The sequence below is a fragment of the Paracoccus mangrovi genome, assembly GCF_042648425.1.
GTDB classification, from domain to species: domain Bacteria; phylum Pseudomonadota; class Alphaproteobacteria; order Rhodobacterales; family Rhodobacteraceae; genus Paracoccus; species Paracoccus mangrovi.
In genome coordinates this window covers 57005-112289 of record NZ_JBHRXJ010000001.1, presented here as the reverse complement: position 1 = coordinate 112289, position 55285 = coordinate 57005, and the positions used below count along the sequence as shown (strand labels likewise).

The following is a 55285-nucleotide window of genomic DNA, read 5'->3' as shown; positions in this document are numbered from 1 at the left end:
GCATCCGAGGTTCTGACCGGCGGCGCGGGGCGCGATTATCTTTCGGGGCTGGCGGGCAATGACACGCTTTACGGTCTGGACAGCCACGACACGCTGCTTGGCGGCGATGGCAATGACAAGCTGATCGGCGGCGGCGGCGCGGATGCGCTGTTCGGGGGCAATGGTCGCGACCATCTGCATGCCGGTCTGGGCGATGACAAGCTGGATGGCGGCGCGGGGGATGACACCATGTACGGCGCCAACGGTCATGACGATCTTGAGGGCGGTTCCGGCAAGGACATGCTTTGGGGCGGCAATGGCAATGACGAGATCGACGGCGATGCCGGCAACGATTTCCTCGCCGGTGAGGCGGGCAACGACACGCTGGACGGCGGTTCGGGCAATGACGTCCTTGCAGGTGGTGCCGGGGCGGATGTGTTCGAGTTCGAACGCGGCAATGGCAGCGATGCGGTCCGGGATTTCCAGAACGGCCTCGACCGGCTGGAATTCGACGATTTCAGCCGCGCGCAGGTGCAGCTGGTGATCCGCGCCGCCGCGCAGGTCGGCGACAATATCGTGATGGCGCTGGGATCGGACACCTATGTGACCATCAAGGACATGCAGCTTTCGCAGTTGGATATCAACGACTTCGTGTTCTGATCACCTGCGGGGCAGGGCGCACCTGCCCCGCATCGGCCTGGCCGGTTGCTTTGGCCGCCGCGCTGTTTCATCTTGTCGCAGGGGCGGGACGCAAGCTTGATCCGCCACCCGGCCGGGGGCTAGTCTCTGGCACCGGAACGACAAGGGGGCCCCGCATGTCTCTATGGCAATCTCTGATCCTGGCGTCGCTGGCGGCCTTTACGCTGCCGGGGCTGATGGGGTGGGTGCTGGCGCGGCGGCGCGGGCTACAGGTGTTCTGGGGCAGCCTGATCTTTGGCGCGCTGGTCATGCTTTACGGTTGGGTCACCGCCCGGCCCACGCTGACCCCCGAAGTGGCGGGCATGCATACGATCGTAATCTATTTCCTGTTGCTGCCGGCCTTCATGTCGCTTGTGCTGGGGGCAATTCTGGGCGCGTGGCAGCACCGTCAGGCGATGCCCTGAGCCGGGGCGATCCGATCCCCGGCGCCGGTTGATGCCGGCCGCCCCAATGGGCGTGCGCGGCGTGTTGACGGCCCGCGCAAGGCTGGCTACCACCGCGCCATGATGCAGCAGCAGCTTCCAACACCTCGCGGCGCGCTGACGCCGAACCGGCCGCTCGACGGCCTGACCTGGCTGCGCGTGGGCGGCCCGGCCGACTGGTTGTTCCAGCCCGCCGATCAGGACGATCTGGCGGCGTTTCTGCGCGCGCTGGACCCGGCCATGCCGGTTATTCCGATCGGCGTCGGTTCGAACCTGATCGTGCGCGATGGCGGTGTGCGCGGCGTCGTGATCCGTCTGGGACGCGGCTTTGCCGATATCGTGATCGATGGCCAGATGGTCACCGCGGGCGCGGCGGCGCTGGATGCGCATGTGGCGCGCAAGGCGGCGGCGGCCGGGCTGGACCTGACATTCCTGCGCACCATTCCGGGCAGTATCGGCGGCGCCGTGCGGATGAATGCGGGCTGTTATGGCGCCTATCTGGCCGATCATCTGGTTTCGGTCCGGACGGTGGCGCGCGACGGCACGGTCCATGATCTTGCGGCGGCCGATCTGCGCTTTGGCTATCGCCATTCCGACCTGCCCGAGGGGTGGGTCATCACCCATGCCGTACTGCGTGCCGATGCGGGCGATCCCGCCGAACTGGACGCCCGGATGGAGGATCAGCTCGCCCGCCGCGATGCCAGCCAGCCGACCCGCGAACGCAGCGCCGGCTCGACCTTTCGCAATCCGGCGGGCTTTTCCTCGACCGGACGGGCGGATGATACGCATGCATTGAAGGCATGGTCGCTGATCGATGCGGCGGGCCTGCGCGGGCACCGGCTGGGCGGCGCGCAAATGTCTGAAAAGCATCCGAACTTTCTGCTCAATACCGGCGGGGCGACCGCCGCCGAGCTTGAGGCGCTGGGGGAATTGGTGCGCGCGCGCGTGCGCGAAACCAGCGGCCATGACCTGCAATGGGAAGTGATCCGCCTGGGCGAGCCGTAATCCGCCCGATCCCACCGGATTCCATGAAAATATCGCCCGGAACGCGAAAAGGGACTTTTGCGATTCCGACCAAGCGGCTATCCTGTCCAAATAGAAACGCACCGGATCAACCGGGCGAATGAGGCGGAAATTGGTGGGCAGGTCGAGCAGGACAGCCCCGAAAGTCGTGGTCCTGATGGGCGGACCCTCGGCCGAACGCGAAGTGTCGCTGTCGTCCGGGCGGGAATGCGCGCAGGCGCTGCGGCAGGCGGGGTATGATGTTACCGAACTGGATGCGGGCAGGGATCTGCCGGCGCGTCTGGCCGAGATCGGGCCTGACGTGGTGTTCAACGCCCTGCATGGCCGCTGGGGCGAGGATGGCTGCGTTCAGGGCGTGCTGGAATGGCTGGGCCTGACCTATACGCATTCGGGCGTGCTGGCCTCGGCGCTGGCGATGGACAAGGCCCGCGCCAAGACCGCGTTCCGCGAGGCCGGCCTGCCGGTTCTGGAAAGCGTGATCGCCGATGCGGATGATGTGCGCGCGCGCCATGTCCTGCCGCCGCCCTATGTGGTCAAACCCAATAACGAAGGCTCGTCCGTCGGCGTCTATATCGTCCACGAACTGGCCAATTCGCCGCCGAATCTGTCGGATCAGATGCCGGCCCAGGTCATGGTCGAAACCTATGCCCCGGGGCGCGAGCTGACCGTGGCCGTGCTGGGCGACCGCGCGCTTGGCGTGACCGAGATCGTGACCACCGGCTGGTACGATTACGACGCGAAATACAAACCCGGCGGGTCGCGCCATGTGATCCCGGCCGAAATCCCCGAAGAGATCGCCGCCGCCTGCCGTGATTATGCGGTGCGCGCGCATCAGGTTCTGGGTTGCCGGGGCCTGTCGCGCAGCGATTTCCGCTGGGACGATACGCGCGGGCTGGACGGCCTGATCATTCTGGAAACCAATACCCAGCCCGGCATGACGCCGACCTCGCTTGCGCCCGAACAGGCCGCCCATGCCGGCATGGACTTTCCCGCCCTGTGCAGCTGGATCGTCGAGGAGGCGCGATGCAGGGACTGAACCCCTTTGCCCGTGGCCAGGGCGATCGCGGTCGTCCGGCGCCGGTGCGCCATGCCCCCTTGCGTCCCGAACCCACGCCGCAGCGCGCGGCGCGCCGCGATCCGGCGCCGTCGCGGCTGGCTTACCGGCTGAACCGGATGATGCTGCGCCCGATCATGCGCCGGCTGGTGCATATCGGCATTCCGGCCTTTCTGGCGGTGCTGGTCGCGGGGATCTGGCTGTCGGATGAAACCCGGCGCGCCAATCTGACCGGCGGCATCGACAGCATTGTCGACAAGGTTCAGCACCGCGAGGCGTTCATGGTCAAGATGATGACCATCGAGGGCGCTTCGCCGGTCGTGGACAAGGGGCTGCGCGCCATGCTGCCAGTGGCGCTTCCGGCATCGAGCTTTGACATCGACCTTGATAACCTGCGCGAACGGGTGCTCAAGCTGGATGCCGTCGAGGCGGTCGAACTGCGCATCAAGCCCGGCGGCATCCTGTCCGCCACGGTGACGGAACGCGTGCCGGTGGTGCTGTGGCGTCATGCGCGCGGGATCGAGCTGTTGGACAAGACCGGGCACCGCGTTGCCTCGGCCACCTCGCGCGAGGTGCGCAAGGATCTGCCGATCATCGCCGGCGAGGGCGCCGACCGCGCCACCCCCGAGGCGCTGGCGCTGATCGACGCGGCCGGCCCCGTGCTGCCGCGTCTGCGCGGGCTTGAACGCATGGGCGAACGGCGCTGGGATCTGGTTCTGGACCGGGGTCAGCGCATCAAGCTGCCCCCCGAGGGGGCGTTGCAGGCGCTGGAAAGCGTCATCGCGCAGGACCGCGCGCAGGCCATGCTGGACCGCGACATTTCGGTCGTCGATCTGCGCCAGAAGGCGCGCCCGGTGGTGCGTCTGGGGCTTGAAGCGCAAAACGCCATCCGCCGCGCCCGTGGACAGCCAGAGCTGGATGCCGAGGGCAATCCGATCGACAAGGCCGCCATCGCCAAAGCCAATAAAAATTCCAAGAAAATCTGATAATGAATTGAGAGGGCAGGGAAAATGAGGGATCTGTGTCAGGGCCAGCGGGCAATGCGGAACATGCGCCGACAGGCCATGCAGCGCGGCGTCATCGCGGTTCTGGACATCGGAACCTCGAAAATCGCCTGTCTCGTGCTGCAATTCGACGGTCCCAGCCAGTTTCGTGAAACCGACGGCGTCGGGCCGATGGCCGGGCAGTCGAATTTCCGCGTCATCGGCACCGCGCATACCCGTTCGCGCGGCCTGCGCTATGGCGAGATCCAGACCATGGCCGAGACCGAGCGCGCGATCCGCACCGTGATCCAGTCGGCGCAAAAGGTGGCCGGGGTGCGTGTCGATCACGTCATCGCCTGCATTTCCGGGGCGCGGCCGGCCTCATACGGGCTGGCGGGCGAAATCGTGCTGAGCGCGGGCAAGGTGACCGAACAGGACGTGGCGCGGGTGCTGGGCGCCTGCGACGTGCCCGAATTCGGCCGTGGCCGCGAGGTGCTGCACGCCCAGCCGGTGAATTTCGCCGTGGACGGGCGTTCGGGCCTGTCCGATCCGCGCGATCACTCCGGTGACCGGCTGGCCTGCGACATGCATGTGCTGACCATCGACGGGGATGCGGCGGGCAATCTGGTCCATTGCATCCGGCGCTGCGACATGGAGCTGGCGGGCGTGGCCTCGGCATCCTATGCGGCGGGGCTTGCGGCGCTGGTCGAGGATGAACAGGAGCTGGGCGCGGCCTGTATCGATCTGGGCGGCGGCGCCACGGGCGTTTCGGTTTTTATCAAGAAACACATGATCTTCGCCGACGCAGTTCGATTTGGTGGAGAGTTGATCACCCAGGATATCGCCAAGGGGCTGCGGGTCAGCCACAGCGTCGCCGAGCGGCTGAAAACCCTGCATGGCGGGCTGGAAGCCACCGGGCGCGACGACCGCGAGATGATCCAGCTGGGCGGCGAAACCGGCGATTGGGAAACCGACCGCCGCAGTGTCAGCCGCGCCGATCTGATCGGCATCATGCGCCCCCGCGTCGAGGAAATCCTTGAGAAAGTGGGTGAGATTCTGGACGCATCCGGCTTTGATTTCATGCCTTCCCGTCAGATCGTGCTGACCGGCGGCGGCAGTCAGATCCCGGGGCTGGATGTACTGGCGGCGCGCATGCTGGGCCAGAATGTGCGCATCGGCCGGCCCTTGCGTATCCAGGGCTTGCCCCATAACGCGACGGCGCCGGGATTTTCCTCGGCCATCGGTCTGGCGCTGCTTACGGCCCATCCCCAGGACGAATGGTGGGATTTCGACATGCCCGCCGAGGCCTATCCGGCGCGCAGCCTGCGCCGCGCCTATCGCTGGTTCCGAAACAACTGGTAGTTGAAGGGAACCCCAATCCGGTGGTGGTGGCGACAAGCCCCACCAGATGCTGGAGAATGGGCAAGATGCCGCCTATACCTGCCCGCCAGACCGCCATATTTTGTATTACAGCCGTGTTTTTCGGGTGACGCTGGACGCGAATCTGGCTAGGCTTGGACCAATTAAGGGATTCGACCGGGCGGGACGTCCGGCGCAAACATGACGAGGGCAGGCGAGACATGGAACGGCAGATCCATCTGATGCTGAACGATGACCAGGAGCTGAAGCCGCGCATCACCGTTTTCGGCGTGGGTGGGGCAGGCGGCAACGCGGTCAACAACATGATCGACAAGCAGCTTGAGGGTGTCGAGTTCGTGGTCGCGAACACCGACGCGCAGGCATTGCAGTCGTCCAAGGCCGAAAGCCGCATCCAGATCGGCCCGAAAGTGACCGAAGGCCTTGGCGCAGGCGCGAAACCCTCGATCGGCGCGAAAGCCGCCGAGGAAACCATCGAGGACATCGTCGACCATCTGATGGGCGCGCATATGTGCTTTATCACCGCCGGCATGGGCGGCGGCACCGGCACCGGCGCCGCCCCGATCATCGCGCAGGCCGCGCGTGAAATGGGCATCCTGACCGTCGGCGTGGTGACCAAGCCCTTCCAGTTCGAAGGCAGCAAGCGCATGCGTCAGGCCGAAGAGGGCGTCGAGGCTCTGCAAAAGGTCGTCGACACGCTGATCATCATTCCGAACCAGAACCTGTTCCGTCTGGCCAACGAAAAGACCACCTTCACCGAAGCCTTTGCCATGGCCGATGACGTGCTCTATCAGGGCGTCAAGGGCGTGACCGACCTGATGGTGCGTCCGGGCCTGATCAACCTCGACTTCGCGGACGTGCGCGCCGTGATGGACGAGATGGGCAAGGCGATGATGGGCACCGGCGAAGCCTCGGGCGAGAACCGCGCCGTGCAGGCCGCCGAAAAGGCCATCGCCAACCCGCTCTTGGACGAAATCAGCCTGAATGGCGCCAAGGGCGTGCTGATCAACATCACCGGCGGCTACGACCTGACCCTGTTCGAGATGGACGAGGCGGCCGAGAAGATCCGCGAAAAGGTCGATCCCGAGGCGAATATCATCGTCGGCTCGACGCTGGACCCGTCGCTGGACGGCGCCATCCGCGTGTCGGTCGTGGCGACCGGCATCGATGCCTCGGCCGCAGAGCTTCCCGCCCCGCGCCGTGGCATGAAAGAGCCGCTGACCCAGAACCCGGTCGTGGCCCAAAAGCCGGCCGAGGACGATCTGCCGGTGCCGCCGCGCCGTACCGCGCCCGTGGCCGAAATGGACGAGACGCCGGTCGCGCGCGCGCCCCAGCCCACCGCCCGCTATGAGGCGCCCGCGCCGCGCTATGACGAAGACGACATGCCGCGCCCGGCCTATCAGCCCGAAACCCGCCAGCCCGAGCCGCGTCCCGCGCCGGCCGCACAGGCGGATGCGCTGAACGGCGATGCCGGCGGCTTTGTCGCGCCGACCCGCCGCGCGCCGCAGCAACAGCCCGCCGGCACGCCTTCGGATGCGGTGATGCAGCGCCTTGCCGCCGCAGTCCAGCGCGCCCCCGAACGTCAGGCCGCCGCCCAACAGCGCAGCCAGGCCCAGCCCCCGCAACCGCAGCAGCCCGCCGCCGACACCACGCGCAATCCCAGCCGCATGGGTGGTCTGTCGCGCATGCTGGAACGCATCTCGGGTCATGGCGAACAGGCCGAAAAGCCCAGCCCGGCGACCATCGCCGAGCGCGTGAACGAACGCGTCGCCGCCCGCTCGCGCAGCGGTTTCGATGCCGGTTTCGACGATCTGGCCAGCCCCGACCGGGCCGATGACAATGTCGAAATTCCGGCTTTCCTGCGCCGTCAGGCCAACTGAACCGTTCACAAGTTTTTTGCAGATGCAACCAAAGGGGCCGATCCATCGGCCCCTTTTCCGTTGATATTCAGATCTTTGACCGGCATCGGCATGGCTCCGCCCGGCCTGGCGGGCGATTGTTACATGCCGTCACAATTCGTTAGTTGAGTGCCGGGGCACCTGTGCCTAACTGAACATGAGCCGGGGACATGGATTCCCGAGCATAACAGTGAATTCAGAAACGGCAGGCAGGCCATGCAGACGACAATTGCACAGAAAGCCCGGTTCCGCGGTGTGGGATTGCACTCAGGTGCGGCGGTGCGGCTGGCGATTCTGCCGGCGCCGGTCGATCATGGCATCGTCTTCGTGCGCACCGATCTGGGCGGCGTGCGGATTCCCGCCCGCTGGGACATGGTGTCGCCCTCGCAGCTTTGCACGCTTCTGGACAATGGCGAGGGGGTCACCGTCTCGACGGTCGAGCATGTGATGGCGGCGCTGGTCGGCACCGGCATCAACAATGCCGTGGTCGAGGTGAACGGCCCCGAGATCCCGATTCTGGACGGCTCGTCCGCACCCTTCGTGCAAGGCATCCTCGAGGCCGGCCTGCGCAAACAGATCGACGCACCGCTGCGTGCGATTCGCCTGTTGCGCCCGGTCGAGGTCCGCCATGGCGAGGGCTTTGCCCGGCTGTCGCCCGCCGATCACCTCGAGATCCATTTCGACATCGACTTTGCCGATGCTGCGATCGGTCATCAGGTAAAGCGGCTGGATATGGCCAATGGCACCTTTGTCCATGAGCTGATGGACAGCCGCACCTTCTGCCGTCAGGCGGATGTGGTGAAGATGCAGGAAAACGGTCTGGCGCTTGGCGGTACCTATCTGAACGCGGTTGTGATCGACGGCGATAAGGTGCTGTCGCCCGGCGGCCTGCGCCATCAGGACGAGGCCGTGCGCCACAAGATGCTGGACGCCGTGGGCGATCTGGGGCTGGCCGGGGCGCCGCTTCTGGCCCGCTATACCGGCCATCGTGCCGGCCACGCGATGACCAACAAGCTTTTGCGCGCCCTGTTCGCCCAGCCCGATGCCTGGGAATGGGTGGTTCTGACCCCGGCGATGGAAAGCCGGCTGCCGGGCGCGGGCGTGGTTGGCTCGGCCGCGCGGATGATGCCGCATATGCCGGAACTGGCCGTCGCCTAAGGGTGATGGCCGGACGGTGATTTTTCCGCTTTTGGCATTTTGCGCAGCCAGATTTTCTGTGCTAGGACGACCGGGCTGCGCAGGCTCATATCCCTGCGGGGTGGCATAGGATTCTGACGGGCAGGGTGGAATGACGGGTATCAGATCGGGTTACTTGGTCGCGGCTGTGCTGTCGGTCGGCCTTCTTGCTGGCTGTGGTGGTCGGGGCGGCGATGTGCCCGAATCGTTAGAGAATTTCACCGCCGAAGAAATCTACAAGCGCGGCGAATACGAGCTCGAGAATTCGAGCAAGCCCAAGGATGCGGTGAAATACTTCACCGAGGTCGAGCGGCTTTATCCCTATTCCGACTGGGCCAAGCGCGCGCTGATCATGCAGGCCTATTCCTATCACCGCGCCCGCGACTATGAAGAGGCGCGGGGCGCCGCCCAACGGTTCATCGACACCTATCCGGGCGATCAGGATGCGGCCTATGCGAAATACCTGCTGGCGCTATCCTATTACGATCAGATCGACGAGGTGGGCCGCGACCAGGGCCTGACCTTCCAGGCGCTGCAATCGCTGCGCGAGGTGATCGAGGAATATCCCAATACCGAATATGCGCGCTCGTCGATCCTGAAATTCGATCTGGCCTTCGACCATCTCGCGGCCAAGGAAATGGAGATCGGGCGCTATTATCTCAAGCGCGGGCATTACACCGCCGCCATCAACCGCTTCCGCGTCGTGGTCGAGGATTATCAGACCACGTCCCACACGCCCGAGGCGCTGATGCGGCTGGTCGAGGCTTATCTGGCGCTTGGTCTGAACGATCAGGCCCAGACGGCGGGTGCGATTCTGGGCCATAACTTCCGGTCCTCGCCCTTCTATCAGGATGCCTATGCGCAGCTGCGCGGCCATGGTCTGCAACCCGAGGCGCGCGGCAACAGCTGGCTGACCGGGGTTTACCGTCAGGTCGTTCAGGGCAAGTGGCTGTAAGGGGCGATGCTCCGGCATCTCGACATTCGTGACATGCTGTTGATCGACCGGCTGGAGCTTGCGTTCCAGCCGGGCCTGAACGTGCTGACCGGCGAAACCGGTGCCGGCAAGTCGATCCTGCTCGACTGCCTTGGCTTTGTGCTGGGCTGGCGCGGGCGGGCCGATCTGGTGCGCAGCGGCGCAAGCCAGGGCGAGGTGACCGCCGTTTTCGATCTGCCGCCCGGCCATCCCGCGCGCACGGTTCTGGACGAGGCGGGTTTTCCGGTCTCGGACGAGCTGATCATCCGCCGCGTCAATGGCGGGGACGGGCGCAAGACCGGCTGGATCAACGACCGCCGCGCCTCGGGCGAGGTGCTGCGCCTGTTGTCGGAAACGCTGGTCGAATTGCATGGCCAACATGATGATCGCGGACTTTTGAACCCGCGCGGGCATCGGCTTTTGCTGGATGCCTTTGCGGCGCTGGATCCGGGGCCGGCGCGGGCCGCATGGGCCGCACGGCGCGAGGCGCGCGCCGCGCTCGAGGCCGCCGAGGCGGTACTGGCGGCCGCCAAAAGCGAAGAGGAATTCCTGCGCCATGCCGTGGCCGAGCTGGACAAGCTTGACCCGCAACCCGGCGAAGAGGGTGAGTTGGACACCCGCCGCCGCGCCATGCAGGGGGCCGAACGCATCCGCGAGGATGTCGCCCGCGCCCTGCAAGCGCTTGGCGCCGAGGGGGCCGAGGGCGCGATGCTGGATGCGCTGCGCTGGCTCGACGGGGCGGCGGAACGCGCCGAGGGCCGGCTCGAGGCGCCGTCGACGGCGCTGCAACGGGCGCTGATCGAACTGGGCGAGGCGGTTTCGGGCGTTGAGGGCGCCTTGCAGGCGATGGATTTCGACCCCGGCGAGCTTGAAACCACCGAAGAGCGGTTGTTTGCCCTGCGGGCCCTAGCGCGCAAGCATGACGTTCTGGCCGACGAGCTGGCCGGTCTGGCCGATGAATTGCGCGCCCGGCTGGGCCGCATCGATGCCGGCGAGGGACAGCTGACGCGGCTTGCCGCCGAGGTGGCGGCGGCGGATGCGGACTATGACGCGGCGGCGGCGGCCCTGACCGCGCAGCGGGCAGCGGCGGCCAAACGGCTCGATGCCGCGATGGCGGCCGAACTCGCCCCCCTCAAGATGGAGCGCGCGGTCTTTGAGACCCGTCTCGCCGAGGCCGATCCCGGCCCCGAGGGGCGGGATGCCGTGGTCTTTACCGTGGCGACCAATCCGGGCGCGCCCGCCGGGCCGCTGGACCGCATCGCCTCGGGGGGCGAGCTGTCGCGTTTTCTGCTGGCGCTGAAGGTTTGTCTGGCGCGCGGGAATGACGCGCTGGTGCTGATTTTCGATGAAATCGACCGGGGTGTCGGCGGGGCCACCGCCGATGCGGTGGGGCGCCGGCTGGCGCAGCTGGCGGATGGGGCGCAGGTTCTGGTCGTCACCCACAGCCCGCAGGTCGCGGCCCTGGGGAACAATCATTTCCGGGTGGCGAAATCCGTGACTGCGGGCATGACCACCTCGCATGTGGCGGCGCTCGACAAGGCAGAGCGCACCGAGGAAATCGCCCGGATGCTGGCGGGCGAGGAAATCACCCCCGCCGCCAAGGCCGCCGCGCGCGCGCTTTTGGCCCCTCGGGGTTAGGTCGGTTCTGGTTCGGCCATTTCCGACGCGGCCATTCCCGACGCGGCCAGTCCAAATCGGGCAATTCCAAAATCCGTCCCGTTCAAATCCGTCCCGTCCCGGTCCGGCCATCCTAATCCAGAATGCGATCCACCTGCCGGATGATCGACAGCACGCGCCCGGTCGCGGGGTCAAAGCGGATCAGGCGGTCGTTGACGATGCCATAGGCGCTGCCTGCCGGTGCCTGGCTCATGCCGTAAAGCCCGGGGCGGGTGACGCGGTGCAGGGTGTCTGCCTTGACCGTATGGCCGACCTGCGGGATGGCGGCCTTGCCCTCTCCGCCGGTGCTGGCCATGGCCGCGCCAAGCGTCGGAGAGGGGCTTTCCTTGCCCGGTTGCTCGGCCAGCGCCACGGTCCCCAGGGCGATGACCGCCCAGAGGATCAGGATCAGATTGTGACACTTGCTCAGCATGGGTTCCGGCCCGGCATAGCTTGATTAATACAGGACAACGCCGCAAAAGGGAAAAGGCTCCCTCGGGATGTCAAGAAATCAGCTGTCGCGATGGCGTGCCGAAAACCTTGGCAGCATGGCCGAGAAATCGCGGCCCCGGCCATCCTCATCCTCGACGAAATGGCCGTAAAGCGCGGCGGCAAGCTGGCCCATCGGGGTGTCGGCATCGGCCGATTCCGCTGCCTGCTGGCTCAGCCGCAGATCCTTGAGCATCAGCTCGGCGGCGAAACCGGGCTTATAGCCGTTATCGGCCGGCGATTGCGGCCCCACGCCCGGCGCCGGGCAATAGGCGTTCATCGACCAGCTGTAGCCCGAGCTGGTCGAGACCACATCGAACATCTTTTGCCGGTCGAGCCCCAGCTTGTCGGCCAGCGCGAAGGCCTCGCAGGTGGCGATCATGGTGACGCCAAGGATCATGTTGTTGCAGATCTTGGCGGCCTGCCCGGCACCCGATGCGCCGCAATGGACGGCCTTCTGGCCCATGATCTCGAAAAGCGGCGCGACCTTGGCGAATGCCGCATCCGTGCCGCCGACCATAAAGGTCAGCGTCCCCGCCGCAGCCCCGCCGATCCCGCCCGAGACCGGCGCGTCCAACGCGCCCAGCCCTGCCGCGCCGGCCTGATCGGCCACGGCGCGGGCGCTGTCGACATCGACGGTCGAACAGTCGCAAAGCACCGCGCCCGGGGCCATGGCCGGGATCACCTCATCGGCGACGGCGCGCAGGATGGCGCCATTGGGCAGCATGGTGATGACCACATCGGCGCCGGTTGCGGCGGCATGGGCGCTGTCTGCGCGAGTGACGCCGTCGGGCATCGGCGCGCTCAGATCAAAGCCCGCGACCTCATGTCCGGCCCGCGCCAGATTGGCGGCCATCGGCCCGCCCATGTTTCCCAATCCGATGAAACCGATCCGCATCATGCATCCTCCCAGGTGATTTCATTCGGCCCCAGCGATGACAGCATATGCGCGACATGCGCGGGGCTTGCATCCGCGGCCCATTTCGGGCTGCGGTCCTTGTCGATGATCTGGGCGCGCACGCCCTCGAGAAAGTCGCCCTCGGCGGTGGTGCGGGCGGTAAAGCGCATCTCGCGGGCCAGACTTTGGCGAATGCTGCGATCGCCCCGCGCGGCCCTGACCAGTGCCAGCGTGGCCGCCATCGACAGGGGTGAGGCACGGCGCAGCGGCTTCAGCGTCTCGTCATCGCCCGCCGCCTCAAGCGCGGCGATGATGTCGGCCACGCTATCGCCGGCAAAGGCCGAAAGGTCGCGAGCCTCCAATGCGGATGGCGGGACGGGGTGATCCGTGATCACATCCGGGTCGCCGGTTTCGGCCAGCCGCTCGATCAGGGCCGGCCATTCCGGTTCCGGGACATAGCTGTCGGCAAAGCCCGCCCAGATCGCATCGCCCGGTCCCATGCGCGCGCCGGTCAGGCCCAGATATTCGCCCGCCTCGTCGGGGGCATGGGCGAGGATCCAGCTGCCGCCGACATCGGGAATCATGCCGATGCCGGTTTCGGGCATGGCCACCTGGGTGGTGTCGCCGACGATGCGATGGCTGGCATTGCCGCCGACGCCGACGCCGCCGCCCATGACAAAGCCCTGCATGAAGGCGACGATGGGTTTGGGATATTCGGCGATGCGGGCGTTCATGCGGTATTCGTCGCGAAAGAATGCGCGCCCGACCTCATGATCGCCCGCCCTTGCGGCGTGATAAAGCGCGGCAATGTCGCCGCCGGCGCAAAAGGCGCGATCCCCCTGGGCGTCGATGACGATCAGCGCCACCTCGGGATCGTCGCGCCAGGCGCGAAGGGCGGCGTCGATCTGCAAGGCCATCTCATGGCTCAGCGCATTCAGCGCCTGCGGGCGGGTAAAGGTGATGCGACCGGCGCGGCGGTCCTTGCGGGTTTCCAGATCGGCCATCAGTCACGCTCCGCCAGCAATGCGCGGCTGATGATCAGCCGCATGATTTCGTTGGTTCCTTCAAGGATCTGATGCACGCGCAGATCGCGCACGATCTTTTCGATCCCGTAATCGGCAAGATAGCCATAGCCGCCATGCAGTTGCAGGCATTGGTTTGCAACTTCAAAGGCGCGATCCGTCACATAAAGCTTGGCCATGGCGCAGAATTTGGCGGCGTCGCGGTCGCCCCGATCCAGCTTCCATGCCGCCTGACGCAGGAAGATGCGCGCCGATTGCAGCGCGGTTTCCGCCTCGGCCAGCCGGAATTGCAGCGCCTGAAACTGATCGAGCGTCTGACCGAAGGCGCGGCGTTCGCCCATATAGCGCAGGGTCGCGTCCAGCGCCGCCTGCGCGCCGCCAAGGGCGCCCGCGCTGATGTTCAGCCGCCCGCCGTCAAGGCCGGCCATGGCATAGGTAAAGCCGCGCCCTTCCTCGCCGATCAGGTTTTCGTCCGGGATCAGGCAATCGTCGAACTGGACCTGCGCGGTCGGCTGTGCCTTCCAGCCCATCTTGTGTTCCAGTGCGCCAAAGGACAGGCCGGGCGTGCCCGTCTCGACCACCACGGTCGAAATGCCGCGCGCACCGTCGCCCCCGGTCCGCACCATGACCAGATAGGCGTCCGAATAGCTGCCCCCCGAGATAAAGGCCTTGGTCCCGTTCAGCCGCCAGCCGCCATCGACGCGTTCGGCGCGGGTGCGCAGGGCGGCGGCGTCGGACCCCGATCCCGGCTCGGTCAGGCAATAGGAAAACACCTTATCCATGCGGCACAGCTCCGGCAACCAGCGCGCCCTGTTGGCGGGGGTGCCGAATTTGTCGATCATGCCGCCGCACATATTGTGGATCGACAGGAACGACCCGACCGAGGGACAGGCCATGGCCAGCGCCTCGAAGACCAGCGTGGCGTCCAGCCGCGAAAGCCCGGTGCCGCCGAAATCCTCGTCGACATAGACCCCGCCAAGGCCCAGCTCGGCGCAGCGGCGCCAAAGATCGCGCGGGATGGTGCCGGCCTCTTCCCAGGCGCGGGCATGGGGGGCGATATGTTCGGCGCCGAAATCGCGGGCCATGTCGAAAATGGCCAGCTGTTCCTCGTTCAGTGCGAAATCCATGATCTTCCCTTCATGTCTTTCGTGCAGCTTCTGACGCGGAAATGTTGCGTGAATTTTGCACGCGCCGATTGGAAACGGGCGAGGGCATGTTCCGCCCCCGCCCGCAACGATCAGTCCAGCGCCTTGAAGTTCAGCGCCGCGCCATCCTTGATCCCCGAGAACCAGCGCGAGGTGACGGTCTTGGTCTTGGTGTAAAAGCGGAAGGCGTCCGGGCCATATTGGTTCAGGTCGCCGAATGCCGACTTTTTCCAGCCGCCAAAGCTGTAATAGCTCAGCGGCACCGGGATCGGGAAGTTGATGCCGACCATGCCCACATTCACCCGGCTGGCGAAATCGCGCGCGGTGTCGCCATCGGCGGTAAAGATCGCGGTGCCGTTGCCATAGTCGTTGTCCATGACCAGCCCCAGCGCATCCTCATAGCTTTGGGCGCGCACGGTGGTCAGGACCGGGCCAAAGATCTCTTCCTTGTAGATGTCCATGTCGCGAGTGACGCGGTCAAACAGCGACGGGCCGCAGAAAAAGCCGTTCTCGTAGCCCTGAATTTTCAGCCCGCGGCCATCGACGACCAGCTCCGCGCCCTGATCCACGCCCGAGGCGATCAGCCGGTTGATGCGGTCCTGCGAGGCCTTGGTGATGACGGGGCCGAAATCCACGTCATTGCCGCCAGTATAGGGGCCGACCTTCAGCTTTTCGATGCGCGGCACAAGACGCTCGATCAGCGCGTCGGCGGTGGCTTCACCCACCGGAACCGCGACCGAAATCGCCATGCAGCGTTCGCCCGCCGCGCCGAAACCGGCCCCGATCAGCGCATCCGCCGCCTTGTCCATATCGGCGTCGGGCATGATCAGCATGTGGTTCTTGGCGCCGCCGAAGCACTGCGCGCGCTTGCCGTTATTGGCGGCGCGGCCATAGATATATTGCGCGATGGGGGTCGAGCCGACAAAGCCCACGGCCTGAACCGTCGGGTGATCCAGAATCGCGTCGACGATTTCCTTGTCGCCATTGACCACCTGCAACACGCCGTCGGGCAGGCCCGCCTCTTGCGCGAGCTTCGCCAGCGCGATCGAGGTCGAGGGCACGCGTTCCGAGGGTTTAAGGATCATGGCGTTGCCCGAGGCCAGCGCCGGGCCCATCTTCCACAGGGGGATCATCGCCGGGAAGTTGAAGGGGGTGATGCCCGCGACCACGCCAAGCGGTTGGCGCATGGCATAAAGGTCGATACCGGGGCCGGCATTGTCGGTATATTCGCCCTTGAGCATGGCGGGCGCGCCCATGCAGACCTCGATCACCTCAAGGCCGCGCTGCACATCGCCTTTCGCATCGGGCAGGGTCTTGCCATGCTCGCGCGAGACCAGTTCGGCCAGCATGTCCATGTTCTGGTTGATCAGGTCGCCGAATTTCATCATCACCCGCGCGCGGCGCTGGGGGTTGGTGGCGGCCCAGGCGATCTGGGCTTTCGCGGCGCTCTGGATGGCGGCGTCCAGCTCGGCCGGGGTGGCCAGCGGCACCCGCGCGATCACTTCGCCGGTGGCGGGGTTATAGACATCGCTGAAGCGGCCCGAAGTACCTTTGACTTCCTTGCCGTCGATCCAGTGGTTCAGTTCCTGCATCTCATCCTCCCATGGGTGGAAATTCATCTTGGGCGGAATGTACAGCTGCATCCTTGCCGGGCAAAGGGGAAGTCTGGCAAAAGGGTTTTGCGTTTTTGCAAAGCTCGGCGAAGGTTGCCGGCGACAGGACTGGCGACCGGATTGGCGATTGGGCCAAGGCCGGGGCCAGCGACAGCGGCGGGCACGAAAGGACAGCGGCGATGGATTGGGACGATATGCGCATCTTTCTTGCGGTGGCGCGCGCCGACAGCCTGTCGGGTGCGGGCCGGCGGCTGGGCATCGACGCCTCGACCGTGGGGCGGCGGGTGGCGCGGCTTGAGGCGGCGCTGGGGGCCAAGCTGTTTCTGAAAACCCCGCAGGGCTATGCCCTTGCCCCCGAGGGAGAGCGGCTCTTGCCCCATGCCGAGGCCGCCGAACAGGCGCTGTCGGGGGCCGAGGATGCGCTGTCCGGCCCCGGCGACCTGAGCGGGCAATGGCGGATCGGCGCGCCGGATGGCTGCGCGAACTATCTTTTGCCACAGGTCTGCGCGCGCATCTGCGAAAGCCATCCGGCGCTGGAAATCCAGATCGTGGCATTGCCCCGCGTCTTCAACCTGTCGCGGCGCGAGGCCGACATCGCCATCGCCGTCTCGCAACCCCAGGCCGGGCGGCAGGTGGTGCAGCGGCTGACCGATTACCGCCTGCATCTTGCCGCGCATGAGGATTACCTGCGCGCCCATCCCCCGATCCGCGATCTGGACGATCTGCGTGGGCATCGGCTGATCGGCTATATCGCCGACATGATCTTTGACCGCGAGCTGGATTATCTTGCGGAAACGGGCGCGGAATGGGCGCAGCTCACGTCGAATTCGGTCTCGGTCCAGATGCAGGCGATCCGGGCGGGGGCGGGGCTGGGGATCGTGCATGACTTCGCGATCCCCTTTTGTCCCGGGGTGCGGCGGGTGCTGACCGATCAGGTGTCGCTGACCCGCAGTTTCTGGTTGATCCGCCATGCCGATGACCGCCGGTCGCAGCGGATGAACCGGCTGAGCGATGCGTTGGCACAGGGGATCCGGGCCGAAGTTGCGCGCTTGCAGGCACGCGTCGCGCCCTGACCGCAGGTTGTGACAACAGGCCACTTGACGCAAGCGCGGGTTGAGGTGACGCTGACAGCCAGAGGCCGTTCCGCAATTCCGGACTGAGGAGGAATAACAATGCTCGTCAATCAGATACTCTCGATGAAGGCCAGCGGCGACATTATCACCATCAGGCCCGCCGCGACCGTGGCCGATGCCGCGCGGCTGCTTTCGGAAAAGCGGATCGGCGCGATCGTCGTGTCCGAGGATGGCAGGACGCCGCTGGGCATCCTGTCCGAACGCGACATCGTGCGTGAGCTCAGCAAAAGCGGGGCGGCGGTGCTGGACCGGCCGGTCAGCGACCTGATGACCCGAAAGCTGGTCACCTGCACCACCGGCGAGGATGCGCTGGCCATTCTTGAGCGCATGACCGAAGGCCGGTTCCGCCACCTGCCGGTCGTCGATGACGCGGGCGAGATGATCGGCCTGATCTCGATCGGGGATGCGGTTTCGGCGCGGCTCAAGGAATTGCATGCCGAAAAAGAGGCGCTGACCGGGATGATCATGGGCAATTAGGCCCGCATCGGCGCGGGCGCGTCGCTGTCGGCTCTTGCATTCCGGCGCGAAACATTATTCGTTTCCGTCCCGCGACCAAGGAGGATGCGCCATGCGGATCGGTCTATATCCCGGGACGTTCGACCCGATCACGCTGGGTCATGTCGACATCATCACCCGCGCGATGGCGTTGGTGGACCGGCTGGTGATCGGGGTTGCGATCAACCGCGACAAGGGACCGCTCTTTGATCTTGAAGAGCGCGTGGCCATGGTCCGCGAGGAATGCGATGCCATCGCCGCCCGGACCGGCGGTGAAATTCTGGTCCATCCTTTCGAGAATCTGCTGATCGACTGTGCCCGCGATGTCGGCGCCGGGGTGATCGTGCGCGGGCTGCGCGCGGTCGCGGATTTCGAATATGAATTCCAGATGGTGGGCATGAACCGGGCGCTGGATGCCAGCATCGAGACCGTGTTTCTGATGGCCGATGCCCGGCGACAGGCCATCGCGTCCAAGCTGGTCAAGGAAATCGCCCGGCTGGGGGGGGATGTGTCGAAATTCGTCACGCCCTCGGTGAACACGGCGCTCAAGGCCCGGTTCACGGCGTGAGGACAGGCGCGGCGGGATCGGTTTTCGGGCTGGTTCCGGGGCCGGTTTCCGCTTGGGTGTTTTGGCCCGGACTTGTCCGGGCGGTGGCATGATGCTGCCGGTCCTTTTCCTGATCCTTTATATGCTGCCGCTGCTTTTGACCGCGCTCTTGGCGGTCCTGCTTTACCGGCTGATCTTTCGCGGCCGGCGCTGGGGCATGGCGATTTCGGTGGCGCTGGCGCTGGCGGCGTCCTGTGTCCAGCCGGTGCTCGACCGCATCGCCTTGTGGCGCGATCTGGACCGCTATGCCGCCGATGAGATCCGTCCCGATCGCCTGATCCTGCCGCCCGGCCGGCTTTTGCATCTGCAAGAGGGGAACCATGCCGGGGTGACCTGTGATGCGGAATGCCCCTTTGACACGCTTTCCTTTGTCACCGGCAGCACCGAGCTTGAGCTGCGGGATGCCGTGGACTGGCCCCTGAACCTGTGGGATATGCTGCCCGAGGCGGATCCGGCAGAGCCTTTTCCCTATCGCTATGCCTTCGTCTCGGTTTCGACCACGAGCTATGCCGGAATGCTTGGGCTGACCGATCTTTACCGCAAACCCGACTGGCCCGATATCGGCGTCTCGAAAGGGGTGCATATGCTGGTCGAAATCCCGCAAGACGGGGTGCTGGATCTGACGCAGGCGCCGGTTCATTTCCGCCGCTTCAACCTTCAGGCGGATCTGGCCATGGCGCCGTTCTGGGGCATTGTGTCGTCTTCGACCATCTGGCCCGAGGTCGGGACGATCTTTGCCGATCTGGCGGCGGTGACGCGCCCGCAATAGCTCTTTTCCTTTTGGATGTGGCTGCTAACCTTGCGGCAACCAAGGGAGGAGCTGATGATCGCAGAAGAGACCGGCCCGAGGCCGATCCCGACCCCCATCCCGGACCCCGAGCGGCCGCCGATGCCCGATCCCGCGCCCGATCCCGGCCCGGACGAGATCCCGTTTCCCGCCGTCGTCGGGCTGGATGCGATCCCCGCCGCCCTGCGCGAGGGGTGGCGCGATTTTCGCCGGGCACCGGCCTTTGGATTGCTGTTTTCCGCCTTTTATGTGCTGGGCGGGCTGGTGCTTGCGGCGGTCGCCATGGCCTCGGGACAGGAATGGTGGCTGATGCCCTTTGTGGTCGGGTTCCCGCTGATCGCGCCCTTTGCCGCCGTCGGCCTTTACGAGGTCAGCCGCCGCATCGAGGCCGACCAGCCGCTGGTCTGGCGCGAGGTGCTGGCCGTGGTCATCGCCCAGAAGGACCGCCAGATCCCGTCTATGGCGATGGTGATCCTGTTGATGTTCATGTTCTGGGTCTTTGTCGCGCATACGACATTCGCGCTGTTCATGGGGGTGTCGTCGCTGACCAATATCAGCACCTCGCCCGAGATCCTGTTGCAGGGGCGCGGGCTGACCATGCTGGCCATCGGCACCGTCATTGGTGCGGGTTTCGCGGCGGTGCTGTTTTCGATCACCGTGGTCGGGTTGCCGCTGATCATGGATCGCGAGGTGGACCTGATTACGGCCAGCATCGCGAGCTTTCAGGCGGTGGCGGCCAATCCGCTGGTCATGGCGGTCTGGGCCGCGATCATCGCGGGGCTGTTGTTCATCGGCATCCTGCCGATGTTTCTGGGCCTGTTCATCACGCTCCCGGTGCTGGGCCATGCCAGCTGGCACATGTATCGCCGGCTGATGCCCGACCCGGATTAGGCGCGCGCGGCCATCACCGGCCTTTCGGCCGCATCGGCGGCCCCGGCCGGATCAGGTCATCGGCATCAGCCGGACAAAGGCGCGGATGGTGATGCCCGGCCCGCCGGCAAAGTCCTTCGGCTTTGGCATGCCGGGATCTGCTGCCGCAAATCTGAAACGGCCGCCATCGAGATGATAGATGGCGGGGATGATCCTGCCGGCGTCATCGCCGATGGCATCCACCCAGTCGATCCTTTTGGGGTCGCGGGATGCGTCGATTGCAAAGCTGCCTTGGACAAGCCTGTCCTGACCCGGGATTCCGACATGGAAACTGTGCCCCGACAGGGTCAACACGGCCATGGGCGCGCCATGACTGTCCGGCGCGTCCGTGATGCCGTTCTCCTCGAACGCCACCTGCGACCAACGCCCCTGAAGCCGGTCAATATCCGTTGTCACGATCTGCTTTCCCCATGATCCCGACGGGTCGGACTGCGCGGCTTGCGACCGCAATCCGTCGCGGGCAGCCATGCAAAAGGGCGGCCGATGGCCGCCCCGATGGTCGTTTTGCCTGTATGCGGAAAAACCGCGTTATTCGTTTTCGGCGTTCGCCTTGGCCGGACGCGCGGCCGGCGGGGCCAGCTTCGGCGTCACGCCATTGGCCAGCGGATCCTCCTGGCGCTGGACCGAGCCCTCGAAATGGGCGCCCGATTCGATGGCGATGGTCTTGTGGATGATGTCGCCTTCGACGCGGGCGGTGGCCGAAAGGCGCACTTTCAGGCCGCGCACGCGGCCGATCACGCGGCCGTTCACGACGATTTCCTCGGCCACGATCTCACCGCGGATGGTGGCGCTGTCGCCGACCGTCAGCTGATGGGCGCGGATGTCGCCTTCGACATTGCCTTCGATCTGGATATCGCCCTGGGTCTGGATATTGCCCTTGACCGTCAGGTCCGAGGACAGAACCGAAGGGGCAGTGCGCGGGCGCGGGGCGGCCGCGGGGGCCGATGCCGGAATGTCGTAATTCTGGTCAAGGCTGCGGGGCGGCTCGGTTTGCTCGGGCGCGGCTTGGGTACGGGGGCCAGGTTCGGTCACTCGGGTCTTAGAAAACATTTTGGGCTGCCTTGATGAAGCTCATGGGATCAACGGCACGACCGTTCACGCGTACTTCATAGTGAAGATGCGAGCCGGTCGACCTGCCGGTATTGCCCATATCACCGATACGGGCGCCACGCGATACCTTTTGGCCGACCTTCACGCGAATCTTAGACAAGTGACCAAAGCGGGTCTCGGTGCCAAGCTCGTGCTGGATCTTGATCAGGTTGCCATAGCCGCGCTGCCAGCCGGCAAAGATCACGACGCCGTCGCCGGTGGCGAAAATCGGGGTGCCGGTCGGGCCGGCCATGTCGATGCCCTCATGCGCGCGGCCCCAGCGGCGGCCATAGCCCGAGGTATAGCGAAAGGCCGATTTGACCGGCATGGCCAGGGGCATCTTTTCGACCGCGATGCGATAGCTGTTCATCTGGTCCAGCGTGATCAGGATCTCGTTCGCCTTGGCCTCGCGCTGGCTGATCTCGGCATTGCCGCTTGAGGAATAGCCGATCGGATTCAGCGGGCCGCCCGCGCCGGAATAGCCGCGGCGCACGGTGCGCAGGATGTCGTCGGGGTTCATGCCGACGCTGCGGAACATGTCGTCCAGCGGCTTGATCGAGACGGTCACCGCGTCTTCGAGCTGGGACAGGATCTCGTCATTGCGGGCAACGATCTGGTCGCGCTCAAGGGTGACGGCCTCGGCCACGCGGCGGGCATCCTCGGCATCCTGCACGGCGCGGCCGCGTTCGTCGGATGCCGATTTCAGCTCGCGCGACAGGATGTCGAGCGCGGCCTGCAATTCGGCGGTGCGCGCGGCCGAGCCGGCGGCATCTTCGGCCGTCATGGACGCGCCTTCGGCGGCATGATGGCTGCTGACGGCCTCTTGCAGGCTGGTCTGAACGGCGCCGATGCTGGTTTCCAGCTCGCGCCGCCGGGCTTCGGATTCCAGAAGCTGCGACTGCATGCGCGACACCTGATCCAGCGCCACCGAGAAGCGGTTCTGCGCCGCCACGGCTTCGGCCGCGCGGCTGTCGCGTTCGACGGAAAGATCGCTCAGCCGGGCCTCGAGCGTGGCCTGCGGGCCGCGCGCACCGTCACGCGATGCATTGGCGCCGAAGCTGTCGATCACCAGGATCGAGCTGGCCACGATGGACCAGCCAAAGACCGTTGCCACCCCGCCCAAGGCCAAAAGCTGCGTCGCCGGACGCAGTCGCAGAAAGCGGGTGGACCGATCCGATTTCAGGAAGAGGCGCTGTTCTGGCAGCCAGCGCTCAAGCACCGAATTCAGGCTCTGGGTAATGCGCAATGTCCCGGGTTCCATTTTTGTTGGGCCGGACCTGTCGCACGCCGTGCCGGGTCCTTTGGCTGGTCACGGATAAATCCGACCTGTGCCCAAAGCGCAACAAATCCGGCAGGGGGGTGGGATATATGCGCGGATTAACGCCGATATCGGGGCGGCGGGCGGGTGGATTATTGCCGGTCATCCGGGCCCGCCGCGTGCGCATGACAGCCAGAGCTCTCGGGGATTCCGGCGTAAGAAATTGATAGTCAGGTATTCTTTGTGCAAAGCTCCGCTTGCTCTCGCGTGCTTTTTTAAAAGGCCGGCAGCTTGCGGTTGTGCGTCATTTCCGCGCGGCAGAGCTGCGGGGAATCGCCCTCCACAGCCCGTGCTGCCGCGTCGCAGAATCGCCTGGGCCGAAAATAATGACTGCCGCCGGGAACTCTGGGCCGCTTTGCGTATCAGGCTATTTCATAGGGCAGGGGGCCGGACCGGTCCTGCGGAATGCGGATATGGCGATCCATCGGCGGAACCGAGCGCTGATGGCAATTCGCCCGCGGACATATCCGGCACGAGACGCCGATCGGCTCGAAAAGCTGTGGGGTGCCGATATCCAGCCCGTCGGCATAGATCATTTCGCGCGCATGGCTGATCTCGCAGCCAAGGCCGATGGCAAAGCGGCGCACCGGCGCGCCGAAGGCACCGCCGGGTTTCGACACGTCGCGCGCCAGCAGCAGATAGCGCTTGCCGTCCGGGGTCTCGGCCAGCTGGCGCAGGAAACGGCCCGGCGTTTCAAAGGCCTGATGCACGTTCCACAGCGGGCAGGCGCCGCCAAAGCGGGCGAATTGCATCCGCGTTGCCGAATGGCGCTTGGTGATGGTGCCGGCCTGATCGACGCGGACGAAAAAGAACGGCACACCCCGATTGCCGCCGCGCTGCATGGTCGACAGCCGGTGCGCCACCTGTTCCAGCGAGGCGTGGAACAGATGCGCCAGCCGTTCCAGATCGTGACGCTCGGCCCGGGCACTGTCCAGGAACGGGCCATAGGGCATCATCGCGGCGCCGGCAAAGTAATTGGCCAGCCCCAGCCGGGCGATATTGCGGGCCGTCGGGCTGCGGAAACGCGCCAGTTCCAGCGTCGCGTCCAGCAGATCGCCCTGGGTTTCCAGCGCCAGAAGATGCAGCAGCTGAAAGGCCTGGGTGGCGTGGGGCGCGGCCGCGTTCAGGGTGATCCGCGCACCCTCGCGCAGAAACACCGGGCCGCTGCCCAGCTCGCTGCGGGTGACGGTGACGCCGCGCCCGGACAGGGCGGCGATGGCGCGTTCCAGCGGTGGCATGTCGGGGCGGCGGCGGCTGAACTGTTCGGCGGCGCGGTCCACGGCGTCGATATAGTTGTCGCAGTAATGAAAGAAGTCGCGCACCTCTTCCCAGGGCGAGGTGGTGGCGTTCTGGGCACCGGCCCCCAGCGCCTCGTCCAGCGCGGCAAGCCGTTCCTGCCCCTCGCGATGGGCGCGGTAAAGGTCAAGGAAGGCGCGCGCCAGCGCCGGGGCATTGGTCGCGGCCAGCCGCAGATCGGCGCGGGGCGGGGCCGCGTCAAAGAGCGGATCGGCCAGCGCCTCTGACATGTCCATGACCATGCGTTCGGCATCGCCCACCGCCATCGCGCCCAGATCGACCGAAAATTCGGATGCCAGCCGCAACAGCACGCCCGCCGAAACCGGGCGGTGGTTGTTTTCCATCTGCGACAGATATGGCAGCGAGACCCCCAGCCGGTCGGCAAAGGCCCGCTGGGTCAGCCCGGCGCGCGACCGGGTTTCGCGCAGCGAGACACCGGCATAGATTTTCTGGGTGGGCATGCTGTCTCCTGCCTTTGCAAAGTCCGGGATACGCTTTGCAAAGGGGTCGGCGCAAGGGGGATCAGCCGCCGCGCATGATCTGGCGTTCGCGCGCGATGACCCAAAGGATCGCCAGCACCGATGCGCCCGCCGATGCCGCCATGATCACCAAAAGCGGCGCGGCGCCCGCGTCGTCATGCAGAAATGCGCCGGCCAGCGCCGCAAGCCCCGCGCCCCCCGCCACCGCCATGGCGCCCCCGAGCCCGCTGGCCGTGCCGGCCAGTTCGGGGCGCACGCTCATCATGCCGGCATTGGCATTCGGCAAGAGCATGCCATTGCCCAGACCCATGAACGCGACCGAGCCGAAAAACACCAGCGGCGCGTGATGCCCCATCAGATCCAGAAACAGCGCCCCCGACAGCGCAAGGGTACAGATCAGCGCCCCCGCCAGAACCATCCGGTTCATGCCGATCCGCACCGAACAGCGCGCCGACAGGAAATTCCCCAGCGCATAGCCCAGCGACGGCGCGGCGAACCAATAGCCGACCTCGGCCGGCGACAGGTGCAGCACGTTCTTGCCCACAAAGGGCGCGCCGCCCAGATAGGCATAGAACGACCCCGCGCTGAGCGTCGCGGCCAGCGCATAGCCCCAGAACCGCTGTGACCGCGCCAGCACCGGATAGGTGGCGATCTGTTGCCGCATGGGGATGCCGCCGCCGCGCGCCGTCTCGCCGAGATCGAACCAGCACAGCACCAGGACCACCAGTGCCAGAACCCCCATGGCGATAAAGCTGGCGCGCCAGCCGAAGGCCTCGTCCAGGGTGCCGCCCAGCACCGGGGCCACCATCGGCACCAGCGACATCGCCATGGTGACATAGCCGATCATGCTGGCCGCCTGTTCGGCCGGAACGATGTCGCGCACCACCGCGCGGCTGATGACAAAGCCGGTGGTGATCACCGCCTGCACCATACGAAAGAACAAGAACCACCCCGCCGAGGGCGCCATCAGCGTGCCCAGCGTCGCGACCAGAAAGATGGTCAGCGACCAAAGCACCACGGGCCGGCGCCCGAAACGGTCGCTGATCGGCCCGCAAAGCAGTTGCAGCACCGCGCTGACCCCCAGAAACGCCGAGACGGCCAGCTGCATCAGCGCGTAATCGACGCCGAAATCCTCGGCCATGCCCGGCAGGGATGGCAGGAAGATATTCATGCTGAAGGCGCCCGCCGCCGAAATCGCGACCAGCGTCAGCAGGCTGGGCCGGCGCGCCGCAGGCGTGCCTTGGGGGGAATTTTCGGGACTCATTCCCCTTGTTTCCCGCGTGCGGCGGAAAATGGCAACCGTCCCGATCCGCAATACTGTTTTGCGCTAATGCGAGGATCCGCCGAAATTGTAAAAGATCAGGAAGGCGCCAAAGCAGATGAAGCCAAAGCCAAGCGCCACGTTCCAGGTCAGCCGCTCGCCCAGCCAGACCCAAGAAAACAGCACGAAAACCGAAAGGCTGATGACCTCTTGGATGGTTTTCAGCTGGGCGGCGCTGAAATGGCCGTAACCGATGCGGTTCGCGGGCACCTGCAACACATATTCAAAGAAGGCGATGCCCCAGCTGATCAGGATGACCACGAAAAGGGGCGCCGCCTTGAATTTCAGATGCCCGTACCAGGCGACCGTCATGAACAGGTTCGACAGGATCAAAAGTCCGATCGTCACCGCCGGCACTGGCAGATTCATTCAGCGCGATCCCAGCTGCGGTGTTTTTCCAGATTGCCAAAGCGGGTAAAGCGGCCCTCGAAGGCCAGCTCGACGGTGCCGATGGGACCGTGGCGCTGTTTGCCGATGATGACCTCGGCCTTGCCGTGACAGGATTCCATGATCTGCTGCCATGCCGCCATCTTGTCCAGATCGTGGTCGGCGGGCTTTTCGCGTTCGCGGTAATATTCCTCGCGGAAGACGAACATGACGATATCGGCGTCCTGTTCGATCGAGCCGGATTCGCGCAGGTCCGAAAGCTGCGGGCGCTTGTCCTCGCGGCTCTCGACCTGACGCGAGAGCTGCGAAAGCGCGATCACCGGAATGTCCAGTTCCTTGGCCACGGCCTTGAGGCCCTGGGTGATCTCGCTGACCTCGTTCACGCGGCTGTCCTTGGCGGTGGCGGCGCGCAAGAGCTGAAGATAGTCGACGATCAGCAGGTCAAGGCCCATGGTGCGCTTGAGCTTGCGGGCACGGGCGGCCAGCTGGTTGATCGGCAAGGCGGGCGTGTCGTCGATGAAAAGCGGGCAGTTTTGCAGATCATGCGCGGCTTTGACGAAACGGCGGAATTCATCCTCGGTCATGTCGCCGCGGCGGATCGATTCGCTGGGGACCTCGGCCGCCTCGGAGAGGATCCGCGCCGCCAGCTGTTCGGCCGACATTTCCAGCGAAAAGAAGCCGACGACGCCACCCGCGACCGTGCCATGGCTGCCATCGGGCAATTCGCCCAGCTTGTGGGCCTTGGCGACGTTAAAGGCGATGTTGGTGGCCAGCGAGGTTTTCCCCATCGAGGGACGTCCGGCCAGAATGATCAGGTCCGAACGGTTCAGACCGCCCATCTTGCCGTCAAGATCGGTAAGGCCCGAGGACACGCCCGAAAGCCCGCCGCCCCGGCTGAAGGCCGCATTGGCTGCATTGAGCGCACCCGTGACAGCGGCCAGAAAGCTTTGAAAGCCGCGTTCGGCCACGCCCTGTTCGCCGAGCTTGTAGAGGACCTGTTCGGCCTCTTTGATCTGATCCTCGGCCGAATCGCTGACCGTGACCGTCGAGGCCCGCGACGAGATATCCTGACCCAGGCTGATCAATTCGCGGCGCAGCGCGAATTCGCGGATCATCTGGGCATAGTCGCGCGCGGCATGGGACGAAATCGCGGCCCCCGCCAGACGTGCCAGATAGGCCGGGCCGCCCAGTTCCTTGAGGCCCGCGTCATGTTCCATGAAGGCCTTGATGGTGACGGGGCTTGCCAGTGCGTTCTTGGCGATGCGCTCGGCGCTGATTTCATAGATGCGGCGATGGACCGGATCATAGAAATGCTGCGGACCGATGATCCGCGAAACGTGGTCATAAACCTCGTTATTGGTCAGAAGGGCGCCCAGAAGCTGTTGCTCGGCCTCGATCGAAAAGGGCACGGCCTGTTCGGCGGCGGCGCTGGCGATTTCGCTGGGCTTCCTGATTTCGACGGCGCGCAGTTCGCTCATCCGTGAGGCTCCGGCAATGTCCTGGACTGGTAGGCTGCTTATTTCACATCCGGGGGCACCGGGTCCATGGGCGAGAATGCCTAAGACCAAAAGTCGCACCAGCGGTGCCGCCGGATGGATATTTGAATGAAGAAGAAATCAAGGGTTGGCGGCCTGCCAGGCGCGGGGATCGGTCAGGAAGCTTTCGACTTCGGAGAGCGTGGCATCGTCGTAAAAGCCCTGGGCGCGGGCCTCGGCCAGAACGTCCCACCAGGTGCAGAGGTAATGCAGCGCCACGCCGTGATCGGCCAGACGCTGTGTGGTGTCAGCGAAGATGCCGTAATAAAAGATCACCGCCGTATGGGCGCAAGTCGCGCCGGTGTCGCGGATCGCGTCGACGAAGCTGAGCTTCGAGCCGCCATCGGTGGTCAGATCCTCGACCAGAAGGACGCGCTGTCCCTCGGTCATGGCGCCTTCGATGCGGGCGTTGCGGCCGTAACCCTTGGGCTTTTTGCGCACATAGGTCATGGGCAGTTCCAGCCGCTCCGCGACCAGCGCGGCAAAGGGGATGCCCGCCGTTTCGCCGCCGGCGATATTGTCGAAGGCGTCGAAGCCCACATCGCGCAGCACGGTCGCCGACAGGAAATCCATCAGCGTCGAGCGGATGCGTGGAAAGCTGATCAGTTTGCGGCAGTCGATATAGGTCGGCCCCTTGAGGCCCGAGGCATAGGTGAAGGGTTCGGCCGCGTTGAAATGCACGGCCTTGATTTCCAGAAGCATCCGGGCGGTCAGGCGGGCGATTTCCTCGCGCGGGGGGAAGGGCAGGGTCATGCGGGGTCCTCGACATGCCAGTAAAGCGGAAAGCCGGGATCGAAGACGGTCACGGTCTCGTCCCCGGCGGGGATATGGGTGGGGTATTCGGCCGGGACGTCGCGTTTGACAAGGCGGATCCGGTCCTCATTCGCGGGCAGGCCATAGAAGGCGGCGCCATTGAGCGAGGTGAAACCCTCGAGCCGGTCGAGCGCGCCGTCCTCTTCGAAGACATGGGCGAGGATCGACATGGTGTTCGGCGCGGTGAAGCAGCCGGCGCAGCCGCAGGCCGATTCCTTGGCGCGGTCGGGATGGGGTGCCGAGTCGGTGCCCAGGAAAAAGCGCGGATCCCCCGATGTCGCGGCGCGGCGCAGCGCGAGGCGGTGGGTTTCGCGTTTAGCCACCGGCAGACAGTAGTAATGCGGCCGGATGCCGCCCGCGAGAATGTGATTGCGGTTGATGACCAGGTGATGCGTGGTGATGGTCGCGCCGATATTGTCATTTGCGGCGACGTAATCGGCGCCGTCCGAGGTGGTGATATGTTCCATCACCACCTTAAGCCCCGGCGTGGCGCGACGGATCGGGTCCAGAACGCGGTCGATGAACACCGCCTCGCGGTCGAAGATGTCGATCGCGGGATCGGTCACTTCGCCATGAAAGCACATCGGAATTCCGGCCTCGGCCATCGCCTCGAGTGCCGGGCGCACCTTGTCGAAATCGCGCACCCCAGAGGCCGAGTTGGTCGTGGCGCCCGCCGGATAAAGTTTGACCGCCGAGATGATGCCGGCGGCATGCGAATCGACGATATCCGCCGGATCGGTGCTTTCGGTCAGATAGAGCGTCATCAGTGGACGTAACGTCACTTTGGCGTCCAGCGCGGCGGTGATCCGGTCGCGATAGGCCCGCGCCTGTGCCCCGGTGACGACCGGCGGCACCAGATTGGGCATGATGATGGCGCGGCCGAAATGGCTTGAATATGAAGCCACTGCCTGCAGCATGGCGCCGTCGCGCAGATGCAGATGCCAATCGTCGGGGCGTCGAAGCGTTAGGGTTCTGGTCATTTGTTTTCTCTATACTGGCCGATACCGCATGGCCATAGTCATGACCCCGTGCATGACACTACACAAAAGGATGACTTGGCATATGCGCGGAATTCGGTGCAGTTTTGTTTACCATCGCCGGTGTTAGAGGAAATTAGGTATGGGTTTGGCATGATGGATTTTTCGACATTTCGCGCCCCGATCCTGCTTTGGCAGCAGATGGCCCATATGGCTTTTGAGGCGCAGATGGTCATCGCTCTGCGAACGGCGGGGCTGATGGGGGTGCTGGATCAGGACGTCGCCGAGCCGCAGCGCATGGTCATGGAAAAGGCCGATGCCGCGACCGAGGCCCTGCATGCCGCATTGCGTGCCGCGGGGCGGGGCGAACGTGCCGATCGGGTGATGGCGGCGGCGCTGCGCCCCTATCGCCGGCGGACGCGGGCCAATATGCGGCGGCTTTCGCGCAAGACGTAACCGGCCAGGGGCGGCCGTCGGGCAGCTCTGGGGCTCAATGCAAAAGCGCGCCACCTTTGCAGGGGCGCGCTTGATTTCTTTGCAAGGCCTGACGCTTCAGGCCAGCCGATTCAGATCAGCTTGCCCATGGCGACCGCGGTGTCCGACATGCGGTTCGAGAAACCCCATTCGTTGTCATACCAGGTCAGGATGCGGCAGAGCTTGCCCTCCATCACCTTGGTCTGGTCCATGTGGAAGACCGAGCTGTGCGGATCGTGGTTGAAATCCGACGAGACCAGCGGCTCGTTGGTATAGCCAAGAACGCCTTTCAGCGGGCCATCGGCGGCGGCCTTGATGGCGGCGTTGATTTCTTCGACCGAGGTGTCGCGGGCGGCCTCGAACACCAGATCGACGACCGAGACATTCGGGGTCGGCACGCGGATGGCGACGCCGTCCAGCTTGCCCTTCAGTTCCGGCAGGACTAGACCCACGGCCTTGGCGGCACCGGTCGAGGTCGGGATCATCGACAGCGCCGCGGCGCGGGCGCGATAGAGATCCTTGTGCATGGTGTCCAGCGTCGGCTGGTCGCCGGTATAGCTGTGGATGGTGGTCATGAAGCCACGGGTGATGCCGATGGCGTCATTCAGAACCTTGGCCACGGGCGACAGGCAGTTGGTGGTGCAGCTGGCGTTCGAGACGACGATATCGTCCTTGGTCAGCGTCTTGTCGTTCACGCCAAAGACGATGGTCTTGTCGGCATCCTCGCCCGGGGCGGAAATCAGCACGCGCTTGGCGCCGGTCGACAGATGCGCCTTGACCTTTTCCTTGGAGGTGAAAAGGCCGGTGCATTCCAGAATGATATCGACATCACCCCAAGGCAGTTCCGCCGGGTTGCGGATCGCGGTGACCTTGATCGGGCCACGGCCCACATCGATGCTGTCGCCGTTCACGGTGACCGTGGCAGGGAACCGGCCGTGGACGGAATCGTAGCGCAGCAGATGCGCATTGGTTTCGACCGGACCCAGATCGTTGATCGCCACGACCTCGATATCCTTGCGTCCCGATTCGATGATTGCCCGCAATACATTTCGACCGATCCGGCCAAAGCCGTTAATCGCCACCTTGACAGCCATGGGGTTCCTCCGCCGCTGATGATGTTCGGCCTGCAAATAGCCCGCATTGACCGGGGATGCAAATGCCAGAAGCCGGAAATCGGGCGAAAAGCGGGCCGGATGCGGTCAAATCCGCGAGGGCAGAGGAGGCGGAGGGGGCGACGGGCCGTGTCGGTGGTGATGCGCGCATTTCGCGCGGCCGGTTCGGTTCGGGGTGGGGTCTGCACCGTCGGGAAGGCTCTGGCCCGGGTAACGGGATGCAGGCTGCCCTATGTCCGGCGGACCGCGCAGGTCGGATGCGGCGATCTTGGCCCGCGGCCCCCCGGTGCCGGGACCGGGGCGCGCGCGTTGCGCAAATCTCAGCGCCAGAAGCTGAGATATTCGATGATCCCGACCATCTGCCGGCCCAGGATGACCGGCAGCCCCCAATGAAACACCAATGCATCCGCCAGAAAGACCGCCAGAATCAGCAGAGCAATCGTTGCGGCGATCTGATTGGTCATGGCGAACCTTCCTGCATGCGGGCCGGCATGCCGCGCCGGCCCCGAAGCCTGGATCCCGGTATGCGGCACCTACCGGATGACCCGTTTGCTAGGCCAGCCTTTCCGCGCAGGCAAGGGCCGGATACCGCCCCCCTGAACCAGAACGTGGCGCGTGGCGATCATGGCATGCGATCAGGAGGCGGGTTCATCGGCGGCTGTGCCGGGATCGCCTTCTTCCGCGTCCTCGTCACCGGCTTCGCTTTCTTGCGCGATCAGGAACAGATCCCCGGCCGCCTCCATGCGGCGGATGGCGGCGACGACCTGATCCATGGCCTCTTCGGCATCGCGGGTCGAGACCTTGCCAAGCGCCCCCATTTCCTCGCGCATGGTTTCGGCCAGACGCGAGGAAATGCCGCCCAGAAGAAAGTCGACCGTCGGCACATCCTTGCCCTTGGCGCCGGCCAGAGCCTTGATCAGCACGGCATTGTCGACCTCGCGCGTGACGCGTGCAATGTCGCGCGGATCGACCCGCGTCGGGATATGCGCCCAGGTGAAGATGCTCTTGCGCACTTCGCCGGCGAAATCGGCATCCTCCTGATCCAGACCTTCGAGCACGCTGTCGCGCATCGACGAGGGCGAAGAGTTCAGGATCGCGCCGACCTTTTCGCCCGCCTTTCCGGCAAGCGGGGGCTGGGGCACGGCATCGGCGGCCTGAATCAGCGCGGTGCCGATGCGCTGCAACGCCTTGGTGGTGATGCCGCCGGTCAGGCTCATCGCATAGGCGATCTGGCGCGCAAGCTCGCTGTCGAGCTGGGCAAAGACCTCGGTGGCGCGGGGGACCGGCAGTTTCGAAAACATGACGGCGGCGATTTCGACGGCCTCGGTGCGGGCCAGCGCCGCCAGAAGCGGGGGCGACATGGTGGCGATGCGGTCCCAGGGATCCCCGGCGCCGTTCAGCGCCGCCATCCGCCGCAGCCGGTCGGTGGTGTCGGGCGACAGATGCCCATCGAGCAGGTCGAGCGTGCCGTCGATATCGCCCGGAAAGGACACGCCCACGGATTCCAGCATTTCGCAGAATTCGGCCACCACGGCATTGCGGGTCTTGCGATCGACAATGCCCATCAGCGCCATTTCCTGCGCCAGATCGGTCTGCAATTCGGGCGGCAACCGGGCAAGGTCGATATCCTCGCCCTCGGCCAGAACCAGCCGCACGATCACGGCCGCTTTCTGCCGGGCACTGAGCGCCGGCTGTCCGATGGCTGCGATGCCCATGAATTGCCCCCGTATCATTACGTTCAGAGGCAATCTGTCAGCAAATTGCGAAGGACGGGTTAATTTACCCGCCCTAACTTGTCGCGAATTTTATCCGAATACCCGCGCAAAGATCGTGTCGACATGTTTGGTATGATAGCCAAGGTCGAATTTTTCCTCGATCTCGGCGGGCGAAAGCGCCGCCGTGACCTCGGGATCGGCCAGAAGCTCGGTCTTGAAATCGGCGCCCTGTTCCCAGACCTTCATGGCGTTGCGCTGTACCAGCCGATAGGCATCCTCGCGCGAAACGCCGGCCTGCGTCAGCGCCAGAAGCACCCGCTGCGACATGACCAGACCCTTGAACTTGTTCATGTTGCGCAGCATGTTCTCGGGATAGACGACCAGCTTTTCGATGACACCGGCCAGCCGGTTCAGCGCGAAATCCAGCGTGATGGTCGTGTCGGGCGCGATACCGCGTTCGACCGAGCTGTGCGAAATGTCGCGTTCATGCCAAAGCGCCACGTTCTCCATCGCCGGGATCACCGCCATGCGCACCAGACGCGCCAGACCGGTCAGGTTTTCGGTCAGCACGGGGTTGCGCTTGTGCGGCATGGCCGAGGATCCCTTTTGGCCGGGGCTGAAATATTCCTCGGCCTCCAGCACCTCGGTGCGCTGCATGTGACGGATCTCGATGGCGATGTTCTCGATCGAGCTGGCGATGACGCCCAGCGTGGCAAAGAACATGGCGTGGCGGTCGCGGGGAATGACCTGGGTGCTGATCGGTTCCGGGCGCAGGCCCATCATCTTGCAGACATATTCCTCGACCCGGGGGTCGATATTGGCGAAGGTGCCGACCGCGCCGGAAATCGCGCCGGTCGCGACCTCGTCGCGGGCCGCGATCAGCCGGGCCTTGCCGCGCGCCATTTCGGCGTAAAAGCGCGCGAAGGTCAGGCCCATGGTCGTGGGTTCGGCATGGATGCCATGGCTGCGGCCGATGCGGACGGTATCCTTGTGCTCATAGGCGCGCGTCTTCAGCGCCGCCAGCACCCGGTCCATATCGGCCAGCAGGATGTCGGCGGCGCGCACCAGCTGGACGTTCAGCGTGGTGTCGAGCACGTCCGACGAGGTCATCCCCTGATGGACAAAGCGCGCCTGATCGGCGCCGATATGTTCGGCCAGATGGGTCAGGAAGGCGATGACGTCATGCTTGGTCACGGCCTCGATCTCGTCGATGCGGGCGGTATCGAATTCGACATCCTTGGCCTTCCATACGGCTTCGGCGTTCTCGCGCGGGATCACGCCCAGATCGGCCTGGGCGTCGCTGGCATGGGCTTCGATCTCGTACCAGATGCGGAACCTGGTCTCAGGCGACCAGATGGCGGTCATTTCGGGGCGGGAATAGCGCGGGATCATCGGTCTCTCCTGTCTTTGCGGGGGTTGTAGCGATGTGCCCCCTTGCCCGCAACCGCGCCGCGCGCAAGATGGCAGTATGAGTGATATCCTGCAAAAGCGGCTTGTCTTTGCGCCATGGGCCGATCCGCGCACGCGGCGGCTGCCGGGCACGATCCCGGTCGATGCCGCCGACTGGCTGTTGATCGACGATGCCTTTGGCGCGCAGATGGCGCTGCGCGACAGGCTTATCGGCGGGACGCCCGAGCGCGTTCACCGGCTGGCGCCCGAATGCGCCACTGCGGCGGGTGAACTTTATGCCTGGATCATCGGGCTTTTGCCCGGGCGCGGCTATGATTTCGGTACCGATGGGGCGATCCGGCGGCCCGACGGGGTGACGGTGCGGCCGGATCCGTCGCGGCCCTTGCTGACGCTGGGCCGGCTGGTGGCCGAGGATCTGTGTCTGATGATGCCGGGCGGCGAGGCTCGGGATGCGGGACATGACGCGGGGCATGACGGCGATCAGGACGGCGATCAGGACGAGCATGTTCTGGGCGGCGCCATCCTGTGCTTTCCCGCCGGCTGGACGCTGGAGCAGAAATTCATGCGGCCGATGATGCGCATCCACCGGCCGGTCGCGAAATATACTGAGGATATCGGCCGCCGTGTCCAGCGCCTGCTGGATGGAATCCGTCCGGGCATGGGCTTGCTGCGCGGCACCGCACATCATTCGAACGCCCCCCTGCACAACCCCCGAACCGAGGAACAGGGCCGCGCCCCCGAGGGCGATCTGCCCTTTATCCGGGTCGAGCGGCAATGCCTGTTCCGGTTGCCGGAAACCGGGGCGGTGGTGTTTTCGATCCATACCTCGGTGGTGCGGCCCGACGATCTTGACGATCACCAGCGCCAGACGCTTGCCGAATTTCCGATCCGGGAGGCCGCCTAGACCGCCGGGGACCCGCGCCCGGAACGCAAAAGCCAATATCTTCAAGGACATTCAACGCGCAGGAGGATCAGATGAACCAGATTGAACCCATCTATGGCACCGCAACATTGCTGAGTATCGCGGCGGGCGCGGTCGTGCTGTTGTTGATCCTGATCATGCATTTCAGGCTGCATGCCTTTGTCTCGCTGGTGCTGGTCAGCCTGTTGACGGCGCTGGCGGCGGGGATTCCCTTTGCCAAGGTCGTGCCGACGCTGCTTGAGGGGTTCGGGGGCACGCTGGCCTCGGTCGCGCTCTTGGTCGGTTTCGGGGCGATGATCGGGCGCATGCTCGAGGTGTCGGGCGGGGCGCAGGTGCTGGCCGACCGGCTGATCAACAAATTCGGTGAAAACCGGGCGCCATTCGCCTTGGGCGTGGCCTCGCTGTTGTTCGGGTTTCCGATCTTTTTCGATGCCGGGCTGGTGGTGATGCTGCCGATCATCTTCAGCGTGGCCTTGCGCTTTGGGGGATCGGTCCTGCTTTATGCGCTGCCATCGGCGGGGGCCTTTGCGGTCATGCATGCCTTTGTGCCGCCCCATCCCGGTCCGGTCGCGGCGGGCGATCTGTTGGGGGCCGATATCGGGCTTTTGCTGTTGATGGGGCTGATCGTGGCGCTGCCGACCTGGTATCTGGGCAGCTATCTGTTCGGGCTTTGGGCGGGCAAGCGGTTCAACCTGCCGGTGCCAGAGCTTCTGGGGGTCGATGCCGCCGACGCCGCGCGCGGCACCCCGCCCGCCTTTGGCCGGGTGATGACGGTGCTGATGCTGCCGCTGGTGCTGATCTTTCTGAACACCGGGCTGAACACGCTGGCCACGATGGGGGTGATCGATGGCGAGGCGGTCTGGGTCACCTTGCTGCGGCTGATCGGACAGACGCCGGTCGCGCTGTTGATCACGGTCATCGCCTCGATCCCGCTTTTGGGACAGGGGCGCAGCAATAGCGATATCGAGCGGATCATGGATCGCGCGCTGGGGCCGATCTGCGCCATTATTCTGGTGACCGGGGCCGGCGGCATGTTCGGGGGCGTTTTGCGCGCCAGCGGCATCGGTCAGGCGCTGGCCGGCAGTCTGGAAACGGTCGGGCTGCCGCTGATCGTGGCGGCATTCGTGATCTCGACCGCGCTCAGGGTGGCGCAGGGATCGGCGACCGTGGCGCTGACCACCACGGCCGGGCTGATCGCGCCGACCGTTGCCGCGACCACCGGGCTAAGCGAATTCGACCTGTGTTTTCTGGTCATCGCCATCGCCTGCGGGGCGACCGTGCTGAGCCATTTCAACGATTCCGGTTTCTGGCTGGTGGGTCGGTTCCTGAACATGGATGAAAAGACCACGCTCAGGACCTGGACGGTGATGGAGACGCTTTTGGGCAGCATCGGCTTTGGTTTCGCGCTGATCGGCTGGTGGCTGCTATGATCGGCGTGGTGCAGCATATCGTCGTGATGGGCGTTTCGGGGGCCGGCAAATCCACCACCGGCGAGGCCTTGGCCCGCAGGCTTGGCTGGCCCTATACCGAGGGGGACGCTTTTCACCCGCCCGCCAATGTCGAAAAGATGCATGCGGGCATCCCCCTGACCGATGCGGATCGCGCGCCATGGCTGCGCGCGCTGGCGGCCGAACTGGCGCGCCATCAGGCGCTGGGGCAAAGCTCGGTCCTGGGCTGTTCATCGCTCAAGCGCAGCTATCGCGACATCCTGCGCAGCGGCGCGCCGCATGTGTGGTTCCTGCATGTTCACGGCACGCGCGCGATCCTGGCCGACCGGCTCGGCCACCGCGAGGGGCATTTCTTCCCCGCCAAGCTTTTGGATTCGCAGCTGGCCACGCTTGAGATGCTGGCGCCGGATGAGGATGGCGTCGTCGTCGACATGGCGCTGTCGGTCGAGGATCAGGTGGATGCGGCGCTGCGCCTGCTGGGGCTTGTTCCAACGGGCGACGGCTAGGCCGGAACGCCCGCCGCCTGCCGGACGGTCTTGCCCGTTTCAGAATGTGAAAAGCCGCCCCGAGGGGCGGCTTTCCTTTCGTCGTGATCAGCCGCCGGATCAGCAGCTGTAATACATCGCGTATTCGACCGGATGGGGGGTGTGCTCATAGGCGTACACCTCTTCCCATTTCAGCTTGATATAGCTTTCCAGCTGGTCGCGGGTGAAGACGTCGCCTTGCAGCAGGAAGTCCATGTCCTTTTCCAGCTCTTCCAGCGCTTCGCGCAAGGAACCGCAGACGGTCGGGATCTCGGCCAGCTCTTCGGGCGGCAGATCGTAAAGATCCTTGTCCGAGGCCGGGCCCGGGTCGATCTTGTTCTTGATGCCGTCGATGCCGGCCATCAACAGGGCTGCGAAAGCCAGATAGGGGTTCGCGGCCGGATCGGGGAAACGGGCCTCGACGCGCTTGGCCTTGGGCGATTCCGTCCACGGAATACGCACGCAGCCCGAGCGGTTGCGGGCCGAATAGGCACGCAGAACCGGGGCCTCGAAGCCAGGGATCAGGCGCTTGTAGCTGTTCGTCGCCGGGTTGGTCAGCGCGTTCAGGGCTTTCGCGTGCTTCAGGATGCCGCCGATGAAATACAGCGCCTCTTGCGACAGGTCGGCATATTTGTCGCCCGCAAACAGCGGCTTGCCGTCTTTCCAGATCGACATGTTCACATGCATGCCCGAACCGTTGTCGCCCTTCATGGGCTTGGGCATGAAGGTCACCGTCTTGCCATAGGCGGCGGCGACGTTGTGGATGACGTATTTGTATTTCTGGATGTTGTCGGCCTGTTCGACCAGCCCGCCAAAGATCATGCCCAGCTCGTGCTGGCAGGTGGCGACCTCGTGGTGGTGCTTGTCGACCTTGATGCCCATGCGCTTCATCGTCGACAGCATCTCGCCGCGGATGTCCTGGGCGGTGTCGATCGGGTTCACCGGGAAATAGCCGCCCTTATGGGCCGCGCGATGGGCAAGGTTGCCGTCCTCATAGGGGGTGTCGGTGTTCCATGCGGCGTCCACGGCGTCGATCTCGAACGAGACCTTTTGCGGGGTGACCGAATAGCGCACGTCGTCGAACAGGAAGAACTCGGCCTCGGGGCCGAAATAGGCGGTGTCGCCGATTCCGCTGGATTTCAGATAGGCCTCGGCCTTGACGGCGGTGCCGCGCGGGTCGCGGGAATAGGCCTCGCCGGTGTCGGGCTCGGCCACGTTGCAATGCACGCAGAGCGTCTTTTCGGCATAGAACGGGTCGATATAGACCGAGGAGGGATCGGCGATCAGCTTCATGTCGGATTGGTCGATCGACTTCCAGCCGGCGATCGAGCTGCCGTCGAACATGAAGCCTTCTTCAAAGAAGTCCTCATCGACCAGATCGGCAACAAGGGTGACGTGCTGCAACTTGCCCTTGGGATCGGTGAAGCGGACGTCGACATATTCGACATCCTCGTCCTTCATCAGATCCAGTACGTCCTTGACTTTCATCGGGGTATTTCCTCCATCAGTCGGCCCGGCGCCGCTGCCGGGCATGAATCATCGTGAATAAAACGGTGGCGGGGATCAGACGGCGTCGTCGCCGGTCTCGCCGGTGCGGATGCGGATCGCCTGTTCGACGGGCAGGATAAAGATCTTGCCGTCGCCGATCTTTTCGGTGCGCGCGGCCGAGACGATGGCGTCGACGGCGGCCTCGACCAGATCGTCGGGCAGCACCATCTCGATTTTGACCTTGGGCAGGAAATCGACCACATATTCCGCGCCGCGATAGAGTTCGGTATGGCCTTTTTGACGGCCGAAGCCCTTGACCTCGGTCACCGAAAGGCCCTGGACGCCGACTTCCTGAAGAGCCTCTTTCACATCGTCCAGTTTGAACGGCTTGATGATGGCTTCGACTTTCTTCATCGCCTGATCCTTCTGTCGCGACTTGCCTGCGCCCTGATTGGCGGGTTTGATGGGACAGGTAAAGCAGGCTGGCGCGGATCAGAGCCGGGAAATGGCCCCTCTGGTGTTTTTGCCTGATATTTGCGCAAACTGCGTATAATTTGGGCAATTGAAATGCTATCCGGAACCGAAATCCTGACCACCGCCCAAATGCGCGCCATCGAATCCGCCGCGATGGCCAGCGGCAAGGTGACCGGGCTGAAGCTGATGAAACGCGCGGGCGCCGCCGTGGCCGGCCATATCCGACTGCGCTGGCCCCGGCCGGGGCGGGCGACGGTGCTCTGCGGGCCGGGCAATAATGGCGGTGACGGCTATGTCATTGCCCGCCACCTCGCCTGGGCCGGATGGCAGGTGCGGGTGTTGGGGATCGACAATACCCCCGGCCCGGACGCGGCCGAGATGCGGCGGCAATGGCTGGCGCTTGGTCCGATCCTGCCGCTGACCGATGCTGAATTGCGCTCGGGCCCGGACTGTGACGTCTATGTCGATGCGATTTTTGGCACCGGCCTGACCCGCCCGCCCGGGCGCGAGATCGCTGCGATCCTGTCCTGTCTTGACGGATATGGGGGCGACGCAGCCTTTTACCGCCCCCGGCTGGTCGCGGTGGATTGTCCCAGCGGCCTGTGTCTCGATAGCGGCGCCTTTCTGGGGCAGGCGCGCCAGCCGGTCTGGCATAACCTGCGCGCCGCGCTGACCGTCGCCTTTGACAGCCCCAAGCCAGGCCACCTGCTGGAACGCGGCCCGGAATGCTGTGGCGAACTGGTGATCGCCGATATCGGCCTGCGAGAATGGCGCGAGACAGAGGCCGGGCCGTCGCGAAACGGCGCCCCGTGGCGGACCCAACGAATGGCCAGCCTGAGCGCGATCTGGCCCGGGTTCGAGATCGCCGACAGACGGCGTTTCGCGGACGAAAAGCGCAAGCGCGCCGCATGGCTGACCAAACGCGAAGGGGATGCCCGCCACAAATTCGGCCATGGCCACGCACTGATCCTGGCCGGCGGCATGGGGCAGGGCGGTGCGGCGCGGCTCTCGGCGCGGGCGGCGTTGCGGGTTGGTGCCGGGCTGGTCACGATCTGTCCGCCGCAATCGGCGCTGATCGAGTATCTTGGCCCGCCCGACGCGCTCATGCGGCGCGGCGTGAATGATGGGGATGCCCTGATCGGGCTGCTGCGCGACGGGCGGATCACCGGTCTGTGCCTTGGCCCCGGCTGCGGGATCGACCGCGCGGCGGGGCTGTTGCCGGCGCTGCTGGGGTCGGGGCGGTCTTGCGTGCTTGACGCCGATGCGCTGACCGCGCTGGCGACGCAGGGTTTTGCGGGGCTGCATCGGAATTGCGTGCTGACCCCGCATGCGGGTGAATTCGCGCGTCTTTTCCCGGATCTGGCCGAACGGCTTGACGCGCGGCCGGACAAGGGGCCGGCCTATTCCCGGGTTGATGCCGTGCGCGATGCGGCGGCGCGATCCGGTGCGGTCGTCCTGTTGAAAGGGCCGGATACGGTGATCGCCGAGCCGCCGCCGCGCGCGCACCCGCATTTAACCGGCCGGGCGGTCATCCATTCCGCATCCGACGTTCCCTGGCTGGCGACGGCGGGTTCGGGCGATGTGCTGGCCGGGTTGATCGCCGGGCTTCTGGCGCGCGGTCTGCCGGCGCTGGATGCCGCAGCTATGGGGGCTTGGCTGCATGCCGCCGCCGCGCGCCGTTTCGGCCCCGGCCTGATCGCCGATGACCTGCCCGATCAGATCCCGGGCGTGTTTCGCGATCTTGGCGCATAGGATGTGCGGGGCGCGCAAAAATCCCCTCGCGCCCGCCCTTTCGCTTTGCTAGAAGCGCCCTCGTTGCGGGTGTGGCGAAATTGGCAGACGCACCAGATTTAGGTTCTGGCGCCGCAAGGCGTGGGGGTTCAAGTCCCTCCACCCGCACCAAGTTTTTGATAATCAAGACTAAAGCGTGTGACCGCGCGGTGGTTCAGCGGTTTTTTGCCGTTCCTCCATTTGGCCTGAATCCCGCATATTTTCAAAACCGATCAATATCTTGACTTGCGTTTGCGCATCGGCTGCCGGACCGGCGCATTTCACGAGATCGCGCGGCAAAGCAATGAGAATTTGTAGCGGTCGTTGCGATCCTGTAGCGTCGCAAAAACGTTACAAAACCCAATCGATGCCGGGGAGTCACGGCTTGCTACAGACGATTTCCAACGACAAGAACGAATACTGGAATCACTTCTATGCGTCGCGCGACGCATTGAAGCTTTCGGCGCCGTCGCAATTCGCGGCCTTTGCCGCCCAGGAAGCAGGCGACGCCCATCTGATCATCGAGGTCGGCTGTGGCACCGGGCGCGACAGTCTGTTCTTCGCGCGCCACGGCTTCGATGTCTTTGCCATCGACGGGTCCGAGGCGGCCATCGCGGGCTGTGAACAAAGCCGCGTCGCACAAGGGCTTGAACGGATCAGCTTTGCCTGCTGCGCGGTCGGGACCGATGCGTTCGGCCAGACGCTGATTGAGGCGCGTGGGCGCTCGGGCGGGCCGGCGCTGGCCTATGCCCGTTTCTTCCTGCACGCGATCAGCGATGAAGACGAGCTTTGCTTTTTTCGCGACATGGCGGCGGCCTTGCGTCCGGGCGACCGGCTGGCGGTCGAATATCGCACCATCCGAGACGCCAACGGCGCCAAGGTCACGCAGCCGCATTTCCGCCGCTTTGTCGAGCCGGCGCAGGTCGTGGCCAATGCCGTCCGTTCCGGCTTTGTCGAGGAATACGGCGTCGAGGGCTATGGCTATGCCAAATACCTGAATGACGACGCCTATGTCGCCCGCGCCGTGTTCCGGAAGACTGCCACCCCATGAGCCTTGTGCTGCGGGTTGCCGCGCTGTCCGAGGGTGAGGCCGTCGCGCCCGCCGCAAGCAAGGTCGAAAGCCGGCTGGACCATTACTGCCGGCTTGCGCTTGCGGGGGAATATAACGACGCCTATGCCCAGCTGCGCGCCGACGAGGCGCTGACGCCTGCGGAGCGAAAGCGCATCATCGGCGCCGTCAATGACGGCCTGTTGTTCGGCCGCCGGCTGGAATGGGGCAATCACGGCATCAAGCGGTCCTTTCGCTTCTGGTCCGAGGCGCAGAAAAAGAACTATGTCGGCCGCTCAATCGAACTGGTCGATCTGTTGCGCAACGAGCTTACGCCGCATGTCTGTTTCGGCTTTGGCTCTGTGCTGGGCATGATCCGCGACGGCGACATGATCGCGCATGACGATGATATGGATCTGATCGTCGCATTGCCCGCGCGCCGCAGGCTGACCTTTCGCAAGGTGCTGACGGAACTGCGGGCGCTCTTGCGGCGCCATGACTATGCGGCGGCGGAATCCGCCAATCTCAACCATGTCAGCACGGCCCGGAACCGACAGGCCGGCACCGATGTCTTTATCGGCTTTATCGATCCCGACCGGCGGGTGTCATGGTTTCCCAGCCGTCGCGGCAGTCTGAATTTCGGGGACGTGTTTCCGGTCGCCTCGATGCGGTTCTTTGACCATGACTGTCCGGTTCCGCGTGACCCGCTGAAATATCTCGAGGCGACCTATGGGCCGGATTGGCGCACGCCGATTCCGAGCTGGAATCACGCCTGGGACGCAAGTCAGTACCGCGATTTCATATGAGTTCCGGCGCCTGTGCCGCGCCGGTCCATGCGACCATCCGGCCGGGCCGGGTGGTGGGGCGCCGGCTGGTAATGTCATGATTTTCGGTCTGGGGACCCGGTGGTAGCGGAGGAGGGATTTGAACCCCCGACACAAGGATTATGATTCCTCTGCTCTAACCAGCTGAGCTACTCCGCCACGGGTTTGGGGGATTTACGGTGCCCGGCGCGGGGCGTCAAGGGGCCTTTGGCAACAAAATCATCCACGATCCTGAAATTTCCCCGCCCCGCCGCGACACGGCACGGGCTCTGTGCGGCGGGCACTCGTCCCGGGGATGAGTCGTGTCCCCGCTCTGCCGCCTCGACCGATAACCGGGCTGCCGACATATTACCTTGGGTTGAGATAAATTCTTAAGAATAATTGTTTTGAAACATGCTGTTGAATGGAATTTCATGCACTTGGCGACCTGTCCCAAAGGGTAACTGTTCAGAAACCCGTGAATGGTTTTTATTGGGGTCAGTTTCTTTGGATTGCATTGTTTGGTGGTGAGTTATGTTGGTTGAAACCGGGTCTTGGCGCGTGACCGAAATGCGCCCGCTGTCATCAAATCCCCCGATCGCGTCGCTGGCCGCGCTGCGCAACATGGACGCGATTTCGTCCGAGGCCCCGGCCGCCGATATCGCCTTTTCGGGATCCTATGCCGATTGGTGCGAAGAAGGCTTTTCGATCTGCGAAGGCTATCTGATCGAGGCGCAGAACCTCTATCTGCAAGGCGATCTGTCGGGGTTCCGGGCCATGGCCGAAGCCCAGTTCGATATCGAGCTTGAGGACGAGACGCTGGCCCATGCGAATGCGCTGTTGATCGGGGTGGTTCTTTGCCGCGACACCGGCGCGGTGCAGGTCATCGAAACCGGGCGCTGCCCGGTCGGGCTGAACCTGATCAATCTGGCCAATCTTTACCGCGCGATGGAAACGACCAAGGGCGACATGCGGATGCCGCGGCTTGCGCCGGATTTCGACAAGCTCATGCGCAAGGCCCTGGTCCTGTCATGAGTCTGGCCGATCATATCGGATTTTTCGCCCTGGGTGCGGCACGGACGCGCGCGCGCGGCGAACGCGGCGCGGCGGCGGGGTTCTGGCGTCAGACGCAGGGTCTGGGCGCGCGGGTGCTGAGCCCGGGGGAAACGCGGCGCGGTCAGTTTGCCGATCTGGGCTGGCATGCGGCGCATCAATCGCTTTGGGGCGATGATGCCGAGGCGGATGCCATGACGCCCGCCCCCGAGGTCGAGGCGGATCTTGCCGCCGGTGACGATCTGAAATTCCTCTGAGCTGGCGCCTGCTGGCGCCTGCGGGCGTGCGGGTGCTTGGCGACCCTTGCCGGTCGGGCTATGACGGTGGTCCGAAGTTTCAAAGGATCGTCCCGTGAGCGCAGCCGACCGCATCGCCCGTACCATCGCCGCCGAGATCGGCGCCGCCGCCACGCAGGTTGTGGCGGCGACCGAATTGCTGGACGGGGGGGCGACCGTGCCTTTCGTCGCCCGCTATCGCAAAGAGGTCACCGGCGGGCTGGACGACACGCAACTGCGCAATCTGGCCGAGCGTCTGTCCTATCTGCGTGAGCTGGAAGCGCGCCGCGCCGCGATCCTCGATTCGATCAAGGGTCAGGGCAAGCTGACCGAGGATCTGGCCCGCGCGATTGCCGGGGCGGAAACCAAGGCCACGCTTGAGGATATCTATCTGCCCTATAAGCCCAAGCGGCGCACCAAGGCGATGATCGCCCGCGAAAACGGGCTTGAGCCATTGCTTCGTGCCATCCAGGACGACCGCAATGCCCAGCCCGAAACGCTGGCCGAGGCCTATCTCTCTGATATGGTGGCGGATGTGAAAGCCGCGCTCGATGGCGCGCGCGACATTCTGGTCGAAGAGCTTTCCGAAAATGCCGCCCTGCTTGGCCGGTTGCGCGATTTCATGCAGGCCGAGGCGGTGATTTCGGCCCGCGTCGCCGAGGGCAAGGAACAGGCGGGCGCCAAGTTCAGCGACTATTTCGATCATGCCGAGAAATGGGCCACGATCCCGGGGCACCGGGCGCTGGCGATCCTGCGCGGGGCCAAGGAAGAGGTGCTGACCATCGGTATCGCGCCCGAACCCGAAACCGGCGCCGCCCGGGCCGAGGGGATCGTCGCGGCGGCTTTGGGGCGTCTGGGCGCGGGGCCGGGGGATGACTGGTTGCGCAAGGTCGCGGGCTGGTGCTGGCGGGTGCGCCTGTCGAATACGATGTATATCGACCTTTTGACCGAATTGCGCACCCGCGCCCATGCCGAGGCGATCCGGGTCTTCGCCCGCAATCTCAAGGATCTGTTGCTGGCCTCGCCGGCCGGGGCGCGGCCGACGCTGGGGCTGGATCCGGGGATCCGCACCGGGGTCAAGCTGGCGGCGGTCGACGCGACCGGCAAGGTGGTCGAGACCGCGACGCTTTACCCCTTCCCGCCGAAATCCGATCTGCGCGGGGCCGAGGCGGCCTTGGCCGCCGCCATCCTGCGCCACAAGATCGAGCTTATCGCCATCGGCAACGGCACCGCCAGCCGCGAGACCGAGCGTTTCGTGGCCGATGTGCTGAAACGTCTGCCTTCGGGCGTCAAGGCACCGGTCAAGGTCATCGTCAGCGAGGCCGGCGCCTCGGTCTATTCGGCATCCGAGCTGGCGGCGAAGGAATTTCCCGATCTGGACGTGTCGCTGCGCGGGGCGGTGTCCATTGCGCGCCGCTTGCAGGACCCCTTGGCCGAGCTGGTCAAGGTGCCGCCCGAGGCGATCGGCGTCGGCCAGTATCAGCATGACGTGGACCAGCGCCAATTGGCCCGTACGCTGGAAACCGTGGTCGAGGATGCGGTGAACGCGGTGGGGGTCGATCTGAACACCGCCTCGGCGCCGCTTTTGGCGCATGTCGCGGGGCTTGGCCCGGCGCTGGCACAGAATATTGTCGCCCATCGCGATGCTGAAGGGGCGTTTGCGTCCCGGGCGGCGCTGAAAAAGGTGGCGGGCCTTGGTCCCCGCGCATTCGAGCAATGCGCAGGTTTCTTGCGCATCCGCGACGGCAAGGAGCCGCTTGACGCCTCATCCGTCCACCCCGAGGCTTATGGTGTGGCGCGCAGGATCGTCGCTGCCTGCGGGCGCGATATCCGCCAGATCATGGGCGACGCCGCAGCACTTAAGGGCATTCGGGCCGAGCAGTTCGTCGATGAAAGCTTCGGCCTGCCGACCATCCGCGACATTCTGGCGGAACTGGAAAAGCCCGGGCGCGACCCGCGTCCGAGCTTTGTCACCGCAAGCTTTGCCGAAGGGGTCGAGGACATCAAGGACCTGCGCCCCGGTATGTCGCTTGAGGGTACGGTGACCAATGTCGCGGCCTTTGGCGCGTTCGTCGATATCGGGGTGCATCAGGACGGGCTGGTTCATATCAGCCAGCTGGCCGACCGTTTCGTCAAGGATCCGAACGAGGTGGTAAAGGTCGGCGATGTGGTCCGCGTCCGCGTGACCGAGGTGGACGCGGCCCGCAAGCGCATCGGTCTGACCATGCGCAAGGATGGCGGCGCCGCCGCGCGCGAGACGCAGAACGAACGCGGCCCCAAGGCGTCGCCGCCCGCGCGTGGCCCGAAAACCGCCAAACCGGCGGGGGCGGAGAGTCCCGGCGCGCTTGGCGCCGCGCTGCTGAACGCGCTGCGCAAGTCCTGAGGGGAAGGTGGGGGCGCTGCCCCCGCCGCGCCTGCGGCGCGACTCCCCCGGGATATTTGGGCATGAAAGATGGGGCGCCCTAAAGGCTGAGCAGGGCCGCGCGGAATTCGGGGTCGGAGAGCACCACCTCTTTCGCACCCAGCTCGGCGGCCCGCGCCAATGCGCGCGAGGTCTGTCCCTGGGCGAATATGACCGCATGCACCAGCCCGTGCCCGCGCGCCAGCCCCGCCAGCACCAGCGCCGCGAAGAGATCGCCCGTTCCCGCCAGCGCGACGGGCAGGCGCGGGGTCGGGTGGCGGCTGATGCCCTCTGGCCCAAGCACCACGCTTTCCAGCATTCCAGGCGCAGTGTCGCCCAACACGCAGCCGGTCGCGATCAGATGCGCAGCGGCCGCCATGCGCAACGCTTTTGCGGCCCGAGGCAGATCGGCCAGCTCGCGGATCGGCTGTCCGCTGAGCCAGCCGATCTCGAACGGGTTGGGCGAGGCGTAATCGGCCAGCGGCAGCAGCCCCTCTTTCAGCACTTCGGCAATCGCTTCGGGAACATAGAGGCCGGGCCCGTCATCCCCCATGACCGGATCGCAGAAATAGCGCAGGCGCGGATTGACGGCTTTGGCACGGGCCACGAAATCCGCGACCAGCCGCGCCACCTCGACCGAGCCGATATAGCCGGTCAGCAGGAAATCGGCGCGCTGCGGCAGCCCGCGATCCCATGCCCCTTCCAGCAATTCGGCAAAGAAATCGGCGGGAAGCGCGCGTCCCCGCAGCGTCGGATAATCGGGGGTATTCGAAAACACGACCGTGGGGATGGCCGCAACCTCGAGCCCCGCCGCCTGCATGGGAAACAGGGCGGCAGAATTGCCGACATGGCCCATCACCACCTGGCTCTGGATCGAGATGACAAAAGGCGGGGTCATGCGCTGCCCTCCAGCCGCTTGCTCCAATCCTCGACGCGGCCGCTTTCGAGGCGGCGAACGGCATAGCGCCGCCAACCTTCGGCCAGAACCTCCAGCGCGGCGATCCCCCGCAATTCCGCAAGGTTCAACCGGTCGACGTAAAGCGCATGCCAAAGCCGGTGCAGGCTCCAGTCCGGGGCCACGCGCTCGACCAGTTCCAGCGCATCCCCCGATGCAACCACCCCCGGTTCCAGCACGCGGTAATACCAGCCGGTACGGCCGCTTTCCTGTACTCTGCGGGCCATATCCGGAACACCAAAGCGGCGCGACAGCTTCCAGCAGGGCTGCCGCCCCTGACTGACCTGCACCAGCGCGCAGCCCAGGCGAAAGATATCGCCGACCGCCACGCCATGTTCGGTCATCCCGAGGGTCGAGATATTCTCGCCAAAACCGCCCGGAGCCAGACGTTCGCCTGCTTCTTTCATGTCCAAATATCCCACGGGGGTCCGGGGGTGTGAAACCCCCGGGGCAGGGCCGTCCAACCCGAACTCCGCCCGCCAGCTTGCGTAATGTTCACGCGGATAATGATGCACGGCCTTTTCCGGGCCGCCATGGACGCGGCGATCGGCTTGTTCATCGCCCTCAAAGCCCTCGGGACCGAGCATCCGCAGACCATCGACGGGATGCTTGTCGATGCCGCTCAGCTGGTCGCTGCCGGGCAGGGGGGCGGCCCGGCCCGTCAGCAGGATGATCCGCGTCATGCTGTCCTCGCGCCTGTCTTACCGGCGCCAAACTAGCGCAAGACCCGCCATAGGCAAGCCTCAGACGGCGATGGCGCGGCGCAGGGCCTCGTGGTCCAGATCGCCCGTCTCACCCTGCATGACGACCATGCCGCGATCAAGCACGGTGACGCGGTCGGCAAGCTCGAGCGCGAAATCGACATATTGTTCGACCAGCAGGATCGCCATGCGGTTCTGATCGCGCAAATAGCGGATGGCGCGGCCGATATCCTTGATGACCGAGGGCTGGATGCCCTCTGTCGGCTCGTCCAGTACCAGAAGGCGGGGCCGCGTCACCAGCGCCCGGCCTATGGCCAGTTGCTGCTGCTGGCCGCCCGACAGATCGCCGCCGCGCCGATGCGCCATCTCATGCAGGATGGGGAACAGATCATAGACTTCGTCCGGGACGGTGCGCGCGCCGCGCGGCAAGCCGGCAAAGCCGGTCTCGAGATTTTCGCGCACGCTCAAAAGCGGAAAGATCTCGCGCCCCTGCGGGCATGAGGCAACGCCCAGCCGCGCCCGTGCATGGGGTGGCTTTCCGGTCAGGTCGGTTCCATCAAGCAGGATGCGGCCACCGCTGATCCTTTCGCGGCCGGTGATCGCGCGCATCAGGCTGGTCTTGCCGACGCCGTTGCGGCCCATCACCGCCGTGACCTGTCCGATGGGGGCCTTTAACGAGACGCCCCGCAAGGCCTGCGCCGCACCGTAATGCAGGCTGATATTCTCGACGCTCAGGGCGTCGGCCCGCGTCCCGGATTCGACCGGGGATTCAACGGCCAAGATAGACATCTATCACCTCCGGGTTGGCGGAAACATGGTCGAGCGGTCCCTCGGCCAGAACATGGCCCTGATGCAGCACGGTGACGCGGCAGGCCAGCGCGCGGACGAAATCCATGTCATGTTCGACCACGACGATGGAATGATCGCCAGCAAGGTCGCGCAACAGCTCGGCGGTGCGCATGGTCTCGGCATCGGTCATGCCGGCGGCGGGTTCATCGACCAGCAAAAGCCGCGGTTTCTGCGCAAGCAACATCGCGATTTCCAGCCATTGCTTCTGGCCATGGCTCAGCGCGCCGGCCAACCGGTCGGGACCGGCCAGCCGCACCAGATCCAGAAGCCGGCGGCGTTCGCGGGCCGCCGTGGCGGGGTCGGGACCGCGCAGCGCCGACCAGACATCGCGCGGCCCGGCCAGCGCCAGATCGATATTCTCGCCCAGGCTCAGGCTTTCGATGACGGTGGGTTTCTGGAACTTGCGCCCGATGCCCAGCCGGGCGGTCCCGGCCTCGTCCAGCCGGGTCAGGTCATGGGTGGTGTCAAAAAAGAGCGTCCCCTGATCGGGGCGGATCTTGCCGGTGATCAGGTCCATCATCGTGGTCTTGCCGGCGCCATTGGGGCCGATGATGGCGCGCAGCTCGCCCTTGTCGATGGCAAGGTTCAGGTCGTTGATCGCCCGGAACCCGTCAAAGCTTTTCGACACCCCGTCGATATTGAGGATGGTCATATGGTGGCCTCCTGTGCCTTGCGGGCGGGTTTCAGCCCGTCCAGCGCGCCAAAAATGCCGCGCGGCAGATAGAGCGTGACAAGGATGAAGAGCGCCCCCAGCGCGTAAAGCCAGGCATCGGGCAGCCAGCCGGTCAGAAGCGTCTTCGAAAGCGCCACCACCATCGCGCCAAGGGCCGCCCCGACCAGCGTGCCGCGCCCGCCAAGGGCGACCCAGATGACGATTTCGATGCTGTTGGCGGGGGCGAATTCGCCGGGATTGACGATGCCGACCTGTGGAACGTAAAGCGCGCCCGCGACGCCCGCCATCATCGCGCTGAGGGTCCAGACGAAGAGCTTGTACTGTTCGACCCGGTAGCCCAGAAAACGGGTCCGGCTTTCGGCATCGCGCAGACCGACCAGCACCCGGCCCAGATGGCTTTGCGTGATCGCCCGCGCGATCACCAGCCCGCCCGCCAGCGCGGCGGCCGAGGCCAGAAACAGGCCCAGCCGCATCCCCGGCGCGGAAAGGGGCATCCCCAGCAGATCCTTGAAATCGGTCAGGCCGTTATTGCCGCCAAACCCCATTTCGTTGCGAAAGAACGCCAGCATCAGCGCATAGGTCATCGCCTGGGTGATGATCGAAAGATAGACCCCGTTCACCCGCGCCCGGAACGCGAACCAGCCAAAGACAAGCGCCAGAAACCCCGGCACCGCCAGAACCAAGACCAGCGTCGCCGCGAAACTGCCGGATGCGCCCCAATACCACGGCAGCTGATCCCAATTCAGGAACACCATGAAATCCGGCAGTTCGGGATTGGCATAGACGCCGCGCGCCCCGATCTCGCGCATCAGATGCATGCCCATGACATAGGCGCCCAATGCGAAAAAGGCGGCATGACCAAGCGACAGGATGCCGGCATAGCCCCAGACAAGGTCCAGCGACACCGCAAGCAGCGCATAGCACAGGTATTTCCCCGCAAGCTGCACGGCATAGTCGGGCAACAGGTTTCCCTGCATCAGCGGGACCCCCACGGTCAGGATGAAAAGCCCGCCCAGAAAGACGGTCATGTTGCGATCGGGCAATGGCATGTCAGCTCTCCACCGCGCGGCCACGGGTGGGGAACAATCCGCGCGGGCGTTTCTGAATGAACAGGATGATCAGGATAAGGATGATGACCTTGGCCAGCATCGCGCCGGCCAGGGGCTCGGCCAGCTTGTTGGCGATGCCAAGGCTGAAGGCGCCGGCCAGCGTGCCCCAAAGCGAACCGGCACCGCCAAAGACCACGACCATGAAGCTGTCGACGATATAGCCCTGTCCAAGGTTCGGGGACACGTTGTCGATCTGGCTCAGCGCGACACCGGCCAGCCCGGCGATGCCCGCCCCAAGGCCAAAGGTCAGCGCATCGACCCGGCCGGTGCGGATGCCCATCTCGGCGGCCATGGCGCGGTTCTGGGTCACCGCCCGCATCTGAAGCCCCAGCGCGGTGCGGCGCAGGATCAGCATCAGAAAGGCAAAAACCGCCAGCGAAAACAACAATATCCAGACGCGGTTCCAGGTCAGCACGATGCCCAGGATTTCGGTGCTGCCCGACATCCAGTCCGGGTTTCCGACCTGACGGTTGTTCGGCCCGAAGATCGAACGCACCGCCTGTTGCAGGATCAGGCTGACCCCCCAGGTCGCCAGAAGCGTCTCAAGCGGGCGGCCGTAAAGCCTGCGCACGATGCCGCGTTCGATCGCGATGCCGATGGCGCCGGTGACAAGAAAGGCCAGCGGCAGCGCGATCGCCAGCGACCAGTCGAAGAGGCCCGGCGCATGGGCGCGGATCAGGTCCTGCACCACAAAGGTCGTATAGGCGCCCAGCATCACCAGCTCGCCATGGGCCATATTGATGACGCCGCAGACGCCGAAGGTGATCGAAAGCCCGATGGCCGCCAAAAGCAGGACCGAACCCAGCGACATCCCCTGCCACAAGGTCAGGCCCCAGCCACGCAGCGTCTCGGCGCGCTCGATCCGGGTCAGGGCCGAGGCGGCGGCATCCTTCAGCGCCGGATCGTCAAGCTGGGCGCGGATCAGGGCCTGCGCGGATGCGCCACGCCGCTCGGCCAGCAGCGCCAGCGCATCGGCCCGGGCCTTGGTATCCGCCACGGTTTCGGCCCCCATTTCGGCCTTGGGCGAAGACAGCAGGACCGTCCCATGCGCCAGTTCCAGCGCCGATTTCGCGGTCGGATCGGTTTCGCGACGCAGCGCCTGTTCCAGTGCCGCCAGCTGTGCGAGATCGGGTGCGGCCTCAAGCTGGCTTGCGGCGCGGGCGCGTGTGGCGGGATCACCCGCCACAAGGCCAAGCGTGCCAAGCGCGGCGCGGATCTGGCCGCGCAGCTTGTTGTTGACGCGCACCCGCGTCACGTCGCGGCGGGTGACCGGACCCGCCTCGGCGCCGCTCAGCGCGTCGCGGGCGGCATCCCCGTGAATCACGACCAGCCGCCCGTCGGATTTCAGCACCGCAAGATCGCCCGCGGCCAGCGCCGAAAGCAGCGCCTCGGCGCGCGGATCGCCGCTTGCGGCCAGCGCGGTCACACGCTCGGCGCGTTCGCCATAGCCGCCCTCGGGCAATAGCTTTGCGATCTCGTCGAAGGATTGCGCCAGCGCCGCCGCAGGCAGCATCAGGCAGATCAGGACAAGCCGGATCAGTCGCATGGGAAAACCCCCTTTCGGCAAGGGATGGCGCGGCGCGCGGGCGCACACCGCGCAACGGTGTCAGTTGGTGACCGGGGCCGCGCCGCCGCAGGTGCTGGTCAAGGTGTTGAAATTCCCGCAATTGACCGGGGCCGTCCAATCGGCGATCAGCGGCGCGGATTCCGGCAGGTAATCGGACCAGGCGTCGCCGGCGATCTCGCCCTCGCTTTCCCAGACGATATCGAACTGGCCGTCCTCGTTGATCTCGCCGACCATCACCGGCTTGGTGATGTGGTGATCCTTGCCCATGATGGCGGTGCCGCCCGAAAGGTTCGGCACCTCGATCCCGACCATGGCGTCGATGACCTTGTCGGGATCGGTGCTGCCCGCCTTTTCGACCGCCTTCACCCACATGTTGAAGCCGATGTAATGGGCCTCCATCGGGTCGTTGGTGACGCGGTCCTTCTTGCCGGTATATGCGTGCCAGGCGTCGATAAAGTCGTAATTGGCCGGGGCGTCGACGCTTTGGAAATAGTTCCAGGCGGCCATGTGCCCGACCAGCGGCGCGGTGTCGATGCCGGCAAGTTCCTCTTCGCCCACCGAAAAGGCGACGACCGGAATGTCATCGGCGGTGATGCCCTGATTGGCCAGTTCCTTGTAAAAGGGCACATTCGCATCGCCGTTGATGGTCGAGACGACGGCGGTCTTTTTCCCGGCGCCCCCAAAGGCCTTAATGTCCGAGACGATCGTCTGCCAGTCGGATTGCCCAAAGGGGGTATAGTTGACCATGATATCCTCGGGCGCGACGCCCTTGTCCTTGAGGAACTGTTCAAGGATCTTGTTGGTCGTGCGCGGATAGACATAGTCGGTGCCGGCCAGCACCCAGCGTTCGACGCCCTGATCCATCAGATATTCGACGGCCGGGATCGCCTGCTGGTTCGGGGCGGCGCCGGTGTAAAAGACATTGCGCTCGGATTCCTCGCCCTCGTATTGCACGGGATAGAACAGGATGCTGTCGAGTTCGCGAAACACCGGCAGCACCGATTTGCGCGATACGCTGGTCCAGCAGCCAAAGACCGCCGCCACCTTGTCGCCCGCCACCAGCTCGCGCGCCTTTTCCGCGAAAAGCGGCCAGTCCGAGGCCGGGTCCACCACCACCGGCTCAAGCTTGCGGCCAAGAACGCCGCCCTTGGCGTTTTGCTGTTCGATCAGCATCAGCATGGCGTCTTTCAGCGTGGTTTCGGAAATGGCCATCGTGCCCGACAGCGAATGCAGGACACCGATCCTGATCGGCTCGGCGGTGTCGTTCTGGGCGAATGCGGTGCTGGTCCACAGCGTGGCAATGAGGGTGGCGGAAAGCAGGACGGGTTTCATGCGGGGTCTCCGGCTGGGGATATGACGCCAGCTAAGATCGGCACCGCCGCGCGGGACCAGTGCCGGGCGCGCTTCTGCGATCCGAAAACGCACGGCGCGGATTATCCGGGCAAAGCCTTGGGTTTTTGCCCATATGCTGGACAAAGCCGGGCCGATGCCCGCGCTGCCCGCGTAACGGGATGGTTGCCCAAGATCTGGGCGGCGTGCCCGCCCGCTGGTCAGCGAAAGCCGTGGGCGCGGCCCGGACGATGCCCCGGAAAAGACGCGCCGCGCGATCAGGCCAGAGGCAGCGATACGGTCTGGCCAGCCCGCCGCCCGGGCGGTTCGACAGCGTCACAGAGCCGCCAAAGCGCTGAATGATCTCGCGCGCGATGGCCATGCCCAGCCCGGCGCCGGGGATCGACTTGCGCCGGCCCGGGTCGATGCGGAAAAACGGCTCGAAGGCCCGATCCATCAGCGGCTCGGGGATGCCTGGCCCGCGATCCAGTACCGCGATCTCGGCCCGGTCGCCGCTTTGGGAAAGCAAAAGCTCGGCGCCCCTGCCATGGGTCGCGGCATTGATGATCAGGTTGCGCAACGCGCGTTTCAGCGCCAGCGCCGCCGCCCGCACCGAAAGCGCCGGCAGGTCCCGCCGCGACACCGCATAGCCCAGCGCGGCCTGTTCCCCGGCAATGTCATCGAGCAGACGGTCCAGCCGCAGCTCGGCCACCGCCTCGTCCTGTTCCTGCGCCTCTTCGCGGACCAGCCGGATCGCGCTGTCGGCGATGCTGTCCAGTTCGGCAAGATCGGCCAGCCATTTTTCGCGCTCGGCCTCGTCCGCGATGAATTCGGCGCGCAGACGCATCCGCGTTATCGGCGTGCGCAAATCGTGCCCCGCCGGCGCGATCATGCCTGTCCGTCGGTCTGGCTGACCAACAACTCTGAAAATGCGCCGGCCATAGGCTTTTATCTGAAGCAGGGTTTCGAAAAGGTCGGAACCACGCATTTCCAGATCCGGGATAGGGCCTTTTTGAACGATGTTTTCCGGCGGACGGTCCGACCATAAGCGGCGGCATGTCGCGCAACGCCTGAAACGGGCCCCGCCTTGTCGTGCGCCGATGCGCGGGTCTGGCCGGCGTCACCGAATTGTCGCGCGGGTGACATGGGGATGTCATGCGCGCCCGCTAGGCGGTGGCACGCGCCGGTTCCGGTGCGGGATTTCAGACATTCGAGGGCATCATGATTTTCACCACCCGTTCGCTGACTGCCGGTGCGTCCCTGCTGGCGCTGGTCTCGACCGCCGCGGCGCAGGACCGCCTGCCACAGGCCGACGATTCCTATTTCATCGCTGCGCGCGAGCAGCTTGCCCGCAAGATCGCCGATCAGCCGAATGTGGGCCGCGCCAAGAACGTCGTGCTTTTTGTGGGCGATGGCATGTCGATCCCGACCATGACCGCCGCCCGCATCTATGAGGGGCAGAGCCGGGGCGTGGACGGCGAATCGAACGTGCTGTCGTTCGAGGAGCTGCTGCCCTATACGGCGCTCTCCAAGACCTATACCCATGACGGTCAGGTCGCCGATTCCGCGCCGACCGCGACGGCCATCGTGGCGGGGGTCAAATCCTCGAAC

At 65.2% G+C, this 55285-nt stretch carries 54 protein-coding genes and 2 tRNA genes (2 of these 56 cut by a window edge); 27 read left to right on the top strand and 29 right to left on the bottom strand.

Annotated features, from left to right (window positions below; genetic code table 11):
* The 10 genes from ACFOMH_RS00535 to recN form a co-directional block, all read left to right on the top strand.
* Positions 1 to 639, top strand: partial view of a calcium-binding protein gene (locus ACFOMH_RS00535; protein ID WP_377741922.1) — the 3' portion only. The gene continues 24 nt to the left of window position 1, outside the view; 639 of the gene's 663 nt are visible here — the last part of the coding sequence; its start codon lies beyond the left edge, outside the window; it ends in the stop codon at positions 637 to 639.
* A gap of 155 nt (positions 640 to 794) precedes the next feature.
* Entirely contained in the window at positions 795 to 1082 is a 288-nt protein-coding gene (locus ACFOMH_RS00530) for a hypothetical protein (RefSeq protein WP_374425851.1), read from the top strand.
* Between the two features lie 102 nt (positions 1083 to 1184).
* Entirely contained in the window at positions 1185 to 2105 is a 921-nt protein-coding gene (gene murB, locus ACFOMH_RS00525; protein ID WP_377742366.1) for a UDP-N-acetylmuramate dehydrogenase, read from the top strand.
* Positions 2106 to 2235: 130 nt separating this feature from the next.
* Positions 2236 to 3159 (top strand): D-alanine--D-alanine ligase, encoded by a 924-nt coding sequence (locus tag ACFOMH_RS00520; RefSeq protein ID WP_374425965.1) that lies wholly within the window; start codon positions 2236 to 2238, stop codon positions 3157 to 3159.
* Positions 3147 to 4163, top strand: coding sequence for a cell division protein FtsQ/DivIB (locus tag ACFOMH_RS00515; protein ID WP_374425850.1), 1017 nt, complete (start codon positions 3147 to 3149; stop codon positions 4161 to 4163). The genes ACFOMH_RS00520 and ACFOMH_RS00515 overlap by 13 nt, the downstream gene beginning before the upstream one ends.
* A gap of 24 nt (positions 4164 to 4187) precedes the next feature.
* Complete coding sequence (gene ftsA, locus ACFOMH_RS00510) at positions 4188 to 5522, top strand: cell division protein FtsA (protein WP_377741919.1); 1335 nt, start codon at positions 4188 to 4190, stop codon at positions 5520 to 5522.
* Between the two features lie 218 nt (positions 5523 to 5740).
* A complete protein-coding gene (gene ftsZ, locus ACFOMH_RS00505; RefSeq protein ID WP_374425848.1) occupies positions 5741 to 7417 on the top strand; it encodes a cell division protein FtsZ in 1677 nt (558 codons plus the stop codon).
* 234 nt (positions 7418 to 7651) lie between these two features.
* A complete protein-coding gene (gene lpxC, locus ACFOMH_RS00500; RefSeq protein WP_377741917.1) occupies positions 7652 to 8593 on the top strand; it encodes a UDP-3-O-acyl-N-acetylglucosamine deacetylase in 942 nt (313 codons plus the stop codon).
* Between the two features lie 130 nt (positions 8594 to 8723).
* The gene (locus ACFOMH_RS00495; protein WP_374425846.1) at positions 8724 to 9566 is read left to right on the top strand and encodes an outer membrane protein assembly factor BamD; all 843 of its coding nucleotides are present in this window, start codon (positions 8724 to 8726) and stop codon (positions 9564 to 9566) included.
* 6 nt (positions 9567 to 9572) lie between these two features.
* Complete coding sequence (recN, locus tag ACFOMH_RS00490) at positions 9573 to 11222, top strand: DNA repair protein RecN (RefSeq protein ID WP_377741914.1); 1650 nt, start codon at positions 9573 to 9575, stop codon at positions 11220 to 11222.
* Between the two features lie 112 nt (positions 11223 to 11334).
* On the opposite strand, the gene ACFOMH_RS00485 is transcribed toward recN, so the two are convergent.
* From ACFOMH_RS00485 to ACFOMH_RS00465, 5 genes are all read right to left on the bottom strand, one after another.
* Positions 11335 to 11673 carry a hypothetical protein gene (locus ACFOMH_RS00485; protein ID WP_377741912.1) on the bottom strand — a complete coding sequence of 113 codons (339 nt, stop codon included), beginning with the start codon at positions 11671 to 11673 and terminating at the stop codon, positions 11335 to 11337.
* A 78-nt stretch (positions 11674 to 11751) separates the two neighbouring features.
* Positions 11752 to 12627 carry a 3-hydroxyisobutyrate dehydrogenase gene (gene mmsB, locus ACFOMH_RS00480; RefSeq protein ID WP_377742363.1) on the bottom strand — a complete coding sequence of 292 codons (876 nt, stop codon included), beginning with the start codon at positions 12625 to 12627 and terminating at the stop codon, positions 11752 to 11754.
* A complete protein-coding gene (locus ACFOMH_RS00475; RefSeq protein ID WP_377741910.1) occupies positions 12627 to 13631 on the bottom strand; it encodes an enoyl-CoA hydratase/isomerase family protein in 1005 nt (334 codons plus the stop codon). The genes mmsB and ACFOMH_RS00475 overlap by 1 nt, the downstream gene beginning before the upstream one ends.
* A complete protein-coding gene (locus tag ACFOMH_RS00470) occupies positions 13631 to 14776 on the bottom strand; it encodes an acyl-CoA dehydrogenase family protein (RefSeq protein ID WP_377741908.1) in 1146 nt (381 codons plus the stop codon). The genes ACFOMH_RS00475 and ACFOMH_RS00470 overlap by 1 nt, the downstream gene beginning before the upstream one ends.
* Before the next feature lie 110 nt (positions 14777 to 14886).
* Positions 14887 to 16386 carry a CoA-acylating methylmalonate-semialdehyde dehydrogenase gene (locus ACFOMH_RS00465; protein WP_377742361.1) on the bottom strand — a complete coding sequence of 500 codons (1500 nt, stop codon included), beginning with the start codon at positions 16384 to 16386 and terminating at the stop codon, positions 14887 to 14889.
* A gap of 200 nt (positions 16387 to 16586) precedes the next feature.
* Between ACFOMH_RS00465 and ACFOMH_RS00460 the strand changes: the two genes are divergently transcribed.
* The 5 genes from ACFOMH_RS00460 (at position 16587) to ACFOMH_RS00440 (ending at position 20320) form a co-directional block, all read left to right on the top strand.
* Positions 16587 to 17480, top strand: a complete 894-nt coding sequence (locus ACFOMH_RS00460) for a LysR family transcriptional regulator (protein ID WP_374425840.1) — start codon at positions 16587 to 16589, stop codon at positions 17478 to 17480.
* A gap of 99 nt (positions 17481 to 17579) precedes the next feature.
* Complete coding sequence (locus ACFOMH_RS00455) at positions 17580 to 18017, top strand: CBS domain-containing protein (RefSeq protein WP_377741906.1); 438 nt, start codon at positions 17580 to 17582, stop codon at positions 18015 to 18017.
* Positions 18018 to 18108: 91 nt separating this feature from the next.
* Positions 18109 to 18603, top strand: a complete 495-nt coding sequence (gene coaD / locus ACFOMH_RS00450; RefSeq protein ID WP_374425838.1) for a pantetheine-phosphate adenylyltransferase — start codon at positions 18109 to 18111, stop codon at positions 18601 to 18603.
* A gap of 88 nt (positions 18604 to 18691) precedes the next feature.
* Positions 18692 to 19411, top strand: a complete 720-nt coding sequence (locus ACFOMH_RS00445) for a hypothetical protein (RefSeq protein ID WP_377741904.1) — start codon at positions 18692 to 18694, stop codon at positions 19409 to 19411.
* A gap of 54 nt (positions 19412 to 19465) precedes the next feature.
* Positions 19466 to 20320, top strand: a complete 855-nt coding sequence (locus tag ACFOMH_RS00440; RefSeq protein WP_377741902.1) for a DUF2189 domain-containing protein — start codon at positions 19466 to 19468, stop codon at positions 20318 to 20320.
* Positions 20321 to 20371: 51 nt separating this feature from the next.
* Here ACFOMH_RS00440 and ACFOMH_RS00435 read toward each other — a convergent pair whose 3' ends face one another.
* The 9 genes from ACFOMH_RS00435 to pyrC form a co-directional block, all read right to left on the bottom strand.
* On the bottom strand, positions 20372 to 20755 hold the full coding sequence (locus tag ACFOMH_RS00435; RefSeq protein WP_377741900.1) for a TIGR03067 domain-containing protein: 384 nt from the start codon (positions 20753 to 20755) through the stop codon (positions 20372 to 20374).
* A gap of 132 nt (positions 20756 to 20887) precedes the next feature.
* On the bottom strand, positions 20888 to 21409 hold the full coding sequence (locus ACFOMH_RS00430; protein WP_374425834.1) for a bactofilin family protein: 522 nt from the start codon (positions 21407 to 21409) through the stop codon (positions 20888 to 20890).
* A complete protein-coding gene (locus ACFOMH_RS00425; protein WP_377741898.1) occupies positions 21399 to 22694 on the bottom strand; it encodes a DUF5930 domain-containing protein in 1296 nt (431 codons plus the stop codon). Before ACFOMH_RS00425 ends, ACFOMH_RS00430 begins: the two co-directional genes overlap by 11 nt.
* A gap of 434 nt (positions 22695 to 23128) precedes the next feature.
* Entirely contained in the window at positions 23129 to 24523 is a 1395-nt protein-coding gene (locus ACFOMH_RS00420; RefSeq protein ID WP_374425832.1) for a helix-turn-helix domain-containing protein, read from the bottom strand.
* A gap of 61 nt (positions 24524 to 24584) precedes the next feature.
* Positions 24585 to 25805 carry a multidrug effflux MFS transporter gene (locus tag ACFOMH_RS00415; RefSeq protein WP_374425831.1) on the bottom strand — a complete coding sequence of 407 codons (1221 nt, stop codon included), beginning with the start codon at positions 25803 to 25805 and terminating at the stop codon, positions 24585 to 24587.
* A gap of 63 nt (positions 25806 to 25868) precedes the next feature.
* Complete coding sequence (locus ACFOMH_RS00410) at positions 25869 to 26231, bottom strand: DMT family protein (RefSeq protein ID WP_377741896.1); 363 nt, start codon at positions 26229 to 26231, stop codon at positions 25869 to 25871.
* On the bottom strand, positions 26228 to 27727 hold the full coding sequence (locus tag ACFOMH_RS00405) for a replicative DNA helicase (protein ID WP_374425829.1): 1500 nt from the start codon (positions 27725 to 27727) through the stop codon (positions 26228 to 26230). The genes ACFOMH_RS00410 and ACFOMH_RS00405 overlap by 4 nt, the downstream gene beginning before the upstream one ends.
* A gap of 138 nt (positions 27728 to 27865) precedes the next feature.
* Positions 27866 to 28537: an orotate phosphoribosyltransferase gene (locus tag ACFOMH_RS00400; protein ID WP_374425828.1), complete on the bottom strand. Its 672-nt coding sequence runs from the start codon at positions 28535 to 28537 to the stop codon at positions 27866 to 27868.
* The gene (pyrC, locus tag ACFOMH_RS00395; RefSeq protein WP_377741893.1) at positions 28534 to 29577 is read right to left on the bottom strand and encodes a dihydroorotase; all 1044 of its coding nucleotides are present in this window, start codon (positions 29575 to 29577) and stop codon (positions 28534 to 28536) included. Before pyrC ends, ACFOMH_RS00400 begins: the two co-directional genes overlap by 4 nt.
* Positions 29578 to 29727: 150 nt before the next feature.
* Between pyrC and ACFOMH_RS00390 the strand changes: the two genes are divergently transcribed.
* On the top strand, positions 29728 to 30030 hold the full coding sequence (locus tag ACFOMH_RS00390) for an antibiotic ABC transporter (protein WP_377741892.1): 303 nt from the start codon (positions 29728 to 29730) through the stop codon (positions 30028 to 30030).
* Positions 30031 to 30140: 110 nt separating this feature from the next.
* Here the strand turns inward: ACFOMH_RS00390 and gap are convergent, their stop codons facing one another.
* The 4 genes from gap to purB form a co-directional block, all read right to left on the bottom strand.
* Positions 30141 to 31142, bottom strand: a complete 1002-nt coding sequence (gap, locus tag ACFOMH_RS00385; protein ID WP_374421655.1) for a type I glyceraldehyde-3-phosphate dehydrogenase — start codon at positions 31140 to 31142, stop codon at positions 30141 to 30143.
* A 338-nt stretch (positions 31143 to 31480) separates the two neighbouring features.
* On the bottom strand, positions 31481 to 31624 hold the full coding sequence (locus tag ACFOMH_RS00380) for a hypothetical protein (protein WP_374421657.1): 144 nt from the start codon (positions 31622 to 31624) through the stop codon (positions 31481 to 31483).
* A 171-nt stretch (positions 31625 to 31795) separates the two neighbouring features.
* Positions 31796 to 32875 carry a flagellar motor switch protein FliG gene (locus ACFOMH_RS00375; RefSeq protein ID WP_377741891.1) on the bottom strand — a complete coding sequence of 360 codons (1080 nt, stop codon included), beginning with the start codon at positions 32873 to 32875 and terminating at the stop codon, positions 31796 to 31798.
* 90 nt (positions 32876 to 32965) lie between these two features.
* Positions 32966 to 34267: an adenylosuccinate lyase gene (gene purB, locus ACFOMH_RS00370; RefSeq protein ID WP_374421660.1), complete on the bottom strand. Its 1302-nt coding sequence runs from the start codon at positions 34265 to 34267 to the stop codon at positions 32966 to 32968.
* Positions 34268 to 34343: 76 nt separating this feature from the next.
* Here purB and ACFOMH_RS00365 point away from each other — a divergent pair, with 76 nt between their 5' ends.
* The 3 genes from ACFOMH_RS00365 to ACFOMH_RS00355 all read left to right on the top strand — a co-directional run bounded on the left by ACFOMH_RS00365 (position 34344) and on the right by ACFOMH_RS00355 (position 37161).
* Positions 34344 to 35189, top strand: a complete 846-nt coding sequence (locus ACFOMH_RS00365; protein WP_377741889.1) for a heme-dependent oxidative N-demethylase family protein — start codon at positions 34344 to 34346, stop codon at positions 35187 to 35189.
* Between the two features lie 71 nt (positions 35190 to 35260).
* Positions 35261 to 36637 carry a GntP family permease gene (locus ACFOMH_RS00360; RefSeq protein ID WP_374421663.1) on the top strand — a complete coding sequence of 459 codons (1377 nt, stop codon included), beginning with the start codon at positions 35261 to 35263 and terminating at the stop codon, positions 36635 to 36637.
* Positions 36634 to 37161, top strand: a complete 528-nt coding sequence (locus ACFOMH_RS00355; RefSeq protein WP_377742359.1) for a gluconokinase — start codon at positions 36634 to 36636, stop codon at positions 37159 to 37161. The genes ACFOMH_RS00360 and ACFOMH_RS00355 overlap by 4 nt, the downstream gene beginning before the upstream one ends.
* A gap of 99 nt (positions 37162 to 37260) precedes the next feature.
* Here the strand turns inward: ACFOMH_RS00355 and glnA are convergent, their stop codons facing one another.
* Together glnA and ACFOMH_RS00345 are read right to left on the bottom strand one after the other, a co-directional pair.
* Positions 37261 to 38667: a type I glutamate--ammonia ligase gene (gene glnA, locus ACFOMH_RS00350; RefSeq protein ID WP_374421665.1), complete on the bottom strand. Its 1407-nt coding sequence runs from the start codon at positions 38665 to 38667 to the stop codon at positions 37261 to 37263.
* A 75-nt stretch (positions 38668 to 38742) separates the two neighbouring features.
* Entirely contained in the window at positions 38743 to 39081 is a 339-nt protein-coding gene (locus tag ACFOMH_RS00345) for a P-II family nitrogen regulator (protein WP_114348393.1), read from the bottom strand.
* Positions 39082 to 39234: 153 nt separating this feature from the next.
* On the opposite strand from ACFOMH_RS00345, the gene ACFOMH_RS00340 reads away from it, so the two are divergent.
* The 4 genes from ACFOMH_RS00340 to ACFOMH_RS00325 all read left to right on the top strand — a co-directional run bounded on the left by ACFOMH_RS00340 (position 39235) and on the right by ACFOMH_RS00325 (position 42765).
* Positions 39235 to 40893 (top strand): NAD(P)H-hydrate dehydratase, encoded by a 1659-nt coding sequence (locus tag ACFOMH_RS00340; protein ID WP_377741886.1) that lies wholly within the window; start codon positions 39235 to 39237, stop codon positions 40891 to 40893.
* A 65-nt stretch (positions 40894 to 40958) separates the two neighbouring features.
* Positions 40959 to 41043, top strand: a tRNA-Leu gene (locus tag ACFOMH_RS00335).
* A 253-nt stretch (positions 41044 to 41296) separates the two neighbouring features.
* Positions 41297 to 41962, top strand: a complete 666-nt coding sequence (locus ACFOMH_RS00330; RefSeq protein ID WP_374421667.1) for a class I SAM-dependent methyltransferase — start codon at positions 41297 to 41299, stop codon at positions 41960 to 41962.
* Complete coding sequence (locus ACFOMH_RS00325) at positions 41959 to 42765, top strand: hypothetical protein (RefSeq protein WP_374421670.1); 807 nt, start codon at positions 41959 to 41961, stop codon at positions 42763 to 42765. Before ACFOMH_RS00330 ends, ACFOMH_RS00325 begins: the two co-directional genes overlap by 4 nt.
* 100 nt (positions 42766 to 42865) lie before the next feature.
* On the opposite strand, the gene ACFOMH_RS00320 is transcribed toward ACFOMH_RS00325, so the two are convergent.
* A tRNA-Met gene (locus tag ACFOMH_RS00320) sits at positions 42866 to 42942 on the bottom strand.
* A 390-nt stretch (positions 42943 to 43332) separates the two neighbouring features.
* On the opposite strand from ACFOMH_RS00320, the gene ACFOMH_RS00315 reads away from it, so the two are divergent.
* From ACFOMH_RS00315 to ACFOMH_RS00305, 3 genes are all read left to right on the top strand, one after another.
* Positions 43333 to 43797: a hypothetical protein gene (locus ACFOMH_RS00315; RefSeq protein ID WP_374422224.1), complete on the top strand. Its 465-nt coding sequence runs from the start codon at positions 43333 to 43335 to the stop codon at positions 43795 to 43797.
* Positions 43794 to 44072 carry a hypothetical protein gene (locus ACFOMH_RS00310; RefSeq protein ID WP_377741884.1) on the top strand — a complete coding sequence of 93 codons (279 nt, stop codon included), beginning with the start codon at positions 43794 to 43796 and terminating at the stop codon, positions 44070 to 44072. The genes ACFOMH_RS00315 and ACFOMH_RS00310 overlap by 4 nt, the downstream gene beginning before the upstream one ends.
* Before the next feature lie 94 nt (positions 44073 to 44166).
* Positions 44167 to 46473 (top strand): Tex family protein, encoded by a 2307-nt coding sequence (locus tag ACFOMH_RS00305; protein WP_377741882.1) that lies wholly within the window; start codon positions 44167 to 44169, stop codon positions 46471 to 46473.
* A gap of 79 nt (positions 46474 to 46552) precedes the next feature.
* On the opposite strand, the gene pdxY is transcribed toward ACFOMH_RS00305, so the two are convergent.
* Genes pdxY through ACFOMH_RS00265 form a run of 8 tightly spaced genes read right to left on the bottom strand, consistent with a single transcriptional unit; the run spans position 46553 to position 54521 of the window.
* Positions 46553 to 47389: a pyridoxal kinase gene (pdxY, locus tag ACFOMH_RS00300; RefSeq protein WP_377741880.1), complete on the bottom strand. Its 837-nt coding sequence runs from the start codon at positions 47387 to 47389 to the stop codon at positions 46553 to 46555.
* Positions 47386 to 48129 (bottom strand): MOSC domain-containing protein, encoded by a 744-nt coding sequence (locus ACFOMH_RS00295; protein ID WP_377741878.1) that lies wholly within the window; start codon positions 48127 to 48129, stop codon positions 47386 to 47388. The genes pdxY and ACFOMH_RS00295 overlap by 4 nt, the downstream gene beginning before the upstream one ends.
* Positions 48130 to 48189: 60 nt before the next feature.
* Positions 48190 to 48936, bottom strand: a complete 747-nt coding sequence (gene urtE, locus ACFOMH_RS00290; RefSeq protein WP_377741876.1) for an urea ABC transporter ATP-binding subunit UrtE — start codon at positions 48934 to 48936, stop codon at positions 48190 to 48192.
* Positions 48917 to 49648, bottom strand: a complete 732-nt coding sequence (gene urtD, locus ACFOMH_RS00285) for an urea ABC transporter ATP-binding protein UrtD (protein ID WP_377741874.1) — start codon at positions 49646 to 49648, stop codon at positions 48917 to 48919. The genes urtE and urtD overlap by 20 nt, the downstream gene beginning before the upstream one ends.
* Complete coding sequence (gene urtC, locus ACFOMH_RS00280; protein WP_377741873.1) at positions 49645 to 50718, bottom strand: urea ABC transporter permease subunit UrtC; 1074 nt, start codon at positions 50716 to 50718, stop codon at positions 49645 to 49647. Before urtC ends, urtD begins: the two co-directional genes overlap by 4 nt.
* Before the next feature lies 1 nt (position 50719).
* Positions 50720 to 52324, bottom strand: coding sequence for an urea ABC transporter permease subunit UrtB (urtB, locus tag ACFOMH_RS00275; protein ID WP_377741871.1), 1605 nt, complete (start codon positions 52322 to 52324; stop codon positions 50720 to 50722).
* Between the two features lie 60 nt (positions 52325 to 52384).
* Positions 52385 to 53677 (bottom strand): urea ABC transporter substrate-binding protein, encoded by a 1293-nt coding sequence (gene urtA, locus ACFOMH_RS00270; protein ID WP_377741869.1) that lies wholly within the window; start codon positions 53675 to 53677, stop codon positions 52385 to 52387.
* Positions 53678 to 53708: 31 nt separating this feature from the next.
* Positions 53709 to 54521 (bottom strand): sensor histidine kinase, encoded by an 813-nt coding sequence (locus ACFOMH_RS00265; protein ID WP_377741867.1) that lies wholly within the window; start codon positions 54519 to 54521, stop codon positions 53709 to 53711.
* 374 nt (positions 54522 to 54895) lie between these two features.
* Between ACFOMH_RS00265 and ACFOMH_RS00260 the strand changes: the two genes are divergently transcribed.
* A protein-coding gene (locus tag ACFOMH_RS00260; RefSeq protein WP_377741865.1) for an alkaline phosphatase crosses the window boundary here: on the top strand, positions 54896 to 55285 show its 5' portion. The gene runs 1107 nt beyond the window's last position; 390 of the gene's 1497 nt are visible here — the first part of the coding sequence; the start codon lies at positions 54896 to 54898; the stop codon falls past the right edge of the window.

Bases quoted from the DNA above. Each gene is read 5' to 3' on its own strand.
- purB (WP_374421660.1), bottom strand. From the start codon at position 34,267: ATGATCCCGCGCTATTCCCGCCCCGAAATGACCGCCATCTGGTCGCCT.
- pyrC (WP_377741893.1), bottom strand. From the start codon at position 29,577: ATGACCAGAACCCTAACGCTTCGACGCCCCGACGATTGGCATCTGCAT.
- pdxY (WP_377741880.1), bottom strand. From the start codon at position 47,389: ATGACCCCGCCTTTTGTCATCTCGATCCAGAGCCAGGTGGTGATGGGC.
- ACFOMH_RS00400 (WP_374425828.1), bottom strand. From the start codon at position 28,537: ATGACCCTGCCCTTCCCCCCGCGCGAGGAAATCGCCCGCCTGACCGCC.
- ACFOMH_RS00410 (WP_377741896.1), bottom strand. From the start codon at position 26,231: ATGAATCTGCCAGTGCCGGCGGTGACGATCGGACTTTTGATCCTGTCG.
- ACFOMH_RS00515 (WP_374425850.1), top strand. From the start codon at position 3,147: ATGCAGGGACTGAACCCCTTTGCCCGTGGCCAGGGCGATCGCGGTCGT.
- ACFOMH_RS00390 (WP_377741892.1), top strand. From the start codon at position 29,728: ATGATGGATTTTTCGACATTTCGCGCCCCGATCCTGCTTTGGCAGCAG.
- murB (WP_377742366.1), top strand. From the start codon at position 1,185: ATGCAGCAGCAGCTTCCAACACCTCGCGGCGCGCTGACGCCGAACCGG.
- ACFOMH_RS00265 (WP_377741867.1), bottom strand. From the start codon at position 54,521: ATGCGTCTGCGCGCCGAATTCATCGCGGACGAGGCCGAGCGCGAAAAA.
- ACFOMH_RS00365 (WP_377741889.1), top strand. From the start codon at position 34,344: ATGAGTGATATCCTGCAAAAGCGGCTTGTCTTTGCGCCATGGGCCGAT.
- lpxC (WP_377741917.1), top strand. From the start codon at position 7,652: ATGCAGACGACAATTGCACAGAAAGCCCGGTTCCGCGGTGTGGGATTG.
- mmsB (WP_377742363.1), bottom strand. From the start codon at position 12,627: ATGCGGATCGGTTTCATCGGATTGGGAAACATGGGCGGGCCGATGGCC.
- ACFOMH_RS00475 (WP_377741910.1), bottom strand. From the start codon at position 13,631: ATGGCCGATCTGGAAACCCGCAAGGACCGCCGCGCCGGTCGCATCACC.
- ACFOMH_RS00455 (WP_377741906.1), top strand. From the start codon at position 17,580: ATGCTCGTCAATCAGATACTCTCGATGAAGGCCAGCGGCGACATTATC.
- ACFOMH_RS00460 (WP_374425840.1), top strand. From the start codon at position 16,587: ATGGATTGGGACGATATGCGCATCTTTCTTGCGGTGGCGCGCGCCGAC.
- ACFOMH_RS00440 (WP_377741902.1), top strand. From the start codon at position 19,466: ATGATCGCAGAAGAGACCGGCCCGAGGCCGATCCCGACCCCCATCCCG.
- ACFOMH_RS00405 (WP_374425829.1), bottom strand. From the start codon at position 27,727: ATGAGCGAACTGCGCGCCGTCGAAATCAGGAAGCCCAGCGAAATCGCC.
- ACFOMH_RS00495 (WP_374425846.1), top strand. From the start codon at position 8,724: ATGACGGGTATCAGATCGGGTTACTTGGTCGCGGCTGTGCTGTCGGTC.
- ACFOMH_RS00465 (WP_377742361.1), bottom strand. From the start codon at position 16,386: ATGCAGGAACTGAACCACTGGATCGACGGCAAGGAAGTCAAAGGTACT.
- ftsA (WP_377741919.1), top strand. From the start codon at position 4,188: ATGAGGGATCTGTGTCAGGGCCAGCGGGCAATGCGGAACATGCGCCGA.
- ACFOMH_RS00315 (WP_374422224.1), top strand. From the start codon at position 43,333: ATGCGCCCGCTGTCATCAAATCCCCCGATCGCGTCGCTGGCCGCGCTG.
- ACFOMH_RS00415 (WP_374425831.1), bottom strand. From the start codon at position 25,805: ATGAGTCCCGAAAATTCCCCCCAAGGCACGCCTGCGGCGCGCCGGCCC.
- ACFOMH_RS00485 (WP_377741912.1), bottom strand. From the start codon at position 11,673: ATGCTGAGCAAGTGTCACAATCTGATCCTGATCCTCTGGGCGGTCATC.
- ACFOMH_RS00340 (WP_377741886.1), top strand. From the start codon at position 39,235: ATGCTATCCGGAACCGAAATCCTGACCACCGCCCAAATGCGCGCCATC.
- ACFOMH_RS00470 (WP_377741908.1), bottom strand. From the start codon at position 14,776: ATGGATTTCGCACTGAACGAGGAACAGCTGGCCATTTTCGACATGGCC.
- ACFOMH_RS00325 (WP_374421670.1), top strand. From the start codon at position 41,959: ATGAGCCTTGTGCTGCGGGTTGCCGCGCTGTCCGAGGGTGAGGCCGTC.
- ACFOMH_RS00445 (WP_377741904.1), top strand. From the start codon at position 18,692: ATGATGCTGCCGGTCCTTTTCCTGATCCTTTATATGCTGCCGCTGCTT.
- ACFOMH_RS00420 (WP_374425832.1), bottom strand. From the start codon at position 24,523: ATGCCCACCCAGAAAATCTATGCCGGTGTCTCGCTGCGCGAAACCCGG.
- urtC (WP_377741873.1), bottom strand. From the start codon at position 50,718: ATGCCATTGCCCGATCGCAACATGACCGTCTTTCTGGGCGGGCTTTTC.
- urtA (WP_377741869.1), bottom strand. From the start codon at position 53,677: ATGAAACCCGTCCTGCTTTCCGCCACCCTCATTGCCACGCTGTGGACC.
- recN (WP_377741914.1), top strand. From the start codon at position 9,573: ATGCTCCGGCATCTCGACATTCGTGACATGCTGTTGATCGACCGGCTG.
- glnA (WP_374421665.1), bottom strand. From the start codon at position 38,667: ATGAAAGTCAAGGACGTACTGGATCTGATGAAGGACGAGGATGTCGAA.
- ACFOMH_RS00345 (WP_114348393.1), bottom strand. From the start codon at position 39,081: ATGAAGAAAGTCGAAGCCATCATCAAGCCGTTCAAACTGGACGATGTG.
- ACFOMH_RS00310 (WP_377741884.1), top strand. From the start codon at position 43,794: ATGAGTCTGGCCGATCATATCGGATTTTTCGCCCTGGGTGCGGCACGG.
- ACFOMH_RS00375 (WP_377741891.1), bottom strand. From the start codon at position 32,875: ATGGGCATCGCAGCCATCGGACAGCCGGCGCTCAGTGCCCGGCAGAAA.
- ACFOMH_RS00355 (WP_377742359.1), top strand. From the start codon at position 36,634: ATGATCGGCGTGGTGCAGCATATCGTCGTGATGGGCGTTTCGGGGGCC.
- ACFOMH_RS00530 (WP_374425851.1), top strand. From the start codon at position 795: ATGTCTCTATGGCAATCTCTGATCCTGGCGTCGCTGGCGGCCTTTACG.
- urtD (WP_377741874.1), bottom strand. From the start codon at position 49,648: ATGACCATCCTCAATATCGACGGGGTGTCGAAAAGCTTTGACGGGTTC.
- ACFOMH_RS00295 (WP_377741878.1), bottom strand. From the start codon at position 48,129: ATGACGCGGATCATCCTGCTGACGGGCCGGGCCGCCCCCCTGCCCGGC.
- gap (WP_374421655.1), bottom strand. From the start codon at position 31,142: ATGGCTGTCAAGGTGGCGATTAACGGCTTTGGCCGGATCGGTCGAAAT.
- ACFOMH_RS00360 (WP_374421663.1), top strand. From the start codon at position 35,261: ATGAACCAGATTGAACCCATCTATGGCACCGCAACATTGCTGAGTATC.
- coaD (WP_374425838.1), top strand. From the start codon at position 18,109: ATGCGGATCGGTCTATATCCCGGGACGTTCGACCCGATCACGCTGGGT.
- ftsZ (WP_374425848.1), top strand. From the start codon at position 5,741: ATGGAACGGCAGATCCATCTGATGCTGAACGATGACCAGGAGCTGAAG.
- ACFOMH_RS00430 (WP_374425834.1), bottom strand. From the start codon at position 21,409: ATGTTTTCTAAGACCCGAGTGACCGAACCTGGCCCCCGTACCCAAGCC.
- ACFOMH_RS00380 (WP_374421657.1), bottom strand. From the start codon at position 31,624: ATGACCAATCAGATCGCCGCAACGATTGCTCTGCTGATTCTGGCGGTC.
- urtB (WP_377741871.1), bottom strand. From the start codon at position 52,324: ATGCGACTGATCCGGCTTGTCCTGATCTGCCTGATGCTGCCTGCGGCG.
- urtE (WP_377741876.1), bottom strand. From the start codon at position 48,936: ATGTCTATCTTGGCCGTTGAATCCCCGGTCGAATCCGGGACGCGGGCC.